The organism is Pseudomonas sp. CFBP 13727 (assembly GCF_014841915.1).
GTDB lineage: Bacteria > Pseudomonadota > Gammaproteobacteria > Pseudomonadales > Pseudomonadaceae > Aquipseudomonas > Aquipseudomonas baltica.
The window spans coordinates 229,318-286,447 of sequence record NZ_JACYUT010000002.1 but is presented as its reverse complement, the minus strand read 5'-3'; the positions used below and the strand labels follow the sequence as shown (position 1 = coordinate 286,447).

The window sequence follows — 57,130 nt, the reverse complement described above, 5'->3', positions numbered from 1 at the left end:
CCGGCGTCGCCACCCTGCTGGGGCATCCGCCGCAGATAATCGGGCTGGACACCACCACCAGCGGCGCGGCCATACTCGCTGGCATGGGGCTGCTGGTGCTTTATCTTGGCCTGTGGCTCTGGCGCCGCAGCCGCCGTGGAATGCGCCGCAGCCGTGAACTCGGCCTGGCCCCGCACCTGATGAAAAAGCACGATTGAGTCGCGTAGACTAGCGCTCCCGTGGTGGAGACCTTCATGCAAGACGACGAATTTTCCCTGTTCAAGGACCAGATGCGCGGCGTGCGGCGCATCCAGCACGATCGCGCCGACACCGGCAGGCCGAAAGCCGACAAGCTCAAGCTGCAGGCACTGCGCCAGGCAGCCACGGTGGGTACCCAGGGCACGACGGTCGACGGGCTGTCCGATCAGTTCGTCATCGACGTCGGCCCCGAGGACGACCTGCACTGGGCGCGCGACGGCGTCCAGGAAAGCCAGATGCGCAAGCTCAAGGTCGGCCAGATTCCCTTCGAAGGCAGCCTCGACCTGCACGGCATGACGGTGGAGAAAGCCCGCGAAACGCTCTGGGCATTCCTCGCCGAAGCCACCCGTTTCGAAATCCGCTGCGTGCGCGTGACCCATGGCAAGGCGGTGCGCCTGGACGGCAAGCGGCCGATGATCAAGAGCCACGTCAACACCTGGCTGCGTCAGCACACGCAGGTGCTGGGTTTCACCTCCTGCCAGCCACGCCATGGCGGCGCCGGCGCGGTGTACGTGATGCTCAAGCGCACCATGCTCGAAGGCCGCGACGAATAACGCTTCGCTTGCACCCGTGCGAGCGGAGCCGTACCCTTCGCGTCTGCGAAATATTCCCCACAGGTTTGATCATGTCCCTGGAACAGAACTACACCGAGATCCTTGGCCAACTCGGCGAGGACGTTAACCGCGAAGGCCTGCTCGACACGCCCAAACGCGCCGCCAAAGCCATGAAGTACTTGTGCCGCGGCTACGAGCAGACTCTCGATGAAGTCACCAACGGTGCGCTGTTCAGCTCCGACGCGAGCGAAATGGTCCTGGTCAGGGATATCGAACTCTATTCGTTGTGCGAGCATCATCTGCTGCCGTTCATTGGCCGTGCGCACGTTGCCTACATTCCCAGCGGCAAGGTGCTCGGGCTGTCCAAGGTGGCGCGTATCGTCGACATGTACGCTCGCCGCCTGCAGATCCAGGAAAACCTGGGCCGGCAGATCGCCGATGCGGTGCAGCAGGTCACTGGTGCACTGGGTGTCGCCGTGGTCATCGAAGCCAAGCACATGTGCATGATGATGCGTGGCGTCGAGAAGCAGAACTCTTCGATGATCACGTCGGTGATGCTGGGCGAGTTCCGCGACAACGCGGCGACCCGCAGCGAATTTCTCAGCCTGATCAAGTAAGCCGTACCCAACCTCGAGGGCTGCCACATGTTGATGAAAGCGTTGCGTATCGGACTGGGCCAGGTGATCGTGGCGGGCGACCTGCTCACCCGCCCACCGCGTCGCAAGCGCAGCCCCGAAGCGCAGGCCGAGGTCGACCGCGCCGCCAGCGGGCTGACTCTCTATCAGTTCCACGCCTGCCCGTTCTGCGTGAAGACCCGCCGCACCCTGCACAAGCTCAATGTGCCGGTACCCCTGCGCGACGCGAAGAACGACCCGGTGGCGCGCGATACCCTGCTGGCCGAGGGTGGCAAGATCAAGGTGCCCTGCCTGCGTATCGAGGAGGCCGGCAAGGTCACCTGGATGTACGATTCCAAAGTGATCATCGATTACCTGAACACCCGCTTCGCGGCAGCCTGAGTGCTGTCGCCCAGCTGTATCGCCGATTGATCGCGCCGCTGTACCGCATGCGCCTGTACACCTTGGCTTACCCTTGACCGACGCTGCTCAGGACAAGGATCGGACCGCCATGCCCAACCCCACCACCGTCGCCCCGCTGCGTCCGCTGGCCGATACGGCGCCATCTGCCGTGGTGGCCGGTTTCATCGCCATGATGACCGGCTACACCAGCTCGCTGGTCCTGATGTTCCAGGCCGGCCAGGCCGCCGGCCTGACCACCGCGCAGATATCCTCGTGGATCTGGGCACTGTCGATCGGCATGGCGGTGTGCAGCATCGGTCTGTCGCTGCGCTACCGCACCCCCATCACGGTCGCCTGGTCGACACCGGGCGCGGCCCTGCTGATCACCAGCCTGGGCGGCGTGAGTTACCCCGAAGCCATCGGCGCGTTCATCACCTGCGCGGTGCTGGTCACGATCTGCGGCCTGACCGGCAGTTTCGACCGCCTGCTCAAGCGCCTGCCAGCTTCGCTGGCCGCAGCGCTGCTGGCCGGTATCCTGTTCAAGATCGGCAGCGAGATATTCGTCGCCGCGCAGCATCGCACAGCCCTGGTGCTGTGCATGTTCTTCACCTACCTGATGGTGAAACGGCTGTCGCCGCGCTATGCGGTGCTGGCGGCGCTGGTCATCGGCACGCTGGTTTCCGGCGCGCTCGGCCTGCTCGATTTCAGCCATTTCAGCCTGCAGGTCGCCGTGCCGCAGTGGACCACGCCGTCCTTTTCCCTGGCTGCGACCATCAGCATCGGCATTCCCCTGTTCGTGGTGGCGATGACCTCGCAGAACATGCCGGGTATTGCCGTACTGCGCGCCGATGGTTATCAGGTAGCGGCCTCGCCACTGATTTCGGTGACAGGTATCGCCTCGTTGCTGATGGCGCCGTTCGGCTCCCATGGGGTCAACCTGGCGGCCATCAGCGCGGCCATCTGCACGGGCCCGCATGCCCACGAAGACCCTGCCAAACGCTATACCGCGGCGGTCTGGTGCGGCGTGTTCTATGCAATTGCCGGCACGTTCGGCGCCACCCTGGCAGCGCTGTTCGCCGCCCTGCCCAAAGAGCTGGTGCTGTCGATCGCCGCACTGGCGTTGTTCGGCTCCATCATCAATGGCCTGACCCAGGCCATGAGCGAGCCGAAGGAGCGCGAGGCCGCTTTGGTGACATTCATGGTCACCGCCTCGGGCCTGACGCTGTTTTCGGTAGGCTCGGCGTTCTGGGGGATCATTGCCGGCGTACTGACGTTGCTGATTCTCAACGCGGGCAAGCTCAGCCGTTGATCTGCGCAACCACATCGGCCAACGCCTGGGCTGGATCGACAGCCTGGCTGATCGGACGCCCGATCACCAGGTAATCGGAACCCGCATCCAGCGCCTGGCGTGGTGTGAGGATGCGCCGCTGGTCATCCTGGGCACTGCCGGCCGGGCGAATGCCTGGGGTTACCAGCTGCAGGGTCGGGTGGGCTGCCTTCAAGGCCTGCGCTTCGAGCGCCGAACAGACCAGACCATCCATGCCGGCTTTTTGCGCCAGCGCCGCCAGACGCAATACCTGCTCCTGCGGCTCGATGTCCAGGCCGATGGCGGCAAGGTCTTCGCGCTCCATGCTGGTCAACACGGTGACGCCGATCAGCAATGGCTTGGCGCCAGAGCGCTGTTCCAGCACCTCGCGGCAAGCCGCCATCATGCGCAGGCCACCGGAACAGTGGACGTTGACCATCCACACGCCCATTTCGGCAGCAGCCTTGACGGCCATGGCGGTGGTGTTCGGGATATCGTGGAATTTCAAGTCCAGGAACACCTCGAAGCCCTTGGCGTTCAAGGTTTCGACGATGCCCGAGGCGCTGCTGGTGAACAGCTCCTTGCCCACCTTGACCCGGCACAGCTTGGGATCCAGTTGATCGGCCAGCTTCAGGGCCGCTTCGCGGGTCGGGTAATCCAGGGCGACGATGATGGGAGTCTGGCAGACGGACATGGCGGGTTCTCTGAGGCAGGTCGAAATCGGCGCGCATTGTAGCGGATTTTGCCCGGCCGCGGGCGCCCTGCACAGCCACCACCACCGGCTCGAAGCAACGCCCCGGCGCGATCGCCAAGGGCTATGATGGAACCACTGCGACCCACCGTCGCTCCAAGCATCATAAGCGCCGCGCATTCTCGGCGCACCGCGTAAGGAGTGTCCCATGCCCTGGTATGCCTGGTTGATATTGTTGGTGGCCATCGGCTCGATCGTCGGTGGCTTGATGGTGCTCAAGCAAAGTGCCCAGAAGCTGCCATTGACCGATGAGCAGCTCAAGAAGGTGCACGAACGCAACGCCGAAATGGATGCAAAGGACGCCCGCAACCGCTGACAGACGCGCGAAGTCCCGAGTGCACCGGCACTTGGGACGCTCTGTCGGCAGGCCGAAGCTTATCCCCTGAAAACATGCATGAGCCTGTGCATAACCTGGGTGCAATGCCCTGCAGGCCACGGCCCGCAAGCGTCTTCACGGCTTGCTCAAAAAACGAGCTGTTTCAAGGGTTTATGCACATTCGTCGTGCACCTGCCTGTGGATAAGCTTGGGAGAACAGGCCGCAGGCCACGTACCGCAAGGCTTTGCCGACCTTGATCAATTTATGATCAGTGAATATCGCCGCCCCATCCATTACGCGCCGCACCCCTGATGGCCTCGAGCAGCATGGCGAACGCCGGATTGTCGTTGTTCTCGCGCCAGATGAGATGCAGCTCGCTCTGCACGCCCTCGCCCAGATCGATATCGCGAAACACCACGTTCTTGAACACGACGCTGGTGGCGCAACGTGGCACCAGCGCAACGCCCATGCCGGCATTGACCAGCGCCAGAATGGTCAGCGATGAACCCAGCCACTGCACGTATTGCGGGGTCACCTGAGCCGAACGCAGCATTCCGGTGAGCAGCTCGTTGAACGGCGGATAGGCCGAGTGCGAGTACATCAGGAACGGCTGGCCGTCCAGATCCTGCACGCGCACCACGCCTGCGTCGGCCAGCGGGTGCCCGGCCGGGGTAGCCAGGACGAACGGCTCACGCACCAGGCATTCGGTCAGGTAGCCGCTGTCGAGCAACGGTGCGCGCGCGATGCCCAGATCGATACGCCGGGCACGCAAGGCTTCGTGTTGCTGGTAGGTGTTCATTTCCGACAGGTCGATCTTCACTTGCGGCTGCTTGAGCCGCGCCTCGGCGATGACCTTGGGCAGGAATTCGTACACTGCGCTGCCGACGAAGGCGATATTCACCGAGCCGATATCGCCCTCGGCAAAACGCCTGGCCGACACCGCCGCTTGCTGCGCTCGCTCCAGCAGGTTTTGCGCCTCGACGAAAAAAGCCCGGCCGGCCGCGGTGAGTGCCACGCTGCGCGTGCTGCGGGTGAACAGTTCCACGCCCAGGTGATGCTCCAGCAGTTGAATCTGCCGACTCAAGGGCGGCTGGGTCATGTTGAGGCGTTCGGCGGCGCGGCGGAAATTGAGTTCCGTGGCCACGGTGGTGAAGCAACGGAGCTGGCTGAGTTCGAACATTGATTCAACCTCGGTATCAATCAAGTGCCAACTTGAATTGGACTGAAACAATACCCCAAGTACATGATCGAGCCCTCCAAGAAAAAAATAACCATCGGAGTCGCCCTTGAACGTTCAATCCGGTGCCATCGACCCCAGCGTGCTCGCCAGCGCGGTGGCCAAGGTCAAGCGGCATGTGCTGCCACTGTTCGTCGTAATGTTCATCGTCAATTACATTGACCGGGTGAACATCGGTTTCGTCCGCACCCACATGGAAACCGATCTGGGTATCGGTGCCGCCGCCTATGGCCTGGGTGCAGGTCTGTTCTTCGTTGGCTACGCACTGTTCGAAGTGCCCTCCAACATGCTCCTGCAACGCTTCGGTGCCCGCGCCTGGCTTACGCGGATCATGTTCACCTGGGGCCTGGTGGCCATGGGCATGGCCTTCGTACAGGGCGAAACCAGCTTCTACGTCATGCGCTTTTTGCTCGGTGTCACCGAAGCGGGCTTCTATCCCGGCGTGCTCTACTACTTCACCCAATGGCTGCCGGCCAGCGAGCGCGGCAAGGCCATGGCGATCTTCCTCAGTGGTTCGGCCATCGCCTCGATCATCTCCGGACCCATCACCGGCGCCCTGTTGAGCGTGACCGGGCTGGGCCTGCATGGCTGGCAGTGGATGTTTCTGATCGAGGGCGGCGCTTCGGTGGCGCTGTGCGGGTTCGTCTACTACTGGTTGCAGTCGCACATCCACGAAGCCAAGTGGCTCACCGCTACCGAGCAGACGACCCTGAGCCGCGTCATCGCCGACGAGCAACGTGCCCGTGAAGCCGAGCACGTGGTCAAGCCGTCGATATTCAAGTTGCTCGCCGACACCCAGATCCTGGTGTTCTGCTTCATCTTCTTTTCGGTGGCCCTGACCATCTACGGCGCCACGTTCTGGCTGCCCAGCATGATCAAGAAGATGGGCAACGTGTCCGACTTCGAAGTGGGCCTGTTCAACTCCATTCCCTGGATCATTTCGATTGCCGCCATGTACGGCTTCGCGGCCCTGGCTGCGCGCTTCAAGCATCAGCAGGCGTGGGTGGCAACGACCTTGCTGATCGCAGCCGCAGGCATGTTCATGTCGACCTACGGCGGCCCGGTGTTCGCCTTCGTTGCCATCTGTTTTGCAGCGGTAGGTTTCAAGGCCGCCTCGGCGTTGTTCTGGCCGATCCCGCAAGCCTATCTGGACGCACGCATCGCTGCCGCCGTGCTGGCCCTGATCAACTCGGTGGGCAACCTGGGCGGCTTCGTCGCCCCGACCGTGTTCGGTTTTCTGGAAGAGAAGACCGGGTCGATCCAGGGCGGCCTGTATGGCCTGGCCGCCACCTCCGTGCTGGCCGCGATCGTGGTGTTTTTCGCCCGCACCCGACCCCGCGGGCAAAAGCCCGATGACAAGCCACTGCAACCTGCCGCTGCGCACTGACAAGGAACGCCCCGCCAGGCGGGGCCTGCATCCCGAGGAGAATGCCTGTGAAAATCAAACGCGTAACCGTTACCCCGATCGCTTTCCGCGACCCGCCACTGCTCAACGCCAGCGGCATCCACGAACCCTATGCCTTGCGCTCGATCATCGAGGTGGAGAGCGACAACGGCTATGTGGGGCTGGGCGAAAGCTACGGCGACGCACCGGCGCTGGCCATTCAGATGGCCATCAAGGACCAACTGCCAGGCCTGGACCCGTTCAACCTCAACGGTCTGCGCCAGATCGTCGCCAGCACTGTCGCCAGGCACAAGCCGGCCAGCGTGAGCGGCGCCGAGTTGGCACCGGGCTCCCATGCCAGCAAGGCGGTGACCAACGCCTATTCGGCATTCGAGGTGGCGTTGCTCGACCTGCAGGCGCGCTCGCTGAACCGCCCGCTGGTGGATCTGCTCGGTGGCGCGGTGCGTGACGAAGTGCCGTTCAGTGCCTACCTGTTTTTCAAGTATGCCGAGCACGTCGACTCGCCCTACCCTGCGGACAACTGGGGCGAGGCCTTGAACGAGGAGCAGATCGTCGCCCAGGCCAGGCGCATGATCGAGCAGTATGGCTTCAAGAGCATCAAGCTCAAGGCCGGCACCCTTGAACCCGAGCGTGAAGTGGCGTGCATTCTGGCCCTGAAGAAAGCCTTCCCCGACCACCCGCTGCGCATCGACCCCAACGGCAACTGGTCACTGGAGACCTCGATCCGCATGGCCGAACTGCTCGGCGACAGCCTGCAATACTATGAGGACCCCTGCCCCGGGCTGGACGACATGGCCGAGTTGCACAAGCGCACCGGGCTGCCCCTGGCGACCAACATGGTGGTGACCGACTTCGCCGAGTTTCGCCGCAGCGTCGAGCGCAACAGTGTGCAGATCGTGCTTGCCGACCATCACTACTGGGGGGGCCTGCGCGATACCCAAGTGCTGGCGAGCATGTGTCACACCTGGGGCCTGGGTGTGTCCATGCATTCGAACTCTCACCTGGGCATCAGCTTGATGGCCATGACCCATGTGGCGGCGTCGGTGCCGAACCTGGATTACGCCTGTGACACGCACTATCCGTGGCAAGAGCCGGATGAAGAAGTGATCAAGGGCGGCAAGCTGCCCATCGTCGACGGGTGCGTGAAGATCAACAAGACGCCAGGGCTGGGGCTGGAACTGGATCGCGACCAGCTGGGCATGCTGCATGAGCAGTTTCTGCGCTGCGGGATTCGTTCTCGCGACGACGTGCGGCAGATGGCCAAGTACAAGCCAGACTGGAAGGCCGCGAAGCCACGGTTTTGATGGGTCCCGGTTTGATCCAGAGGCCTCTTCGCGGGCAGAGGGCTCGCCGCCCGCCCCGCTCCCACAGGGACAGCGGCGCCCGCGGTCCCTGTGGGAGCGGGGCGGGCGGCGAGCCATCTGCCCGCGAATGGTTATGTCTCGCCTGTGGGAACGGGACAAGCGGCGAGCCCACTGCCCGCGAATGTTTCAGCCACTCGGAAACCCGTCTTTTGCACCTGCCGATATTCGGATTTCCGAACGAAGCTTTTGCTCCTCACCCCCTGTTACCTGCCCAACCTCCCCAGCCGGCTTGCCTGCGAGCCACATCCCTGCCTTTGGCACGACTCATGCTCTACACTCTTCAACGAAGCCGGTAACTACCCAGCCGCCGGATTTCGCCGTACCCCGAGGGCCTGCGGGCTCGATAAAAAAAACAAAGTCGAGGATTCATTGATGCGTATCGTTCCAAAACTCCTGAGCGCCGCCATTGCCGCCGCGCTGATCAGTACTCCAGCATTGGCTGCCGAACTCACCGGCACTCTGAAGAAAATCAAGGATTCGGGCACCATCACCCTCGGTCACCGCGACGCATCCATCCCCTTCTCGTACATCGCCGATGCGTCCGGCAAGCCGGTCGGCTACTCGCACGACATCCAGCTCAAGGTAGTCGAGGCCCTGAAAAAGGACCTCGACATGCCCGACCTGAAGGTCAAGTACAACCTGGTGACGTCGCAGACCCGTATTCCACTGGTCCAGAACGGCACCATCGACCTGGAATGCGGTTCCACCACCAACAACGCCGAACGCGCCCAGCAGGTCGATTTCTCCGTGGGCATTTTCGAGATCGGCACCCGTCTGCTGAGCAAGAAAGATTCCTCCTACAAGGATTTCGACGACCTGAAAGGCAAGAACGTCGTCACCACCGCCGGCACCACCTCCGAGCGCATTCTCAAGTCCATGAACGCCGACAAGCAGATGGGCATGAACATCGTCTCGGCAAAAGACCATGGCGAGTCCTTCCAGATGCTCGAATCGGGCCGCGCCGTCGCCTTCATGATGGACGACGCCCTGCTCGCCGGCGAAATGGCCAAGGCCAAGAAGCCCACCGACTGGGAAGTCACCGGCACGCCGCAGTCCTATGAAATCTACGGCTGCATGGTGCGCAAGGGTGACGAGCCGTTCAAGAAAGCGGTCGACGACGCGATCAAGGCCACCTTCGCTTCCGGCGACATCAACGGCATCTACGACAAGTGGTTCAGCCAGCCGATCCCGCCAAAGGGCCTGAACCTGGGCTTCCCCATGAGCGAGGAGCTCAAGGCGCTGATCGCCAACCCCAACGACAAGCCGGCTCCCGACAAGAAGTCGTAAGCACCACCCTGCCTTCACTCGAGCGCCGCCCGGCGTTCGAGTGAAAGCCTGTGCCCGTGAATCAATTTCCGAGGGGTATTCCCCATGAATTACAACTGGGACTGGAGCGTCTTCTTCAAGTCCACTGGCGTCGGCAGCGAGATCTACCTGGATTGGTACATCTCCGGCCTGGGCTGGACCATCGCCATTGCCGTGGTCGCCTGGATCATCGCCCTGCTGCTGGGCTCCGTGCTGGGTGTCATGCGCACCGTACCGAGCCGCTGGGTCTCGGGCATCGCGACCTGCTACGTCGAACTGTTCCGCAACGTGCCGTTGCTGGTGCAGCTGTTCATCTGGTATTTCCTGGTCCCCGACCTGCTGCCCGAAGGCATGCAGGAGTGGTACAAGCAGGACCTCAACCCGACCACCTCGGCATTCCTCAGCGTAGTGGTGTGCCTGGGCCTGTTCACCGCGGCGCGTGTCTGCGAGCAGGTGCGTACCGGTATTCAGGCGCTGCCCCACGGTCAGGAATCGGCCGCCAGGGCAATGGGCTTCCGCCTGCCGCAGATCTACTGGAACGTGCTGCTGCCGCAGGCCTACCGCATCATCATTCCACCGCTTACCTCCGAATTCCTCAACGTGTTCAAGAACTCGTCGGTGGCATCGTTGATCGGTCTGATGGAATTGCTGGCGCAAACCAAGCAGACCGCGGAGTTCTCGGCCAACCTGTTCGAGGCCTTCACCCTGGCCACGCTGATCTACTTCACCCTGAACATGAGCCTGATGCTGTTGATGCGCGTGTTCGAGCGCAGACTCGCCGTGCCTGGGCTGATCTCCCTGGGAGGTAAATGATGGACTTCAGTGGAATCATTCCGGCGTTGCCGGGCATGTGGAACGGCATGGTCATGACCTTGCAGCTGATGGTGCTGGGCGTCATCGGCGGCATTGCCCTGGGCACGGTGCTGGCCTTGATGCGCCTGTCTTCGAACAAGCTGCTGTCGCGCTTCGCCGGTGCCTACGTCAACTACTTCCGCTCCATTCCGTTGCTGCTGGTCATCACCTGGTTCTACCTGGCGGTGCCTTTCGTGCTGCGCTGGATCACCGGCGAAGACACCCCGGTCGGTGCCTTCACCTCGTGCCTCGTGGCGTTCATGATGTTCGAGGCCGCGTACTTCTGTGAAATCGTGCGGGCCGGCGTGCAGTCCATCTCCAAGGGCCAGATGGGTGCCGCGCAAGCGCTGGGCATGAACTACGGTCAGACCATGCGCCTGATCATCCTGCCCCAGGCGTTCCGCAAGATGACCCCGCTGCTGCTGCAGCAGAGCATCATCCTGTTCCAGGACACTTCGCTGGTTTACACCGTGGGCCTGGTGGACTTTCTCAACTCGGCGCGCGCCAGCGGCGACATCATTGGCCGGGCCAATGAATTCCTGATCTTCGCCGGCGTGGTGTATTTCCTCATCAGCTTCAGCGCCTCCCTTCTGGTCAAGCGTCTGCAAAAAAGGTTAGCCGTATGATCTCCATCAAGAATATCAACAAGTGGTATGGCGACTTCCAGGTGCTCACCGATTGCAGCACCGACGTCAAGAAAGGTGAAGTGGTCGTGGTGTGCGGGCCTTCGGGTTCGGGCAAGTCGACCCTGATCAAGTGCGTGAATGCGCTGGAGCCTTTCCAGAAAGGCGACATCGTGGTCGACGGCACGTCCATCGCCGATCCCAAGACCAATCTGCCCAAGCTGCGTTCGCGCGTGGGCATGGTGTTCCAGCACTTCGAGCTGTTTCCGCACCTGACCATCACCGAAAACCTGACCATCGCGCAGATCAAGGTGCTGGGCCGCAGCAAGGAAGAAGCCACCAAAAAGGGCCTGCAGCTGCTCGAACGCGTCGGCCTCTCCGCCCACGCCCACAAGCACCCCGGCCAGCTGTCCGGCGGCCAGCAGCAGCGCGTGGCGATTGCCCGCGCCCTGGCCATGGACCCGGTAGTCATGCTGTTCGACGAACCGACTTCGGCGCTCGACCCGGAAATGGTCAACGAAGTGCTCGACGTGATGGTGCAACTGGCCCACGAAGGCATGACCATGATGTGCGTGACCCACGAAATGGGTTTTGCCCGCAAGGTGGCCAACCGGGTGATCTTCATGGACCAGGGACAGATCGTCGAAGACTGCCCCAAGGAAGAATTCTTCGGCGATGTCAGCGCGCGGTCCGATCGCGCCCAGCAGTTCCTCGCCAAGATCTTGCAGCACTGATGACCGGCCGTCCTGCGCCCGCACTGCCGGGCGCAGGACGCTGGCTGCATGAAGGCGACTGTGATGAAATGCCTGCCCGCCACAAAGCCTGACCTGATCGTGAAGCCCCGCCTGATTCGACAATTGTTCCTGCCGCCGCTGATCCTGCTGTTGACGCTGGGCCTGGGCTACGTGGGTTTTCTGGTCAGCGAGCACAACAGCATTCGCGCCCTGAGCGAAAACGGCGAACGGCAGCTTGAACTGCACGCGCGCGCCGTCGAAAGCGAAATCACCAAGTACACCTACCTGCCCAGCCTGCTGGAACTCGAAGACAGTGTCTCGACCCTGCTCAACGAGCCCGACGGCGAGCACCGCCAGGCGGTCAACGATTACCTGGAAGGCCTCAATCGCCGCAGCCGCAGCCGCGCCATCTACGTGCTCGACACCACGGGCCGCGTACAGGCCACCAGCAACTGGCGCGATGCCGACAGTTTTCTCGGTGAGGACCTGTCATTCCGCGGTTATTTCCAGGCCGCCATTCGCGGCCAGCCCGGGCGTTTCTACGGCATCGGCAGCACCACCGGCGAGCCCGGCTATTTCCTTGCCCACGGCCTGGAGGAGCACGGCAAGCTGATCGGCGTGGCCGTGATCAAGGTGCGCCTGGAAGCACTGGAAGAGCGCTGGCAGAAGGCTCGCCTGGAGGCCTTCGTCAGCGACGAGAACGGCATCATCATTCTTTCCAGCGATCCGGCGCGGCGCCTGAAGTCGGTGCGTCCGTTGACTCCGGAAATCAAGGAACGCCTGGCGCGCAGCCTGCAGTACTACTGGTGGCCGCTCAACGAGCTCGAACCGCTCGCTCGCCAGCGTCTGGCCGATGGGGTGGAGTTGCTCACCTTCACGACCCACACCGACAAGCCGGGCAAGGACATCGACGTCACCTACCTGTCGCAGTCGCGGCGCCTGGCCGACACGCCCTGGCGGTTCACGCTGCTGACCTCCATGCAGGACCTGCGGCACGAAGCCATCGTGCAGGGCGTGCTCGTGGCCGTGGCCTTTGCCCTGCTAGCGTTCTTGCTGATTGCCTGGAACGAGCGACGCAAGGTGCTGGCCACCCGCCTTGCCGCCCGTGAAGCGCTGGAACAGGCCAACAGCCATCTGGAGCGGCGCATCGCCGAACGTACCCAGGACCTGCGCGCCAGCAACGAACGCCTCAAGGGCCAGATTCGCGAACGCCGCCAGGCCGAGGAAACCCTGCGCAAGGCCCAGGACGAGCTGGTGCAGGCAGGCAAGCTGGCCGCCATCGGCCAGATGTCCACCAGTATCGCCCACGAACTCAATCAACCGCTGGCAGCCTTGCGCACCCTGTCGGGCAATACCGTGCGCTTTCTGGAACGCGGTGCGCTGGACACGGCCAGCACCAATCTGAGCACCATGAATGAACTGATCGACCGCATGGGGCGCATCACCGCCAGCCTGCGCTCTTTCGCCCGCCGCGGCGACGACAAGGGCCAGGCCAGCCTGGGCAAGGCGCTGGACGGTGCGCTGCAGGTGCTCGCCAGTCGCATCGAGGCCAGTGGCCTGAACGTGCAGCGCAACTGCAGCGAAATGCAGCTGGCTATCGACCAGACCCGCCTGGAACAGATTCTGGTCAACCTGATCGGCAACGCCCTGGATGCCACTGCCGGCCAGCCGCAGCCCACGCTCTGGCTGGACGGCCGCATGGAGGGTGAGCGCTACGCCGTGCAGGTGCGCGACAACGGCCACGGCATCGACGTCGAGACCCGCAAGCATCTGTTCGAGCCCTTTTTCACCACCAAGCCCGGCGATCACGGGCTGGGGCTGGGGCTGACCCTGTCGGCCAGCCTGGCGGCGGCCGCCGGTGGCAACCTGGCCGTCGAGCACCCCGCCGACGGTGGCACCACTTTCATTCTCAGCCTGCCGCTTGCGGCAGCGTCGCCCAGCGAGTCGCCATGAACGCCCTGACCGTCCTGATCGTCGAAGACGACCCCCACGTACTGCTCGGCTGCCAGCAGGCCCTGGCGCTGGAAGACATTCCCAGCCAGGGCGTGGCCAGCGCCGAGGCCGCGCTGGCCTGCATCGGCGACGACTTTGCCGGCATCGTGGTCAGCGATATCCGCCTGCCCGGCATGGACGGCCTGGAACTGCTGAGCCAGCTGAAGGCGCGTGACCCCAGCCTGCCCGTGGTGCTGATCACCGGCCACGGCGACATTTCCATGGCCGTGGGTGCCATGCGCAGCGGCGCCTATGACTTCATGGAGAAGCCCTTCTCGCCCGAGCGCCTGGTGGACGTGGTGCGCCGCGCGCTGGAGCGACGCGGGCTGGCGCGCGAGGTCAGTTCGCTGCGCCGGCAATTGGCCGAACGCAGTTCGCTGGAAGGCCGCATCATTGGCCGCTCGCCCGCCATGCACAACCTGCGCGAGCTGATCGCCAACGTCGCCGACACCTCGGCCAACGTGTTGATCGAGGGTGAAACCGGGACCGGCAAGGAACTGGTCGCCCGCTGCCTGCACGATTTCAGCCGGCGCCAGCCACAGCCATTCGTGGCGCTCAATTGCGGCGGCCTGCCGGAACAGCTGTTCGAAAGCGAGATATTCGGCCATGAGGCCAATGCCTTCACCGGCGCCGGCAAGCGCCGCATCGGCAAGATCGAGCATGCCGACCAGGGCACGCTGTTTCTCGACGAAGTGGAAAGCATGCCGATACCGCTGCAGATCAAGCTGCTGCGGGTACTGCAGGAGCGCACACTGGAACGCCTGGGGTCGAACCAGAGCATTGCCGTCGACTGTCGCCTGATCGCCGCCACCAAGGCCGACCTGGACGCGTTGAGCCGACAGAACCAGTTCCGCAGCGACCTGTATTACCGCCTCAACGTGGTGACGCTGGAACTGCCGCCGCTGCGCGAGCGCCGTGAAGACATTCTCGAGCTGTTCGAGCATTTCCTGCAGATGGCCGCGCTGCGCTTCGACCGTGAGCCGCCCGAGCTCGATGCACCAACCTTGTCGCGCCTGATGAGCCATGACTGGCCCGGCAACGTCCGCGAGCTACGCAACGTGGCCGAGCGCTACGCACTGGGTTTGCCGGCCTTCAAGAAAAACGGTGCAGCCACCGTGGTCAGCCTGGGCTTTTCCGAAGCGGTAGAAGCGTTCGAGCGCAACCTGCTGACCGAGGCCCTGCAGCGTACGGCGGGCAATCTCAGCCAGGCCAGCCTCGAGCTGGGCATGGCCAAGACCACTCTGTTCGACAAGGTCAAGAAATACGGGCTGAACTGAGATAGGTGATGGGCTTGCGGGCCTCTTCGCGGGCGCTGCACTGTCCCACAAGGGTTTGGGCTAAACGGAGCCCCTGTGGGAGCGGGCTCTGCTCGTGAAAAGGCCCTCCCCGACACCCAGTCAGCTACAACCCCGCCAACACCCCCTCGCGCTGGCGCTGCTGCGCCAGGTAAGGCAGCACCGCACCCAGCAGCGGCGCCTTGAAGGCTTCCTGGAAACGATGCGCCAATCCCGGTATGAGCCGTAACTGACTGCCTTGGATATGCGCCGCCAGATGCACCCCGTGCATCACCGGCAACAACGGATCGGCCGTGCCGTGCACCACCAGTGTCGGCACCCGCAGGCGATTGAGCAGCGCCACGCGGCTGGGCTCGGCAAGAATCGCCAGGATCTGCCGCTGCACCCCTTGCGGATTGAACGCCCGATCGTATGACAGCTGTGCCTGATGCAGCAATTCGGCGCGGTCGTCGGCGACCTGCGGGCTGCCCAGCGCCGCCAGCAAATCGGCCTGCTGCTCCAGTGCCAGTTCACGGTTCGGCGCGCTGCGCTTGGCCAGCAGTTGCAGCAACGCCGGGCGCGGCTCGGGCAGGCCCGGCGCACCCGAGCTGGACATGATCAAGGTCAGGCTCTGCACCCGCTGCGGCGCACGATCGGCCAGGCGCTGAGCGATCATTCCACCCATGCTGGCGCCCAGCACGTGGAAACGCTGCACCTGCAGGGCGTCCATCAGCCCCAGTGCGTCGTCGGCCATGTCGGTCAGGCTGTACGGGGCCGACACCGCCAAGCCCAGCTTGTAGCGCAGCACCTCGAATGTGAGGTTGGCCGACGGCGGCGCCTGTGACCAGGTGGACAGGCCGACATCGCGATTATCGAAGCGAATCACTCGAAAGCCCTGCTCACAGAGGGCGCTGACCACCTCGTCGGGCCAATCGATCAACTGTCCACCCAGCCCCATCACCAGCAACAGCGCAGGGTCCTGCGCACGTCCGATACTTTGATAGGCCAGGCTGACCTGAGCCAGCGGAGCGTGTTGAAGCGGAACATCGACATCGCAGCGCGCAGCTGCAAAAACCCACTGTCCGCACAGCAGCGCGGCCAGGAACACCAATAGACGCATGACTTACACCAGAACGCAGAACCCCATTGAGGCGCAAGTCTGATGACTTTTCATGCAGCGCGCTGCCACAGTTCTGTGACCGTTTGATGAACTCCGCCATACGGTCTTCCGTCCGATCTCAGGCCAGCCGCTGACGGGCCTGGCGCGCCGCCGCCACCATGTTGATCAGCGCCGCTTCGGTTTCGGGCCAGGCACGGGTCTTCAACCCGCAATCAGGGTTGACCCACAGCCGTTCGGCCGGGATCCGCGCTGCGGCCAGGGTCAACAGGCGCAGCATCTGCTCGGTGTCAGGCACGTGCGGTGAATGGATGTCGTATACCCCCGGACCCATGTCGTTGGGGTAGTCGAAGGCCTCGAACGCCTCCAGCAACTCCATGTCCGAGCGCGACGTCTCGATGGTAATCACATCGGCATCCATGGCTGCGATGGCCTGGATAACGTCGTTGAATTCGCTGTAGCACATGTGCGTATGAATCTGCGTGGCATCGGCCACGCCACTGGAGCACAGGCGGAACGCCTGCACGGCCCACTCCAGATAGGCTGGCCACTGCGCTCGGCGCAGAGGCAGGCCCTCGCGAAATGCCGCTTCGTCGATCTGGATGATGCGTACCCCCGCGCGCTCCAGGTCCTGCACTTCGTCGCGAACCGCCAGGGCCAACTGCCGCGCCTGGACTTCCCGGGGCAGGTCTTCGCGGGCGAACGACCATGCCAGCAAGGTCACCGGGCCGGTCAGCATGCCCTTGACCCACTTGGCCGTCTGCCGCTGGGCGTAAGTGATCCAGTCCACGGTCATGGCGTGGTCGCGGCTGATGTCGCCGTAGATGACCGCAGGCTTGACGCAGCGCGAGCCATAGCTCTGCACCCAGCCGAACCGCGTCAGCAGATAGCCGTCCAGTTGCTCGGCGAAGTATTCCACCATGTCGTTGCGCTCGGCCTCGCCGTGCACCAGCACATCCAGGCCCAGGCGCTCCTGGACCTGGATCGCATGACGAATCTCGCACTGCATGGCATCGGTGTAGTCGTTGGCCGAGAGCTTGCCGGCCTTGTAGGCCTGACGGGCCAGACGAATCGACGCGGTTTGCGGGAAGGAACCGATGGTGGTGGTGGGAAACGCCGGCAGGCGCAATTGCGCGCGCTGGACTTCGATGCGCGCGGCGAAGGCCGACGGCCGCCGACAGTCGGCGGCCGTGACCGCAGCCAGACGCGCTTGCACGGCAGGCTTGTGAATGCGCGGCGACTGCAGCCGGCTGGCCTGAACCGCCTGGCTCTGTGCCAGGGCCTGGCGTACCTGCGCAGCATCGGGCGTGTTCAGCGCCTGGCCAAGTACGGCGATCTCCTCGCACTTCTGCACGGCGAAGGCCAGCCAGCCCTTGAGTTCGGCATCGAGCCGGTCCTCGCGGCGCACATCGACCGGGCTGTGCAGCAGCGAGCACGAGCTTGCGACCCACAGGTTGGCACCAAAGCGCTCGCGGGCCTGGTGCAGCGACGCCAGTGCCTGCGCCAGATCGCAGCGCCAGACGTTGCGACCGTTGACCACTCCGAGCGACAGCACCTTGTAGGTCGGCAGACGGTCGAGCACGGCAGGCAGCTGTTCGGGTGCACGCACTAGGTCGACGTGCAGGCCGTCCACCGGCAGGCCCACCGCCAGGCCAAGGTTATCGTCGAGGCCGCCAAAGTAGGTCGCCAGCAGCTTCTTGAGCGGCGAATACTGAAGGATGTGATAAGCGCGCTCGAACGCGTTCTTCCATTCCTGGGGCAGATCCAGACACAAGATCGGTTCGTCGATCTGCACCCACTCGACGCCCTGCCTGGCCAGGCGCGAGAGGATTTCACCGTACACCGGCAGCAGTCGTTCGAGCAGATCGAGCTTGTCGAAGGGCTGGCCCTTGGTCTTGCCCAGCCACAGGTAGGTGAGCGGCCCGATCAGCACCGGCTTGACCTTGTGCCCCAGGGCGATGGCCTCGTCGACTTCCTCGAACAATTGCTCCCAGCTGAGCAGGAAGCGCTGGTCGGCGCTGAACTCGGGCACCAGGTAGTGATAATTGGTATCGAACCACTTGGTCAGCTCCAGTGCGTGCTGCGCCTGGCCTGCTTCGCCGTTGCAGCAGGTGTTGGCACCGCGGGCCATGGCGAACAGGGTATCGAGCGTGGGCCGGCCGTCGCTGCCCAGGGCCTTGGCGAATCGACTGGGCACCGCGCCGAAGGCCAGCGAATGGGCGAGCATCTGGTCATACCAGGCAAAGTCGCCCACCGGCAGCAACTCGACACCGGCCTGCGCCTGCAGCTGCCAGTGACGGGCACGCAGCTCGCGCCCTGCAAGGCGCAGCCCTGCCTGGTCGATGTCGCCTTTCCAATACGCTTCGAGCGCCTTCTTCAGTTCGCGGTCGGCGCCGATGCGAGGAAAGCCGAGGGTGTGGGCCAGTGCCATGGGTGCAGCTCCTTGTAAATGATGGCGCCATTGTCGACAACCTGGGCAACATGAGACAAACTCAATCTTTTCGTGTTGATCACAAGTCCTGCTCATGGAGACCCCGGTGCTCGAAATCCGTCACCTGAAAACCCTGCACGCCCTGCGCGAGGCCGATAGCCTGGTGGAAGCCGCCGAGCGTCTGCACCTGACCCAATCGGCACTCTCCCATCAATTCAAGGAGCTGGAAGAGCGCCTGGGCCTGCAGCTGTTCGTGCGCAAGACCAAGCCGATTCGCTTCACCAGCGCCGGGCTGCGCCTTCTGCAATTGGCCGATGCCACGCTGCCACTGCTACGGGGTGCCGAGCGCGACATCGCCCGGCTGGCCGGTGGCACGGCGGGTCGGCTGCACATGGCCATCGAATGCCACAGCTGCTTCCAATGGCTGATGCCGACCATCGACCAGTTCCGCGATGCCTGGCCGGAAGTGGAACTGGACCTGGCCTCCGGCTTCGCCTTCGCGCCACTGCCAGCCCTGGCCCGCGGCGACCTCGACCTGGTGGTCACCTCGGACCCGCTGGAACTGCCCGGCATTACCTATGTGCCGCTGTTCACCTACGAAGCCATGCTGGCGGTGGCCAACCAGCACGCGCTGGCGGGCAAGCCCTTCATCGTGCCGGAAGACCTGGCCAGTGAAACACTCATCACCTACCCGGTGGAGCGCGATCGACTGGACATCTTCACCCGCTTCCTGGAGCCGGCCGATATCGAGCCGGCGCAAGTGCGCACCTCGGAACTGACGGTGATGATGATGCAGTTGGTGGCCAGCGGCCGAGGCGTGTGTGGCATGCCGCACTGGGCGTTGCACGAGTACAGTTCACGGGGCTATGTGAAGGCCAAGCGCCTGGGCGACAAAGGCCTGTTCGCCACGCTGTACGCGGCCGTGCGTACCGATATGCTCGACGCTCCGTACATGCGCGACTTTCTCCTCACGGCCAAGGACACCTCGTTCTCGACCCTGGACGGCGTCAGCGCGGTACGTTGATCGCCTGCTGCTGGACACGCCCTCAGCGGGCCATCCCCTCAGTGGACTATCCCCTCAATGGACTATCTAAGTAGCGCCCTGGCCTGGCGCGCAAGGTTCGTAATGTCGAGCGCGATGACCGCACCGGTCATCACCTCGACCTCAGGAACCGGGTTACATGCGCGATGCCAATCACACCTTCACTATTCGCCCGCTCGCATACCGCACCTATCCGATGCGCCACGACCACCTGTTGCAGGAAGGCTCCCTGCTTTGGGAACGCGCGCGCGCACGCTTGCAAGCACTCTTGCGCAGCGCCCCGCGCGCCCGCGATGCCCGCTCGATGCCCAACGCGGCGCCTGCGCGGGAGCAGGCACTGCAGCAGCGCTGGCGCGACTACTGGAACGGCCGCGCTGCGCATACTGCCATCTCGCGCCGCGCTGCAGCCGAGCAGGCCTTCCTCGACCATCTGCAGGCAGCCGCACGCCTGGCCTACTACCACGGACAGTTGAGCCACGCGCAACTGCTGCCACTGCTGACCTTGCTGGAAGGCGCCAACACCGCCGCAACAGCGTCGATCCATGTGCACACCCTTGCTCTGCACAGGGCCGAGGGCGCGAGACTGCAAGCGCCTGGTGCACTGCTGCTGACCCAGGTCGGCGACGGGCCTGCGGCGCAGCTGCTCTATCTGCCCTGCGGCGATCCGGCGCTGATCGCATTCGCTGATCGGCCCGCGTTGCACACCTATCTGCTGAAACACCGCTCGCAGATATGGACTCGGGCAACGGAGCAGACCGATGCCGCGATCGAGCTGAGCTATCCGCCAGCACAATTGGCCAGCGCCTGCGAGCAATGGCTGGACGACTGCGGCAGGCGCTATGTGGAAGAGGCACGCACCTTCCTCGCCGCCCGTGAACGGAACTCGAGCGCAAGCCCCGGCGAAGCCGCGATGCTGTCGGCCAGCGAACCGCCATTCGCCCGCCTGGCCTCGTTCGACGCACCCGAACCGGCGCAGCCGAGCGATGATTTTGCAGCCTTCGGCAGTCTGAGTCCGGACATTCCCCAGAGCCAGCGATGGGCCGAGGTCAAGCGCCAGCACCAGGCAATGCTGGACCTGCTCGGCGATGAACTTCGCGCGGGCGCAGACAGTCCCGGGTGGGTGCGCTTGAAAGCATTGCTGACGACCCTGACCGGCACCCAGCAGCGCGCAGCCCAGGCCGCTGCAGGGTTGCTCAGGTCTGCAAGGCTGGAGGACCTCTATCGTCTGCGCTACTTGCCCAACGTGCACTATTCGGCGCTTTACCAGGCCCGTCTGGACGGTCTGCGCGCCGAAGTGGCCGTGCAACAGGCGCTGGGTTTGTTGACCACGGCTCAGGTACAACTGATGCGCGCCGTGGTGTCGCATCCGCAAGCCAGCAAGCGCGGCGCCGAGGCCGGTATTGCCTGCGCCCTGACCCTGTCCATGTCGAACGTGACGGGCAGCGGCACCACCACCCATGTCCATGAACTGCACGGCGTGGCGGCATTCATGCACCCGCAGGCCCTGGAAGGCACAGGCTTTGTAATGCTGTACTGGCCGGGGCTGGGCGGCGGGCTGCAGGCCTTCCAATCGCTGGCCCAGCTCAAGCGTTCGTTGTTGCGCCTGGACAGCAGCGCAGACGCCATCACCTTGAAGCTGTCCCCGGTCGCGGGCGATATCTTCGACTACGGCCTGCAATGTCAATTGCACGCCTGCGAGGCGCAGGCCAGCGAGCTCATCGAAAAGCTGCCCGCCGCGACCCACTCGGCGCAGCGCCTGGAAGCCTTGCAGCGACTCACCACACACACCTGCGAGCAACTGCTGGTACCCACTCACGCCGCGCGGGACCGGGCCTATGTTCAACTGACCCAGGAGGGTTTCAGTGACCGCCTGGAAAGCGGCCTGCCCACTTGGCTGAAAACCCTGGAGGCCGATGATCGCCTGCGCCTCAAGTCGCTGATCAGCGATTACATCGGCGCCGCACGCGCGTCGAATCGTCAATTGGAACGTGATCTGCCGGACCTGGACCAGTACGCCGACGCGTTGCTGCAGCAGCGACTGCGCAGCGATTTCAACCTGACCGAGGACGTCGCGGTGGTGATCGATATCCCTGACCGGGTAGTCCATCGCAGGCACCCGGTGGCCGGCTCCGGGGCGCCCGGCACACCCCAGCACAGCGTGCCCACACCCGATGCCAAGCGCACACCGTGGCCGCTCGGCCGTCTGGCGCAGCACAATATCGATGCCGACATGTTGCAGCGCCTGGGCTTCATGCGCGTGCAGGTGACCGGTGCCGATAACGAACAATGCGTGCGAGTGGCGGCAGGTATCGACCTGAACTACCTGCGGCGAACGATCACCGACCTGAATGTGGCGCAAGCGTGCGAAGACAAGATCCGCCAAGCGTTTGTCGGCCGCACGGACCAGGCCCCGTACGCCTTGGCCCATCAACGTGAGTGCCTGCTCGAACCGGTGCGGCTGATGCTGCACATGCAAAGCGAGTACGCGCGCCATCAAGGCAGTATCAGCCGCAGCGGCATCGCCCTGGCATTGCTTGCCACCGACGCCGGCAGCGCTCTGGCCTATCAGGCAGGTGGCCGTGACGTGCAACTGCTGCCGGCTCGGCTGATGGCCGGCGGCAGCGATACCGACGATTCCCCCACCACGTTGTCCGGGGTCATCTTCATTCATGATCGCAAGGGTGGCCAGACCCTGCTGTACTTGCCCGACGCCCCCGACCAGCGCTGCCTGCGCGAGTTCGCAAGCCTGGAAGAAGCGCGTCTGCGCCTGTTCGCCCTGACGTTCGACGGCAAGATGGCCGACTATCTGGCCGATCGGGCCATCGTCGGCAACGCCGCCAGCCACAAGGCGCGGATCGAACAGGCAGGCCTGCGCGGCTTCGACCGCTTGATCGGCATCGGTCGCCCCTGGCCGGCAACGACTTCGCTCGCCAGCCATCTGCTCGACGCGCACATGGGCCGGCTGGTCGAAGCCCAGCGCCGACGTGGGCGCAGCAACGACGCCTTGTATTTGCAGCAAGCGGCGCTGGCCGATGGCAATGTCTTCAACTACCTGAAAATGGCCATCGGCGTGCTGCCGTTCGTAGGCACGGCAGTGGCCTTGTTCGACGCCTGGACGGCCGCCAATGCAGCGGTCGGTGCGCTGCGTGGCGGCCAGTTCGGCGAAGCGCTCAACCAGCTCGAGGCCTTGCTCTGCGCCCTGATCGACGCGGCCATGGACGTCCTGCCGGGCGCCGTTTCGGTACCTGGTGGCAGCCGCATGCTCGCGCGCAATCGCCAATGGTCGATGCTGGCGCGGCGTGCAGGCGCACCCGGCCCGACCCAGCACGCTCCGACCGGCCTGCCCAATCCATTCGCCGGCTACCAATACACCCTCCCGCTGGACCTCAGTGGCTTGCAGCCCGCCAGCCATGGCCTGTACCGGGGCATCTATCGCCACGCCAAAGGCGATTTCATCCTGCGCGACGGCCTGCCCTACCAGGTCACGCTGCACGCCAGCCCCCAGACCTGGCGGCTGCACGGCACCACGGGCAAGACCTACCGACAGCCCATCGCACTGGACCCGACCGGGCGCTGGCAAACCCACGGAGCGCTGTACGGCACACTGGTGGAGAACGGTCTGGCCGGCGGCGGTGGCGTGCTCGGCTACCTGGGCCACCGCGCGGCGGATGGCCTGCAACCGCTCTGGCCCGTCGCCATCCGCGAACGCCTGCCACGCTGGCTGGTGGATCGCCAGTACCGTCGCCACTTCGAACTGTCCAGCAGCATCGACCACCACAACAAGCTGCTGCGCGAGCAGCTGAACCGCAATGAAGCGCTGATCATGGAACACGCCGCCGACCCGCGCCAACGGGCCAGTGCCGAAGCCGCCTGCGCCAGTGACATCGCCCGGGGCGAGGCGCTGTACCGACTGCTGCAGGAGCATGAGGGCTATGTGTCGCGCGACTTTCTCAAGCGCAACCGGCAGTTCCAGAGCGAGGTGGCCTATATCGTTGCCGGGCGCAGGATCAACCATGCGAACCTGGCCAGGCGCTGGATCACCGAACTGACCGACACCCTCAATCAAACCCGTCCTGCCGGCGAACTGTTCGATCTGCCACAACGGCAGATGCTCGAACAGCGCCGCAGCCGCCTGGCCCTGGACGAGCAATTCGGCCTCATGGAACAGCGCCTGCAGCAGGCGCGCAGCTGGGCCGAACGCGTGACCCAGCGCAGCCAACGCGCGCCCCTGCGTGAGGTGCTCGAGGGCACGGCCGAAGTCGACCTGGAGATTGCCCGGGCCTCCAACCTGACCCAACTGGCGCACAAGACCGCCAACGCCAGCGATATTGCGCAGATGTTCCACCTGCTCGACACCCACGCCATGAGAAACCGCTTCCACCATGGCTTGGAAAGCCATTTCCAGTTGCTGGAAACCGCCGCCGGGCTGCGGGATAGGCAGAACGTGCTGCGCAGTTCACGGCAGATCTACGTCGAGTACCGCAACCAGCTGAACACGTGGGTACGCAACCGTCCGGATCGCTTCGAGCTTGCTTCGTTCGAAGGCATGATCCAGTCCCTGAATCGCTTGATCGAACATGCCGACCGGACGATGCCGCAACTGAGCAGTGGGGCGCAGCGGGCGAAACCCGCGACTCGCGCCACGCGGCGAGTGTTCGAAACCCACGAGCATGATTTCTTCATCGGTGACGCTGGCCAGGCGGCAGACGGCGAGCAGATTTTCACCCTGACCGGTGCGGGAGGCAGGCTCGAAACCTATCGGCGCGTGGCGGGCCAGTGGCGCCTGCAAGATGCCCCGTCAGACGGTTCGGCGCACACTCCATCGCGCCCCCTGCCCGCGCTGATCGCCGAGGGCCAGGCCTGGCTCGACGCCACCCCCGCCCATGAACGGCGGGTGCAGCGTTATGCGCTGCCGGGGGAAGCGCCCGCGAATCTGGAAGACCTCATGGTCAATCAGGGCCGGCAGCTGGAACTGCGTGCCCACGCGATCGAACAGCAGGCGCCGGCGCACGAACTTGCTCAACGCCTGCGCGCCCGCGCCAGAGAGCTCCGAGCCAAAGGCCGGGCATTGCGGATTCGTCAGGCCATGAACAGCCAAACGCCGACCGAGGGTTATCTGGACTATCTGGTCGAACAGCGCCAGGTCGATATCGTGCAGGTGGGGACGCGCCGCGACATCGCGAGCGCGAGGGATGAGGCTGATTTCCTGCAGGAGTACGTCATCCGCGACATCGGCGTCCAGCCGCCCGTGCCCCTGTGGTACGCGCACTTTCACTATCGTCGGGAGCGGGCTGCCTTCGAGCAGTTCGACAAGGCGCACATCAAGCGCCCCGAGCAACGCACGCTCGGCTTGCGCTGGCAAGAGGCCCACGGCAGCGATGCACAGCGCATCTGGCGCGGGCCCATCGGCAAGCCGCTGGCGGTGAAACTCTTCGGGGGATTGCAGGCGTGAACCGCCTGCCATGAACCGCTGCGCGACGCCCTCGGCGGCGAATGAAAACCGGCTGGCGAGGCACGTCGCTGCCGCTCGCTACATCAGGAACACAGTGGCCAGGCCAAGGAAGATGAAGAACCCGCCGCTGTCGGTGACAGCGGTGATCATCACGCTGGCGCCCATCGCCGGATCGCGCCCGAACCTGGCCAGGGCCATCGGAATAGACACCCCCATGAACGCGGCAAGCAGCAGGTTCAGGGTCATCGCCGCGGTCATCACCACGCCCAGCGACCAGCTGCCATACAGCAGATACGCCACCACCCCGATCACACCGCCCCAGACCACGCCGTTGACCAGCGCCACGCCCAGCTCCTTGCGCATCAGCCGCTTGGTGTTGCCGTTGCCATGGCTGACCTGGTCGAGGGCCATGGCCCGCACGATCATGGTAATGGTCTGGTTGCCAGAGTTGCCGCCGATACCGGCCACGATCGGCATCAGCGCCGCCAGGGCCACCAGCTTCTCGATCGAGCCCTCGAACAGGCCGATCACCCGCGACGCCATGAACGCCGTGATCAGGTTGATCGCCAGCCATGACCAGCGGTTGCGCAGCGAACGCCATACCGAGGCAAAGATATCCTCTTCCTCGCGCAGACCGGCGGTGCGCAGCGCTTCGCTTTCGCTTTCTTCACGAATCAGGTCGACCATCACGTCGATGGTCAAGCGGCCGATGAGCTTGCCGTGCTTGTCCACCACCGGCGCAGAGATCAGGTCGTAACGCTCGAACGCCTGCGCCGCTTCGTAGCCGTCTTCATCGGGATGGAAACTCACGGTGTCGCTGGCCATGATATCGGCCACTTGCTTGTCCGGGTCGTTGACCAGCAGGCGCTTGATCGGCAGTACGCCCTTGAGAATGCCGTCGGAGTCGACCACGAACAGTTTGTCGGTGTGGCCCGGCAGCTCCTTGAGACGGCGCAGGTAGCGCAGCACCACTTCCAGGCTGACGTCTTCGCGGATGGTGACCATCTCGAAGTCCATCAGCGCGCCGACCTGTTCGTCCTCGTAGCTGAGGGCCGAACGCACGCGCTCGCGCTGCTGTGCGTCGAGGGTTTCCATGAGCTCGTGAACCACGTCGCGCGGCAGTTCGGAGGCCAGGTCGGCGAGCTCGTCGGCGTCCATTTCCTTGGCCGCAGCGAGAATCTCGTGGTCATCCATGTCCGCGAGCAGCGTCTCGCGCACCGAGTCGGACACTTCCAGAAGAATATCGCCATCACGCTCGGCCTTGACCAACTGCCAGACCGTCAGACGTTCTTCCAGGGGCAAGGCTTCGAGTATGTAGGCGACGTCGGCGGAGTGAAGATCATCGAGCTTGCGCTGCAACTCGACCAGGTTCTGCCGGTGAACCAGATTCTCGACCAGCTCGTTGTGCTGGCCTTCCTGGCGGTGAGCCAGACTTTCGACGATACGCTGGCGCTGCAACAGGTCGACGACCTGGGCCAGGCGATCCTGCAGGCTTTCTTGCGTTTTCTTTGCTTCTACTTCAGACATAGGCGAACTCCACTCCCAGCAGTGGGCACGCCGGGAGAATCAATCAGTCGATTCTTGATTGGTATACAGCTTCAGCGAGTAACTACTGGGTAAGTCCATGGAAATTTTCCAAAGCCCCGGCGGGGCTGACGGGCGCAATCATACACAACTTGTACGGATTCATAGTGAAAAAAACTGGGTGAAACAACTGCTTGCGTGCGGCGCTTGATGTTCGCGCAGTACGGGGGTGGGACGACGCATTCGGTAAACAAAGCACAATGCGTGCAACGACAGTCGTGGCTAGGCTGCAGGACGACATGAACCGCAACCAAGGACGAACACCGGTGCGCATACCCTCCTCCATTCTTCTGCTGGTGGTCTTGGCGGCCCATCACTCGGCCAACGCTGCCGTGGTGCAACGCTGCGAAGGCCCTCAGGGCCACATCACGTTCACCCACTCGAACTGCCCCGAAACCCAGCCCTGGGCCTATCAGCGCGCGCTGAATCCCTCGTCCGGAAGAAAACCCATGGCGCGCAAGGCTGCGCCCCGCCCTCTGCCGGTGACCATCGTCGAAGATGGAACGCGCACGCCCCTGGCTGCGCCAGCCGCGGCGCCGCAGTCGGCAACGAAAAAAGCCAGCCGTTCGAAGAAAAAGCGAAAACCCAGGTATCTGGCCGGGGAGCAGACGCCACCGTCCAAAAAACGCAAAACGCGGAAAGCAAAAAGCCCGCAATAAATGCGGGCTTTTCACTTGTATGGTGCACTCGACAGGATTCGAACCTGTGACCGCTCGGTTCGTAGCCGAGTACTCTATCCAGCTGAGCTACGAGTGCAGGTGGTATTTTGTTGGACCAGGCTACCACTGGTTGAAACAGAAGCTGCAGACATTGCTGAAAACAACTTCTTGATTGGTGCACTCGACAGGATTCGAACCTGTGACCGCTCGGTTCGTAGCCGAGTACTCTATCCAGCTGAGCTACGAGTGCATTTGTTGCCGCGCATTATAGGCCGTCGAATTCTTTTGTAAAGCACTTTTTCAGTAATTTCAACAACTTACGAAAAAGCCAAGTTCAACGTACTACGCAAATAATGGCGGAGAACGGGGGATTCGAACCCCCGACACCCTTTTGAGGTGTACTCCCTTAGCAGGGGAGCGCCTTCGGCCACTCGGCCAGCTCTCCGCAACACGGGGCGTATATTAACCACCTTCTTCCCCGTTTGCAAACATAAAAAACGATAAAAATTAATGGCTTGGTTCGTCGTCCTTCTCTTTCTTGATCCGCAGGTAGATTTCTTCGCGGTGGACGGCCACTTCCTTGGGTGCATTCACCCCGATTCGTACCTGGCCACCTTTCACTCCAAGCACCGTGATGGTGATTTCGCCGTCGCCAATGATCAGGCTTTCCGCGCACCGGCGAGTCAGAATCAGCATACCTTTCTCCTTACGCTTTCATTTCAGGGACAACACAGTCTGCAAACAAGGGCACGAATCCATGGTGGGAAAGCCATGGACATAGCCCGAAAACAAAGAAGGGCGCGGTTAGCCGCGCCCTTCTCTCACTGCCTGTTACTCACCCTGTCGGGCGGCATCGAGCTCGAAGGCCGTGTGCAGCGCGCGCACGGCCAGCTCCAGGTACTTTTCCTCGATGACCACAGAGACCTTGATCTCGGAAGTGGAGATCATCTGGATGTTGATGCTTTCCTTGGCCAGGGCTTCGAACATGCGGCTGGCGACGCCGGCGTGCGAGCGCATGCCGACACCGACGATCGACACCTTGGCGATCTTGGCATCGCCGACCACCTGCCGCGCACCGATCTCGCTGGCGGTCTGTTCCAGCACGGCCAGGGCCGCCTGATAGTCGTTGCGGTGCACGGTGAAGGTGAAGTCGGTGGTGTTATCGTGAGAAACATTCTGCACGATCATGTCGACTTCGATGTTGGCCGCGCTGATCGGGCCGAGGATCTTGAAGGCCACGCCGGGGGTGTCTGGCACGCCACGGATGGTCAGCTTGGCCTCATCGCGGTTGAAGGCGATGCCGGAAATGATCGGCTGTTCCATGGATTCCTCTTCATCAATGGTAATGAGGGTACCCGGACCCTCCTGGAAGCTGTGCAGGACGCGCAGCGGGACGTTGTACTTGCCGGCGAATTCCACCGCACGGATCTGCAGCACCTTGGAGCCGAGACTGGCCATTTCGAGCATTTCCTCGAAGGTGATCTTGTCCAGGCGCCGGGCCTGGGCAACCACGCGAGGGTCGGTGGTGTAGACACCATCGACGTCGGTGTAGATCTGGCACTCGTCGGCCTTCAGCGCGGCCGCCAGGGCGACGCCGGTGGTGTCCGAACCACCACGACCCAGGGTGGTGATGTTGCCGCTTTCGTCGACCCCCTGAAACCCTGCCACCACTACCACCCGGCCGGCCTTGAGGTCGGCACGGATCTTCTGGTCGTCGATCTGCAGGATGCGCGCCTTGTTGTGCGCGCTGTCGGTCAGAATGCGCACCTGGTTGCCGGTGTACGACACCGCATCCACGCCGCGCTTGATCAGCGCCATGGCCAACAGCGCGATGGTCACCTGCTCGCCGGTCGAGACGATCACGTCCAGTTCGCGAGGTACCGGTTGGTCGCTGATCTGCTTGGCCAGCGAAATCAGGCGATTGGTCTCGCCACTCATGGCCGAAAGCACGACCACCAGGTCATCGCCGGCATCGTGGAATTTCTTCACCTTGTCGGCAACCTGTTCGATACGTTCGACAGTGCCAACCGAGGTGCCGCCAAATTTCTGTACGATCAAAGCCATTTCAAAGCCGCCTCAGCCCGTGAAGGGCGCCCATTAAATACAACACCGGGCTCGCCGTGCACAGCACGAGCCCTGCGAGGGTTGAATCAGATCGCGTGTTCGACGAAAGGCACGGCCAGGGCCAGCGCAGCGTCCAGGGCGCTGGCATCGATGCCGCCACCCTGGGCCATGTCCGGGCGACCACCGCCCTTGCCACCGACGGCCGTCGCGGCCTGTTTCATCAGGTCGCCGGCCTTGAGCCGGGCCGTCAGCTCCTTGGTCACCCCGGACACCAGCACGACCTTGTCGTCGTGCACGCCGCCGAGCAGGATGACGGCCTGGCCCAGCTTGTTCTTCAACTGGTCGACCAGCGCCAGCAACGCCTTGCCGTCCTGGCCGTCGATGCGCGCGGCCAGCACCTTCACGCCCTTGACCTCGACCGCCGAGGAAGAAAGGTCGTCGCCGGCGGCGCTGGCGGCCTTGGCCTGCAACTGTTCCAGCTGCTTTTCCAGGGCGCGGTTGCGTTCGATCACGGCCGCCAGCTTGTCGATCAGGTTGTCGCGGCTGCCCTTGACCAGTTGCGCGGCTTCCTTGAGCTGCTCTTCGGCCTGGTTCAGGTAGTTCAAGGCGGTCGCGCCGGTTACCGCTTCGATGCGGCGCACGCCCGAGGCGACGCCACCTTCGCTGGTGATTTTCAGCAGGCCGATGTCACCGGTGCGCTTGGCATGGATGCCCCCGCACAGCTCCACCGAGAAGTCGCCACCCATGGTCAGCACGCGCACGGTGTCGCCGTACTTCTCGCCGAACAGGGCCATGGCGCCCTTCTTGCGCGCCTCGTCGATCGGCATCTCTTCGGTCTGCACCGGGGTGTTCTTGCGAATCTCGGCGTTGACGATGTCTTCCAGGGCCTTGATCTGTTCGGGCTTGATCGACTCGAAGTGGCTGAAATCGAAGCGCAGACGCTGACTGTCGACCAGCGAGCCTTTCTGCTGTACGTGATCGCCCAGCACCTGGCGCAGCGCTGCGTGCAGCAAGTGGGTGGCGGAGTGGTTCAGGCCGGTGGCCTGTTGCAGGGTCTGGTCGACCACGGCACTGACCTCGGCACCGACCGCCAGATCGCTCAATACGGCCACGCCATGGTGCAGGAAGGCGCCGCTGGTCTTGGTGGTGTCGCGCACATCGAAGCGCGAACCGCCGGCCAGCAGGTAGCCACGGTCACCGACCTGGCCACCGGACTCGCCGTAGAACGGAGTCTGGTCGAGGATCACCACGCCCTCCTCGCCTTCCCTGAGCACGTCGACGGCGGCACCGTCCTTGTACAGCGCAACCACCTTGCCGTTGCCGTGGGTGGCGTCGTAACCCAGGAACACGGTCGGAACGTCGACCTTGATCAGGCTGTTGTAGTCCATGCCGAACGAGCTGGCGGAACGGGCGCGTTCGCGCTGGGCGTTCATCTCGCGCTCGAAGCCGGCTTCGTCCAGGGTGAGCTCGCGCTCGCGGGCGATATCGCCGGTCAGGTCCATCGGGAAGCCGTAGGTGTCGTACAGCTTGAACACCACATCACCTGGAACCACGCTGCCCTTGAGCTCGGCCAGATCCTGCTCGAGAATCTTCAGGCCCTGCTCCAACGTCTTGGCGAACTGCTCTTCCTCGGCCTTGAGCACGCGTTCGATGTGCGCCTGCTGGCCCTTGAGTTCGGGGAAGGCATCGCCCATCTCGGCGACCAGTGCAGCGACGATCTGGTAGAAGAAGCTGCCCTGGGCACCCAGCTTGTTGCCGTGACGGCAGGCGCGGCGAATGATGCGGCGCAGCACGTAGCCACGGCCTTCGTTGGACGGCAGTACGCCGTCGGCGATCAGGAAGCCGCAGGAACGGATATGGTCGGCCACGACCTTGAGTGACGCCTGGCCCTGGTTGGCGCAACCGATGGCGCTGGCCGATGCGTCGAGCAGACTCTGGAACAGGTCGATTTCATAGTTGGAATTGACATGCTGCAGCACCGCGCTGATCCGTTCCAGGCCCATGCCGGTGTCCACCGACGGCGCCGGCAAGGGATGCAACACCCCATCGGCGGTGCGGTTGAACTGCATGAACACGTTGTTCCAGATCTCGATGTAGCGGTCGCCGTCTTCCTCGGGCGAGCCGGGTGGGCCACCCCAGATGTCGGCACCGTGATCGTAGAAGATCTCGGTGCAGGGGCCGCACGGGCCGGTGTCGCCCATGGTCCAGAAGTTGTCGGACGCATAGGGCGCGCCCTTGTTGTCGCCGATGCGGACCATGCGCTCGGCCGGCACGCCGATCTCTTTGGTCCAGATATCGTAGGCTTCGTCATCGCTGGCGTAGACCGTGACCCAGAGTTTTTCCTTGGGCAGGTTCAGCCACAGTTCGGAGGTCAGGAAGGTCCAGGCGTAGGTGATCGCGTCGCGCTTGAAATAGTCGCCGAAACTGAAGTTGCCGAGCATCTCGAAAAAGGTGTGGTGGCGGGCGGTGTAGCCGACGTTTTCCAGGTCGTTGTGCTTGCCACCGGCACGCACGCACTTCTGGCTGCTTACGGCACGGGTGTAGGCCCGCTTTTCCTGGCCCAGGAAGCAGTCCTTGAACTGGTTCATCCCCGCGTTGGTGAACAGCAGGGTCGGGTCGTTGCCCGGGATCAGGGAGCTGGAGGCGACTCGGGTATGGCCTTGCTCCTCGAAGAAGCGAAGGAAGGCTTCACGGATTTCTGCGCTTTTCATAGGTTCTTCCACGACAGGCTGCGGCCAGAGGCCAGTGCGCACGCCCGGCAGGCGATGCGACGGCAAAGGGCCGCATTATATAGGCCCTGCGGCCGGGGTACAGCGTGTTTATACGATTGGCCCACTCAATTGGACAGCAGGACGCTCAGGTGCGGGCGAAATCGGCGAATACGTCGATGACCTGCTCGATCTGCGCCGCATCCACATCCAGATGAGTGACCATGCGCAGGCGTGGCGCGGCACTCACGGTGACACCGCGGGTGGCCGCGAAGTCCTTGAACGCGCCGGCGCGGCCATCCAGGTGTACATAGACCATGTTGGTCTGCACTGCCTCGACGGTGTAACCCAGCGCCAGCAGGCCCTCGGCCAGACGCGCGGCGTGGGCGTGATCCTCGGCCAGGCGCTGCACCTGATGATCCAGCGCATACAGGCCGGCGGCGGCGAGGATTCCGGCCTGGCGCATGCCGCCGCCGACCATCTTGCGCAATCGTCGTGCCTTGGCGATGAAGTCCAGGCTGCCGCACAGCACCGAACCGACCGGCGCGGCGAGCCCCTTGGACAGGCAGACCGAAACCGAATCGAAATAGCGGGTGATCTGCTCGGCCTCGACTCCAAGCTTGACCGCCGCGTTGTACAGCCGGGCGCCATCGAGGTGCAGTTGCAGCCCATGCTCGCGAGTGAAGTCGCGGGCCTGGGCCAGGTAACTCAACGGCAGCACCTTGCCTTGCATGGTGTTTTCCAACGCCAGCAGTCGGGTGCGGGCAAAGTGGAAATCATCGGGCTTGATCGCCGCCCTGACCTGATCCAGGTCCAGCGTGCCGTCGGCCTGGAACTCCAGCGGTTGTGGCTGGATCGAACCCAGCACGGCGGCACCGCCGCCCTCGTACTTGTAGGTATGGGCCTGCTGGCCGACGATGTATTCCTCGCCACGCTCGCAGTGCGCCATCAGGCCGAGCAGGTTGCTCATGGTGCCACTGGGCACGAACAGCCCCGCAGCGAACCCCAGGCGTTTTGCCAGTTCGGCTTCGAGGCGGTTGACGGTCGGGTCTTCGCCATAGACATCATCGCCGGTGGGCGCCGCGTGCATGGCCGCCAGCATGGCGGGAGTAGGCTGGGTAACGGTATCGCTGCGCAGGTCGATGATGGACATGATGGCCTCGGGTTCGTGTCAGCTTCTATTACTGCGGATTGCAGGGCCATGAATCAAGCCTTGTCGAAACATTTGCTCACGCGCTGTTCAGCTCGCCCGCAAATATGTTACAAAAGTTGCGCCACCCACTGGGGTGGCAAACGTTCTCAGGGCGGGGTGCAACTCCCCACCGGCGGTAATGGCGCGCAATGCGCCGAGCCCGCGAGCGCTTGCAAGCCGGCAACGGCGTGCAAGGTCAGCAGACCCGGTGTGATCCCGGGGCCGACGGTCATAGTCCGGATGAAGAGAGAACGGGATTGCGACACCTTCAAAAGGCCAACGCAGGGCCGTGCCATGCGCATGTACCCATAGATCCCCTTCGATCCACATGCCCTGTTTTTTTCTTGAACAGGAGTGAACCGATGCAACCCACTGCAATTGACAGCAAAAGCCACACCCACGAACGGATCGCTTTCGTCCAGGCTTGCTGGCACAAGGATATTGTCGATCAGAGCCGCAAAGGCTTCGTCGAGGAAATGCGCGTGCTGGGCTATCAGGAAGCCGACATCGATTTCTACGAGGTCGGCGGCGCCTTCGAAATTCCGCTGCACGCCAAACTGCTGGCCAAGAGCGGGCGCTATGCCGCCGTGGTCGGCGCTGCCCTGGTGGTAGACGGCGGTATCTACCGTCACGAATTCGTCGCCCAGACGGTGGTCAGCGCGCTGATGCAGGTTCAGCTGGAAACCGAAGTGCCGGTATTCTCGGTGGTACTGACCCCGCATCACTTCCATGACGGCGAACAGCACCACACCTACTTCTTCAATCACTTCCTGCACAAAGGCGCGGAAGCTGCACGCACCGTGGCCGATACCGTGCAGAAAGTACGCGCCCTGCGTCGCCTGCAGCAGCAGCAGAAAAGCGCCTGAGCCTCAGGCCTGCGGAGTCGGCACGATGAGAATGCCGGCGCGCAGGCCATTGGCAACCTTGGGGTTGGGGAAAATGATCCGCGCGCCCTGCTCTTCTACCACCCAGCGCTGCCCGGCGCCGTCTTCGGCCAGCAGATAGCCTGGCGCCAGCTCGGTGAAATTCTCGATGTCGTCATCCAGGTGCAGGCGGAAGGCGTCCGTGTGCTTGATGACCTCGCGCGACACTGAAAACAGCTCCAGCTGCACCAGCGGCTGATCGAGGTCCGCCTCGCGGCCTTCGATCAGCTCGCGCAGGCTGGCGTCCAGACGCGTCAGATCGACCTCGGCGTTCTGCCCGAACGGCCTCGCTTTGCCCAGTTCCAGGGTGAACGCCTCGGCGTCCAGCTGCTCGTAGGTGAACGCGCTGAACGTAATGGAGGACTTGTTCTGCAGCAACACCGCGCGCATGCCTGCCGCCTGCAGGCGTACCAGCTCTTTGCGGGAGTGCTCGCGCCCCTGCTTCCAGGGGTACAGCGCGAACTGCTCGATCCGTGAGCCACGAATGGCCGTGTGCAGGTCGTAATGCAGGCGCGTGCGTTGCGGCAGGCTGAAGAAGGTCGTGGCCAGGCGTTCCAGTTCGCAGGCGCGCAAGGCTTCATTGCCACTGGCAGCGGCATGCCGGCCGTTGAACAGGCGGTTGACGTCGCGCTCGATGTAGCGCGCACCCCGGCGCATGGCTTCGGGGTTGCCGAGCAGGAACAGAATGCGCGCGCGAGGAATCAGCTGGCCCCGGGCGATGGCCTGCAGCAGGCTGTCGAGCAGCTCGATGGGCGCGGTTTCATTGCCGTGCACACCGGCCGACAGCAGCAGGTCAAGGCCGCTGTCGGTGGCGGCAGGTGGCCGCACCTCCAGGGCGCCTTCTCCGAGCCAGCGCAGGCAGACGCCGCCGGTGGTCAGCTGGATCTTCTGCGTCGGCTCGTGGCCGGCCAAGGTCAGTTCGAGCAGTTTGCCAAGAGCGAGCATGGGGCGGCGTCCCTGAAGGATGAGGTTTTAGTGGTTGCAGTCGGGACCGTGAACGTGGCCGTCTTCGTCCTCGGCACCGGCGTCGGCCGGCTCCATTTCCAGCTGCAGGCTGACCAGGTTGGTCGCCAGCGGGCGCAGCAACAGGTTGGCGTATTCGGCGTCGCCTTCCTCGACGTCCACACCGATCAGCAACTGGCCGCGGCCGTCATGCTGGATCCAGACTTCCTTGCCCTGCCAGACCACGCAGAAGCGCGTGCAGGAGGTTTCCAGCTGGGTGCCATCGGTGTCTTCGAGAATCAAGCGCAGGGCGTCGGACATAGGTGTACCTCGATGCTGTTTAGAGTTGGAAAAAATCAAAGCTCGTTGAATCAGAGCTGGAAAGGATAGACCGAACCCAACCGGAGGATCCGGGTCAGCTCGTCCAATGCCTCGCGGCATTCGATCAGCAGTTGCGGGTCGGCCATATCGGCTTCGACCAGACGGTCGCGATAGTGACGTTCGACCCAGTCGTTCAGGGTGTCGTGCAGCGCGGGTGTGAGGATCACGCCTGGGTTGACCGCCGCCAGCTCCTCGGGCTTGAGCGCCACGCGCAGGCGCAGACATGCCGGGCCGCCGCCGTTGCGCATGCTTTGCTTGAGGTCGAATACCTTGACCTCGGCAATGCCTGTGCCCTGCCCGGTCAGCTGCTCCAGGTAGCTCCAGACCCGCGGGTTGGCGCGGCACTCTTCCGGGACCACCAGCAGCATGCTGCCATCGGCGCGGGTGAGCAACTGGCTGTTGAACAGGTAGGTGCGCACGGCGTCGTCCACGCAAACGTCGGCGCGCGGCACGCTGATCGCCTGCAGCCGACCACCGCGCGCGGCGAGCTTGGTTTGCAGTTCGGCCAGCACGCGGTCGCTGTCGAGGAAGGCGTCCTGATGATGGAACAACAGCTCGCCGTTGCCGACCGCGATCACGTCGTTATGGAACACCCCCTGGTCGATGACCGCCGGATTCTGCTGGGCGAACACCACGCCCTGCTCGCTCAACCCATGCAGCCGAGCCACGGCCTGGGACGCTTCCAGAGTCTGGCGCGCCGGATATTTCTGCGGCGCGGGCACTCGTGCGTCGAAGGCGCTGCGGCCGTAGACGAAAAACTCCACGCCAGCCTCGCCATAGTCCCGGCACAGCCGGGTATGGTTGGCGGCGCCCTCATCGCCGAACTGGGCGACGGCAGGCAGTGCTTCATGGTGGGCGAAGTGCGAGGCGTCGGCAAACATCGCCTGCAGTACCCGGCTGGTGGTGGGGTGTTCGATGCTGCGGTGGAACTTGCAGTTGAGGTTGGCCGCGGTGAAATGCACGCGCCCATCGGCCGTGTCGGCGCTGGGGCTGACAGTGGCCGCGTTGGCCACCCACATGCTCGAGGCCGAACAGCTGGCCACCAGCAACGGCATGGCATCACGCGCGGCCTGGGCGATCACCTCGGCATCGCTGCCGGCGAAGCCCAGGCGGCGCAATGCTGCCACATCCGGGCGCTCCTGCGGCGCCAGAACGCCTTGGGTGAACCCCAGTTCCATCAGCGCTTTCATCTTGGCCAGGCCCTGACGCGCCGCTTCGCGCGGATTCGAGCCTTGCTGACTGTTGCTCTGCGACGCCACGTTGCCGTAGGACAACCCACCGTAGTTGTGGGTAGGCCCCACCAGGCCATCGAAATTCACTTCACAGGGTTTCATCGGTTCGGCTCCGTGGATCTGTTCTTGTACGCAAAGGTGCAACGACCGCCTACAGCGTGATGCCCGGACTCAGGGTCGAGGGCAAACCGAGTGTGGGGGTTTCCAGCGAGGCCACCGGGTAGGCGCAATAGTCGGCGGCGTAGTAGGCACTGGCGCGGTGGTTGCCGGACGCGCCGACGCCGCCGAACGGTGCACTGCTGGCAGCGCCGGTCAGTTGCTTGTTCCAGTTGACGATGCCGGCTCGGCTGCGCAACCAGAATTCGCGATAACGCGCCTCCGAGTCCGACAGCAGTCCGGCAGCCAGGCCGTACTGAGTGGCATTGGCCTCGGCAATGGCCGCGTCGAAGTCGACGTAGCGCACCACTTGCAGCAACGGGCCGAACAGCTCCTCGTCGCGACGCCCATGGGCGCCGGTGACGTCGACAATGCCCGGCGTGAGCAAGGCAGCATCGGCCCTGGGCTGGGTCATGCTCAACAGGCTGACGGCACCGTTGTCCAGCAGCTGTTGCTGGGCCTGGAGCAGCGCCTGCGCCGCGGGCAGGGAGATCACCGACCCCATGAAAGGCGCTGGGGTGCGGTCGTATTCGCCGACCTCGAGGGTGGCACATACCTGCACCAGACGCTCGAGCAGCCGGTCCCCCCACTCGCCGACGGGGACCAGCAGGCGCCGCGCGCAGGTGCAGCGTTGACCGGCAGAAATGAACGCCGACTGAATGATGGTATAGACCGCAGCATCGAGGTCCTGCACCTGCTCGACCACCAGGGGGTTGTTGCCGCCCATCTCCAGCGCCAGGATCTTGCCCGGCTGGCCGCCGAATTGTTGGTGCAGCAGGTTGCCTGTGGCGCTGGAACCGGTGAAGAACAACCCGTCCAGGCCGGCATTGGCGGCCAGTGCCATGCCGGTGTCGCGGCCGCCCTGCAGCAGGTTGAGCACGCCCGCCGGCAACCCGGCTTCGGCCCAGCAGCGCGTGGTCAGTTCAGCCACCTTGGGCGTCAGCTCGCTGGGCTTGAACAGGACGCAGTTGCCTGCCAGCAATGCTGGCACGATATGGCCGTTGGGTAGGTGCCCGGGAAAGTTGTAGGGACCGAACACCGCTACCACACCATGGGGCTTGTGCCGCAGGGCCGCCGTGGCGTCGGCCAGCGGCGCGCTCTTCTCGCCGGTGCGTTCGGCATGGCTCTGGATCGAAATCGCCACCTTGTTGACCATGCTGGTCACTTCCGTGGCCGCTTCCCACAAGGGCTTCCCAGTTTCTTCGCCGATGCACTGCGCCAGCTCATCGGTGCGGGCCTTCAGTCGCTCGGCGAACGCCTGCAATACGGCAATGCGCGCCGACAACGGCTGGCTCGCCCAGCCGACGAAGGCATGCCGCGCGGCTTGCACGGCCAGGGCCACCTGGTCGGCACTGGCACTGTGCCCCTGCCAGACCACAGCCTGGCCCACTGGATTGAGCGACGTCAGCAACTCGCCTTCGCCAGGCAGCCATTGGCCGTCGATAAACAAAGTATTCATCAAAGCACCTCCCGAACGGGCGGGGTCATGGGTACCGCGCGCACCTGGTCACCCGCGCTCAGCTGCAGGCGGCGGGCGGTCAAGGGATCGACCACCAGCGTGCCGGAAGCGAAGCGCGCCGGCGCCGCCGTGATGCGGCACTCTTCGCGTTCGCGGTTGTAGATCAGAAACGGTGGGGCATCGTCGCCGGGGGTGCCGATGGCCAGAACCAGACTCTTGCTGTCGTGGACCGCGCGAATCTTGCTGGTCTCGCATTCCACCGCCGGGCCGGCGTCGAAGATGTCGACGTAGCCCTGGTAGCTGAAGCCTTCGGCCTTGAGCATGGCCAGGGCGGGCTCGGTGTCCGGGTGGACCTTGCCGATGACCTCGCGCGCAGCCGGGGACAGGAAGCAGCTGTAGAGCGGAAACTTGGGCATCAATTCAGCGATGAAGGCGCGGTTGCCGACGCCGGTCAGGTAATCGGCCTGGCTGAATTCCATCTTGAAGAAATGCCGGCCCAGACTTTCCCAGAATGGCGAGCGGCCGTCGGCATCGGAAATGCCGCGCATCTCGGCGATCACCTTGCGCCCGAACAGGTGCGGAAACTGAGCGATGAACAGCAGCCGCGCCTTGGCCAGCAAGCGCCCGTTCAGGCCCTTGCGGTGACCTTCGCGCAGGAACAGCGAGCACAGTTCCGAATTGCCGGTCAGGTCGTTGGCGAGGAACAGCGTGGGAATCTCGCGATAGATGTTCAGCTCCTGCGAGGCGCTCACGGTCAGGCCCACCCGGTAGTTGTACCAGGGCTCGCGCTGGCCCACGGCACCGGCAATGGCTGAAATGCCCACGACCGTGCCGTCATCGTCTTCGAGCACGAACAGGTAATCGGCATCGCCGCGCCCGGCTTCGCCGCGAAAGGTCTTCTCGGCCCAGCCGACCCGGTGTGCCAACCGTTCTTCGTTGGCTGGCAAGGTGGTCAGGCCGGGGCCGGTGCTGCGGGCCAACTCGATCAGCGCCGGCAGGTCACTGCTGCGTACGGGACGAACGATCATGCTTTCTCCTCGAGCAGGTACCGCGTGGTACCTGCAGAACTCGGCCTGTTCAACCAGGTATCAAACTGCAACCAGACGCACGCTGGCACCCTCGCCCACACCCAGCGCCTCGGCGGTGGCCAGGTCCAGCCCGACCGGCTTGCCGGGCACCCAGTCGAGCTCCAGCAGCACCGCGCGGTAATCCTGCAGCAGACCGTTGGAAACCAGGTAGGGACGGCCAGGGCCGCCGCGCTCGTCCGACGCCGCGACAAGCTTGACCGGCACCACGCGGCTGTGGGCGATCGAGCGAATGCCCGATACCCGGGCATGCAGGGTGGGCCCACCGTCGAAGATGTCGATGTAGTGATCGGTTTCGAAGCCTTCGCGCATCAGAATGTCGAACGTCACCTGCGCACGCGGGTGTACCTGGCCCATGGCCTCTTGCGCCTGGTCGGGCAGCAAGGGCACGTAGATCGGGTAGTGCGGCATCAGTTCGGCGAGAAACGTGCGGCTCTTGATGCCGCACAGGCGTTCGGCCTCGGCATAGTTGAGATCGAAGAAATTGCGTCCGATCGCGTCCCAGAAAGGTGAGTCGCCGTGTTCGTCGCTGTAGCCGACGATCTCGGTCACCACCGAATCGGCAAAGCGCTCCGGGTGGTTGGCCATGAACAGCAGGCGTGCCCGCGAGTTGAGCTCGGCCCAGATACTGCCGACCAGTTCGGGCACCACGTAGAAGCTGGTCAACAGGCTGTTGCCGGTCAGGTCATGACACTGCGAAAGCACGTGAATCTTGTTGTGGATCTTCAGCTCGCGCGAGGCGTGCACGAAGGTCTCGTTGCGAAAGCTGTAGAAGGGTTCGGAGTAGCCGGCGGAAGCGACGATCGCCGAACAGCCGACCAGGCGCTGGGTGCCCAGGTCTTCAAGAACGAAGAAATAGCTTTCCTCACCGTTGAAGCTGACTTCGGCGGCAAAGGACGCCTCGGACTTGGCGATCTTGTCACTCAACCGGCCTGCATCGTCGGGCAGCGAAGTGACACCGATGGGGCTGTCGGCAGCCAGGCGCTGAACCTCGGCCAGGTCAGCCATTTGCGCAGGGCGCATTACCAGCATGGTGCCACTCCTTGTCGATTGCAGCGGGTCGATTGCAGAGGTGGCGCTGGCTTTGAGCCAACGCCACGAACGGGCCGATCAGGCCTGGGTCAGGTGCGCCACGGCGCGTTCGAAGCGGTCCAGGCCTTCGTCGATGTCGGCCTCGTCGATGACCAGGCTCGGGGCGAAACGCACCACGTCCGGGCCGGCCTGCAGAATCATCAGGTCGTGCCGTTCGGCAGCATTGAAGAAGTCCTTGGCGCGGCCTTTCCAGGCGTCGCTCAAGGCGCAACCGATCAGCAGGCCCAGGCCACGGACTTCGCTGAACACGCCGTAGCGCTGGCCAATCTGCTCCAGGCGCGTCTTGAAGTGCTGGTGCCGTGCCTTGACCCCGGCTCGCACTTCGGGCGTGTTGACCACATCGAGCACCGCCTCGGCCACGGCGCAGGCCAGAGGGTTGCCGCCATAGGTGGTGCCGTGCACGCCGACCGCGAAGTGTTTGGCCAGGGCATCGGTGGTGAGCATCGCACCGATCGGAAAACCGCCCCCCAGGCTCTTGGCGCTGGAGAGGATGTCCGGGGTGACGCCGTAGTTCATGTAGCTGAACAGCTCGCCACTGCGCCCCATGCCGCTTTGCACTTCGTCGAACACCAGCAGGGCATTGAACTGGTCGCACAGCGCGCGAGCGCCTTGCAGATAGGCCGGATCGGCCGGTACCACGCCGCCTTCGCCCTGGACCGGCTCCAGCACCACGGCGCAGGTCTTGTCGGACACCGCCGCTTTCAGCGCTTCGAGGTCGTTGTAGGGGACGTGGCGAATGCCGGTGATCTTCGGGCCGAAACCGTCGGAGTACTTCGGCTGGCCACCCACGCTGACGGTGAACAGCGTGCGGCCGTGGAAGCTGTTGAGGGCCGAAACGATCTCGTATTTCTCGGGACCGAAGTTGTCGTGCGCCACACGCCGGGCCAGCTTGAACGCGGCCTCGTTGGCTTCGGCGCCGGAGTTGCAGAAGAACACCCGGTCGGCAAAGGTGGCATCGACCAGCTTCCGAGCCAGGCGCAGGGTGGGCTCGTTGGTGAAGACGTTGGACACGTGCCACAGCTTGTTGGCCTGTTCGGTCAGCGCGCCTACCAATGCCGGGTGCGCATGCCCCAGCACGTTGACGGCGATGCCACCGGAGAAATCGATGAGCTCGCGACCAGCCTGATCCCACACCCGGGAACCTGCACCGCGCACGGGAATGAAAGCGGCCGGTGCATAGTTGGGCACCATTACCTGGTCGAAATCGGCACGTTGCACGGGGGCTTGCTCAACGGACATCGGAGTCTCCTGTCAAGGAACGCTCAGCGCAGAATGGGCGAGCGATAGGGGATTGTAAGGACTGGTGCACGCGCGGCATTGCCGCCATGCGACAACTTGTTACAGCGCCAAACCGCCATTCTACGGGGGTTGTCGCGAATGCGACATATAGGGATAGAAAGGCGCTGACGGCTGTGTTGTGTCAGATCGACCGCACCACCCATTCGCGGCCGATGACCGCTCCTACAAGGGTTCTGCGCGCACTCCCGTAGGAGCGGTCCGTGGCCGCGAAAGTCACACCGCGCTTCACCAGGCACGGCGCATCCCGGAGCGAGGGTCAACCTCGCTCGGCGGGCACCGAAGACAGTTCGAACGGGCTGCTGCTGCGACGCTGGTTGCGATCCTCGCGGGGGGTGGCGCCGAAAAAATTGCGGTAGGCGCTGGAAAAATGCGGGCCCGAGGAAAACCCGCACGACAGGCCGATCTGGATGATCGACTTGCTGGTCTGCATCAACATCTGCCGCGCCTTGTTCAGGCGCAACTCGAGGTAGTACTGGCTGGGCACGCGGTTCAGGTACTGCTTGAAGATGCGTTCCAGCTGGCGCCGCGAAACACACACATGCTGGGCGATCTCGTCGGTGGTCAGCGGCTCTTCGATATTGGCTTCCATCAACAACACCGCCTGGGTCAGCTTCGGATGGCTGGACCCCAGACGATTCTGCAACGGAATGCGCTGGCGCTCGCCGCCCTCGCGGATACGCTCCACCACCAGCTCTTCGGACACCGCCCCGGCCAGTTCGGCGCCGTGATCGCGGGCCAGTACCGCCAGCAGCAGGTCGAGCACCGACAAGCCCCCGCAAGCCGTCATGCGGTCGCGGTCCCAATCGAACAGGTGGCTGGTGGCGATGACCTTGGGAAAGCGCTCGGCGAAATCATCCTGCCAGCGCCAGTGCACGGCCGCGCGGTAGCCATCGAGCAGCCCCAGCTGTGCCAGCGGGTAGACCCCCGCCGACAGCCCGCCCACCAGGCATCCGGCCCGGACCGTCTGCTTGAGCGCAGTGGCCAGTGCCGGCGCCAGCGCCGACGGTGGCTCGTCAGCCAGCAGAAAAAGCTTCTGGCAACCCTCCAGGCGACCGTTCCACGCCTCACCGGGCAGCTGCCAGCCGCCTGGAACAGGTGGTTCGGCCTGCAGGAAAAGCAACTCGTAGGTCACTTCCGGGTGCACCTTCTGCGCCACTCGCAGGGCCTCTTCGGCCAGCGCCAGGGTCAGGGCTCGCGTGCTGGGCCAATAGAGGAAACCGATTCGTTGGGCTGTCATCTGATGCGGACCGAAACCTTAAGTATCAAAAACCGAATGGGAAATGGCACTGCGCCAGGCATGCTCGACCTGCTCGCAGGAAAACACCCGGCAGATGTTTCAAGCGGCGATCACTTGAGGCTGCCGGACAAGAACTGCTGCAACCGCTCGGAACGCGGATTGGCCAGCACCTCGCGCGGGTCGCCGGTTTCTTCGACCAGGCCCTTGTGCAGAAACACCAACTGGTTCGACACCTCACGGGCGAAACCCATCTCGTGGGTCACGACGACCATGGTCCGCCCTTCCTGAGCCAGGGCCTGCATCACCTTGAGCACGTCACCCACCAGTTCCGGGTCGAGCGCCGAAGTCGGTTCGTCGAACAACATCACCTCGGGTTCCACCGCCAATGCACGGGCAATGGCGACACGCTGCTGCTCGCCACCGGACATGTGCCCCGGATAGGCATCCTTGCGGTGCGAAACCCCTACCTTGGCCAGATAATACTCGGCTTTTTCCAGCGCTTGCTTTTTCGATACGCCCAACACATGCACGGGCGCTTCGATGACGTTTTCCAGCGCGGTCATGTGCGACCACAGGTTGAAATGCTGGAACACCATCGACAGGCGCGAACGCAAGCGTTGCAGCTGCCTGGGGTCGGCCGCCCTGAGCGCCCCATCCTTGCCGGCAACCAGTTTGAGCTCTTCGTCGTTGAGCAGGATCTTGCCCGCGTGGGGCTGTTCGAGCAGGTTGATGCAACGCAGGAACGTGCTCTTGCCCGATCCGCTGGAGCCGATGATGCTGATCACATCGCCGGCCTTCGCCGCCAGCGAGACACCCTTGAGCACCTCGTGCGAGCCATAGCGCTTGTGCAGGTCCTGAACTTGGAGTTTGTACATGATCGGGGGTCTCGCAAATCGGTCAGTCACGGGCCAGCGGCCCGTGGCGAAAAGGTTTTTGCTGCACGCGCTCAGTGCCTGCGCGGTGCCAGGTAGGCCAGCCAGCGGCGCTCGGCCAGCTTGAACAGGCGCACCAGAATGAACGTCAGGCACAGGTAGCACACACCCGCCGTGATGTAGGCTTCGAACGGCAGGTAATACTGGGCGTTCACCGTACGCGCTGCGCCGGTGATGTCGATCAGGGTCACGATCGAAGCCAGGCTGGTGGTCTGCAGCATCATGATCACTTCGTTGCTGTACTGCGGCAGCGCTCGGCGCAGTGCCGAGGGCAGCAGGATACGCCGGTACATCCCGGCCCTGGACATGCCCATGGCCTTGGCCGCTTCGATCTCGCCCGGTGGCGTGGCCCGCAGGCTGCCGGCGATGATTTCGGCGGTGTAGGCACTGGTATTGATGGCGAAGGCCAGGCAGGCGCAGAACGTGGCGCTCGACAACCAGGGCCAGAGCACGCTGTTGCGCACGGCCTCGAACTGGGCCAGACCGTAATAGATCAGAAACAGCTGCACCAGCATCGGCGTGCCACGGATCACGTAGGTGTAGAGCCACGCGATGCCGTTGACCAGCGGCTGCCGGGACACCCGCATCAAACCCAGCGGCAGCGCCACCAGCAGACCGAAGAACAGCGAAATCGCCAGCAGCTTCAAGGTTTCCAGCATACCGCTCATGTACAGCGGCAGGCTGGCCCAGACGACGTTGTAATCGAAGATCATAGCTCAGCCGCCTTGATGCCCACCGAGTAGCGTTTTTCGATGGCGCGCAGCAACAGCAGCGAGACACTGGTGATGACCAGGTACATCGCCGCCACCGCGAGGAAGAAGGTGAACGGTTCGCGGGTGGCATCCGCCGCCTGCTTGGCCTTGAACATCATGTCCTGCAGGCCGACCACCGAAATCAATGCCGTGGCCTTGGTCAACACCAGCCAGTTATTGGTGACGCCGGGAATCGCCAGGCGAATCATCTGCGGCACCAGCACCCGGAAGAACACCTGCAGGCTGCTCATGCCATAGGCCATGCCGGCTTCGGCCTGGCCCTTGGGAATGGCCATGAAGGCCCCGCGAAAGGTTTCCGACAGGTAGGCACCGAAGATGAAACCCAGGGTGAAGATACCGGCCAGCAGCGGATTGAGGTCGATGTAGTCGTCGTAACCCACCAACGGCGCCACGCGATTGAGGATGTCCTGGCCACCGTAGAAGATCAGCAGGATCAGCACCAGATCGGGTATGCCACGAATCACCGTGGCGTACAGGTCACCCAGCCAGGCCAGCCAGCGTACCGGAGACAGGCGCAGGGCCACGCCGAACAGACCCAGCACGATGGCCAGTGCCATGGACGACAAGGCGAGCTGCAGCGTCAGCCAAGCGCCATCGAGAATGACGGCCCCGTAGCCTTTCAACATGTAGAGATCCTCGCCCGAAGAATGAAAAATGGTGCAGACCGCGGTTTCCCGCCGTTTGCACCATCAGTCAGGTGACGCCTGCCGGCTTATTTGCCGTAGATGTCGAAATCGAAGTATTTGTCCTGGATCTTCTTGTACTCGCCGTTGGCGCGAATGCCTTCGATGGCCGCGTTGATGCGATCCACGTTGGCCTTGTCGCCCTTGCGCACGGCGATACCGATGCCGTCACCGAAGTATTTCGGGTCGTTGACCGACGGGCCGACGAATGCGTAGCCCTTGCCGGCGTCGGTGTTGAGGAAACCGTCCTGCAACAGGGTGGCATCGGCCAGCGTGCCGTCCAGTCGACCGGCGGCCACGTCCAGGTAGATCTCGTTCTGCGAGCCGTACGGCATCACTTCGACGCCCAGCGGCTTGAGCACCTCGGTGGCATACCGGTCATGGATGGTGCCGCGCTGCACGCCGATCTTCTTGCCTTTGAGCTCGGCCATGGAGTCGCTCACCTGGGTGCCGGACTTCATGACCAGACGCGCCGGAGTGGCGTAGTACTTGTTGGTGAAATCGACGGACTTCTTGCGGTCGTCGGTAATCGACATCGACGACAGAATGGCGTCGATCTTGCGGACCTTGAGGGCGGGAATGAGGCCGTCGAATTCCTGCTCGACCCAGGTGCACTTGACCTTCATCTCAGCGCACAGCGCGTTGCCGATGTCGTAGTCGAAACCGACGATGCTGCCATCCGGCGCCTTGGACGCGAACGGTGGGTAAGCGGCTTCGATACCGATCTTCAGCGGCTTTTCATCGGCGAACGAGGTCGCCGACAGCACGGACAGTGCCAATGCGCCAAACAGTGCAAGTTTCTTCATTGGGTGAGCTCCAGCGAAAATGGGCAGTATGGGCAAAGTGAGCGCAGGCCCAGAATGCGAAAAATGAGGCTGAACGGGCGACGCCACGAGGTCCGGCGAGTGAGCGCATTTTAACGGCACTGTGCCAGTCGATATTTCTTCAATGCGACAAGTAGTTACAGAAGCACCGAGACACCCAGACCAAGGGATTGACAGCCCATGCCGATTGTGGCTGAGCAAAAAGACGCGCAACCTGTCCATCAAGCAATTAGCGCGCCCATTATTGGCAAAGCCTTGGCAGACGGCAAGCTTGGGGTTGTGGGAGATGTTGCATGTGACAGGCGATGGGGCCTTGGGTGGCACCCGGCGCGGCAATGGCGTTACCGCAGTAACGCCAGCGCTGCCTGAACAACCTTGCGGGCCCCTTCGCGGGCAGAGGCCCCCGAGGTCGCGTCAACTCACGCGGAAGCGCGATGCATTTCCTTGTGGGTGTCGATCAACTGTTGCACCACCCCCGGATCGGCCAGGGTAGAGATGTCACCCAGCGAGTCGTACTCGGCCGTGGCGATCTTGCGCAGGATGCGCCGCATGATCTTGCCCGAGCGCGTCTTGGGCAGCCCCGGCGCCCACTGGATCACATCCGGCGAGGCGATGGGGCCGATCTCCTTGCGCACCCAGTTCTTGAGCTCCAGGCGCAGTTCCTCGCTGGTCTGCTCGCCACCATTGAGCGTGACATAGACATAGATGCCCTGCCCTTTCAGCTCATGGGGAACGCCCACCACAGCGGCCTCGGCCACCTTGGGATGGGCCACCATCGCGCTTTCGATCTCGGCCGTGCCCATGCGGTGCCCGGAAACATTGAGCACGTCATCGACTCGGCCGGTTATCCAGTAGTAGCCATCTTCGTCGCGACGCGCGCCGTCGCCGGTGAAGTACATGCCGCGAAAGGTCTTGAAATAGGTATCGACGAAACGGTCATGGTCGCCGTAGAGGGTGCGTGACTGGCCCGGCCACGAATCGAGAATCACCAGGTTGCCCTCGGCAGCGCCGTCGATCAGGTTGCCCAGGTTGTCCACCAGCGCCGGCACCACGCCGAAGAACGGTTTGGTCGCCGAACCGGGCTTGAGGCCGATCGCACCCGGCAGCGGGCTGATCAGGATGCCGCCGGTTTCGGTCTGCCACCAGGTGTCGACGATCGGGCAGTTCTGCTTGCCGACCGTGTTGTAGTACCAGTTCCAGGCCTCGGGGTTGATCGGTTCGCCTACCGAACCCAGCAAGCGCAGGCTCGAGCCATCGGCGCCCTCGACTGCCTTGGTGCCCTCGGCCATCATCGCGCGGATAGCGGTGGGCGCGGTGTAGAGGATATTGACCTTGTGCTTGTCGATGATTTTCGAGACACGGGTAATGTCCGGGTAGTTGGGCACGCCTTCGAACAGCAAGGTGGTGGCACCGTTGGCCAGCGGACCATAGACGATGTAGCTGTGGCCGGTGATCCAGCCGACGTCCGCCGTGCACCAGTAGACATCGCCCGGCTTGTAGTCGAACACTCGCTCATGGGTCAGCGCGGCGTACACTAGGTAACCGCCGGTGGTGTGCAGCACGCCCTTGGGCTTGCCGGTCGAGCCGGAGGTATAGAGGATGAACAGCGCTTCCTCGGCGCCCATTTCCTTCGGCGCGCAGGTGCTCGATGCCACCTCCAGCAGCGAGTGGTACCAGATGTCGCGATGACGGTTCCACTCGATCTCGCCACCGGTGCGCTTGCACACGATGACCTTCTGCACGCTGCTGGTTTCGGGGTTGGTCAGGGCGCGGTCGACGTTGGCCTTGAGCGCCGTTTTCCTGCCGCCCCGCAGGCCTTCGTCGGCGGTGATCACCACCTTGGACTGGCAGTCGATGATGCGCCCCGCCAGCGCCTCGGGCGAGAAGCCACCGAACACCACCGAATGCACCGCGCCGATGCGGGTACAGGCGAGCATCGCCACCACCGCCTCGGGAATCATCGGCATGTACAGGGTCACCACGTCGCCGCGGTGCACATCCTGGCCGCGCAGGGCGTTGGCGAACTTGCACACCTCGGCGTGCAGCTCCCGGTAGGTGATGTGACGGCTTTCGGAAGGGTCGTCGCCTTCCCAGATGATCGCGACCTGATCGCCGCGTTCGGCCAGGTGGCGGTCCAGGCAGTTGTAGGAGACGTTGAGGGTGCCGTCGGCGAACCATTTGATGTCGACATGGTGATCGTCGAACGAGGTCTGCTTGACCTTGGTGAAGGGCTTTATCCAATCGAGGCGCTGCGCCTGTTCGCGCCAGAAACCGTCCGGGTTGACCACGGACTGCTGGTACATGGCCTTGTAGGTCGCCTCATCGGTCAGCGTGGACGCCGCCACCTCTGGACGAACGGGATACAGGGAAGCCGCACTCATCTTTCATACCTCGGTTGAGTAGTTGTTGTTTTATACACCTGTTTTAAGGGTATCTGGCCCGTGCAGCCATTCGACGATGGTAGTACCGCTGCTTGCACCGATGCACGCCCAGACCCGCGGGATTAGTGCAGATTCGAATAAAACTGTTTATCCGAACCGGCTCTGTTTACCTCCACCGTGCACGCCTAGAATCGATTTCGCCAGCAACGGCACCGCGATCGACGAAGACTGCATCTCCCCACGAAGGCCTGTCGATCGCAACTTTCCCACTCTCAAGTTTCACACGTGACCTCACAAGGGCTGCGTGCACCCTGACGACTGCAAAACAGGAAAATCGACATGAAAGCTTTTTTGATTCTGGCGCTGATTGGCGCGAGCGGCATGGCCCTGGCCGATGAAACCACCACGGCTGCCACCGAAAAAACCACGGTGGAACCTTATGAGTATTCGCAGCACCCCGATATTGCTCACGTCATCTCGACTTCAGCGATTCCCAACGTCTGCGCCGTGGTCCCGGCACGCCTGACTTACGAAGATTCGCAGGGCAAGCGCCACATCATGGAATATCAGGTCATGGGCAACGGCTGTTCGAACAGCTGAACACCTCCCAGCGTCGGGGCTGCGGCCCCGCTGCTGGCCTGCACCAGAGCAACCCCGCCAGCAGCATCTGCATGAATCGCCACCCATCGCCGTCTCTCTTTTTGTGCCTCGTGCCTCTATCATGAGCGTCACGTAAGCCTGTCTTCATTTCTCGTGTGCGCCGGACACCCAGCCAGCCTGCCCGCACCTGCGCCCATCACCTGCTTCCGCGACGGATCTACCTATGCCCCACTCACAGCGCCCCATGACGGTCACGCTGCAAGTCGTCTCCATCGTCCTGTTCACCTTCATCGGCTACCTGAGCATCGGCATCCCGCTGGCGGTATTGCCAGGCTTCGTCCACAGCGACCTGGGCTACGGCGCGGTCATTGCCGGGTTGGTGATCAGCGTGCAATACCTGGCCACCCTGCTCAGCCGCCCGCAGGCGAGCAAGATCATCGACAACCTGGGCAGCAAGAAAGCAGTCATCTACGGCCTGGTCGGCTGCGGCATCAGCGGGCTGTTCATGCTGCTGGCCGGCTGGTTGCAAAGCTGGCCGGCGCTGAGCCTGACCAGCCTGCTGGCGGGTCGGATACTGCTGGGGTCGGCGGAGAGCCTGGTGGGCTCGGGGTCCATTGGCTGGGGGATTGGCCGCGTCGGCGCAGCCAACACCGCCAAGGTCATCTCCTGGAACGGCATTGCCAGCTACGGCGCCCTGGCCATCGGTGCGCCGCTGGGCGTGCTGATGGTCAAGCATCTGGGCCTGTGGAGCATGGGTGCGAGCATCATCGTGCTGGCTGGCGTGGGCATCGCCCTGGCCTGGAACAAGCTTCCCGCACCCGTGGTGGCCGGCGAGCGACTACCGTTCCTGCACGTGCTGGGCCGCGTGCTGCCCCATGGCACCGGACTGGCGCTGGGCGGTATCGGCTTCGGCACCATCGCTACCTTCATCACCCTTTACTACGCCAGCAATGCCTGGGACAACGCGGCACTGTGCCTGAGCCTGTTCGGTGCCAGCTTTATCCTCGCCCGGCTGTTGTTCGGCAACCTGATCAACCGCATCGGCGGTTTTCGGGTGGCTATCGTATGCCTCAGCGTGGAAACCCTGGGCTTGTTGCTGCTGTGGCTCGCGCCCAGCCAGGAGCTGGCCATGGCTGGCGCGGCGTTGACCGGATTCGGATTTTCCCTGGTATTTCCAGCGCTCGGCGTCGAAGCGGTCAATCTGGTGCCGGCGTCCAGCCGCGGTGCAGCCGTGGGGGCCTACTCGCTGTTCATCGACATGTCGCTGGGCATCACCGGGCCGGTGGCAGGCGCCATCGCCGCAGGCTACGGCTTCAGCGCGATCTTCCTGTTCGCCGCCGTGGCTGCGTGCGCCGGCCTGGGCCTGACCTTCTATCTATACCGGCGAGCGGCAAGCCTGCCACCAGCGCAAGACAAGCTGGTCTAGAACGGCATGATCTAGAAATCGATCCTGCCACGCCCGGCCTTGATCGCCCCGCGCTTGGTCTTGCCTTCCAGGCGGCGAGTCTTGGAGCCCAGCGTGGGCTTGGTCGGCCGGCGCTTCTTCTCTACCTTGGTGGCCAGCAGAATCAGCTCGCGCAGGCGCTGCAGGGCGTCGGCGCGGTTTTGCTCCTGGGTGCGAAACTGCTGCGCCTTGATGACGATCACGCCATCGCCGGTGATCCGGCTGTCGCGCAGCGCCAACAGGCGCTCCTTGTAGAACGGCGGCAGCGACGAAGCGCCGATGTCGAAGCGCAGGTGCACCGCGCTGGAAACCTTGTTGACGTTCTGCCCACCCGCGCCTTGCGCGCGGATGGCGCTGAGTTCGATTTCAGCGTCGGGCAGATGGACGGCGTTGGAGATTTCCAGCATGCAGCGCTCCGGTCAGGACGAGGGGTTCGACTTGAGGCGATAACACAGGTACATCCCGCCGATCCACAGAGGAATGGCATACACCGACACGCGGATGCCGGGAATCATCAGCATGATGATCAGGATGAACGCCACGAACGCCAGGCACAGGTAGTTGCCGTACGGATACCACAACGCCTTGAACAGCGGCACCTGGCCCTGGCGCTGCAAGTGCTGGCGAAACTTGAGGTGCGAGTAGCTGATCATCGCCCAGTTGATCACCAGGGTCGCCACCACCAACGACATCAACAGCTCGAGCGCCTGCTGCGGCACGAAGTAGTTCAATGCCACGGCCACCAGCGTGATCGCCGCCGACACCAGCAGCGCCCGAACCGGCACGCCACGGCCATCCACCTTGGCCAGTGCACGCGGCGCGTCGCCCTGCTCGGCCATGCCCAGCAGCATGCGGCTGTTGCAATAGGTGCCGCTGTTGTAAACCGACAAGGCTGCGGTCAGTACCACGAAGTTGAGCACGTGGGCAGCCGTGTCGCTGCCCAGCATCGAGAACACCTGCACGAACGGGCTGCCGCTGTAGGCATCGCCCGAGGCATTCAGGCTGGCCAGCAGACCGTCCCACGGCGTCAGCGACAACAGCACCACCAGCGCGCCGATGTAGAAGATCAGAATGCGGTAGATCACCTGATTGATGGCCTTGGGAATCACCGTCTTCGGGCTGTCGGCCTCGGCCGCCGTAAAGCCGAGCATCTCCAGGCCACCAAAGGAGAACATGATGATCGCCAGGGCCATGACCAACCCGCCTACACCGTTGGGAAAGAAACCACCGTGGGCCCAGAGGTTGCTGACACTGGCCTGAGGGCCGCCGTCACCGCTGACCAGCAGATAGCTGCCCAGGGCAATCATGCCGACGATCGCCGCGACCTTGATGATGGCGAACCAGAATTCGGTCTCGCCGAACACCTTGACGTTGGTCAGGTTGATGGCATTGATCATCAGGAAGAACACCGCAGCGGAGACCCAGGTGGGTATTTCCGGCCACCAGTAGTGCACGTACTTGCCGACGGCGGTCAGTTCGGACATGCCTACCAGGATGTACAGCACCCAGCAGTTCCAGCCGGACAGAAAACCGGGAAACCGGCCCCAGTAGCTGTGGGCGAAGTGACTGAAAGAACCGGCAACCGGTTCCTCGACGATCATTTCGCCCAGCTGACGCATGATCAGGAAGGCAATGAAGCCGCAGATGGCATAGCCCAGGATCATCGATGGGCCGGCGGACTTGAGCACGCCTGCCGAACCCAGGAACAGCCCGGTACCGATGGCACCGCCCAGAGCGATCAATTGGATATGGCGATTCTTCAGCCCACGCTTGAGCTGGTTTGGTTCAGTCATCAGGGAGAAGTCACTTCTTCGACGTTCGAGGTATCAAGAGTGCAATGGTCCGCCGCAGGCAAACCTTGTGGGAGCGGGTCTCTGCCCGCGAAGAGGCCCCCACCGACACCCCACAAAAAAACGCCAACCCTGGAAGGTTGGCGCACGTGGACATCAGTTGTCCTTACTCAGGCTTGGGCTTGCGACGGCCGAAGCCGGGACGCTGACCGGTGCCAGCGGCCGGGCCACGACGATTGCCCGACGGCGCGTCGTCCACCAGCTTGATGCCCGGGCGCTTTGCAGCGGGCTTGGCACCCGGCTTGCCGGCAGGCCTGGCTGGACGCTTGTTCATGTCCGCCGGACGCTCGGCCACGGCACTGCCACGACCGCTGTCCTTGCGCGCAGCCGGCGCCGAATCACCGCGGGGCTGACGGGCTGGACGCTGCTCGCCGGACGGCGCCGAATCGCCGCGCGGCTGGCGAGCCGGGCGTTGGTCGGTGGACGGCGCGCCGTCCTGGGCAGGGCGCAAGGTGCGCACGCGCTCGCCGCGGCCCATCGGGCGCGAGGATTTGCGCTGCATGCGCTCCAGCTTGTCCTTGGTCTTGGTGGTCATCGACGGCATGGCCACGGCGGTCAGGCCGACTTCGGCGCTCAGGGTATCGACTTCACCCTGGGTCAGCTCACGCCAACGACCCATCGGCAGGTCGGAGTTGAGGAATACCGGACCGAAGCGCACGCGCTTCAGGCGGCTGACCACCAACCCCTGGGATTCCCACAGGCGACGCACTTCGCGGTTGCGGCCTTCCATCACCACGCAGTGGTACCAGTGGTTGAAGCCTTCGCCACCCGGTGCCTGCTGGATATCGGTGAAGCGAGCGGGCCCGTCTTCCAGGATGACGCCGTTCTTGAGGCGCAGCAGCATGTCGTCGTCGACTTCGCCGCGTACGCGCACCGCGTACTCACGGTCCATTTCGAACGAGGGATGCATCAGGCGGTTGGCCAACTCGCCGTCGGTGGTGAACATCAGCAGCCCGGTGGTGTTGATGTCCAGGCGGCCGACGTTGATCCAGCGGCCTTCGCGCGGGCGCGGCAGGCGGTCGAATACGGTCGGGCGGCCTTCGGGGTCGTCGCGGGTGCAGATTTCGCCGTCGGGCTTGTTGTAGATGATCACGCGGCGCACGGTTTCCGAAGCTTCTTCGCGCTTGATCACCTTGCCATCGACGGTAATGGCGTCGTGCAGATCGACGCGCTGGCCGAGGGTCGCGACCTTGGCGTTGACCTTGATTCGGCCTTCGCTGATCCACGCCTCGACGTCTCGGCGCGAACCCACGCCGATACGGGCCAATACTTTCTGCAGTTTTTCGCCGGCAGGGCCGATTTCCTGGCTGCCGTCTTGCTGATCGAGATCTTTCATCGTAAGCACCTCCCGGTGGGTCGAATTGAATGCTGCTCGGCGCAGGCGCGCCGGAGGGCCGCGAATGATACGCGCAACACGGCGCCTGCGCATCAAAGGCTAGCCGATTTTTTCAGGCTTTCTTCTTTTTCCGCTTGGCGGTGCCTTTCATGTCTTTCAGGCGCTGCACCGCCTGCGCGTTCACGTCGCGCCGCTCGTCTTTGTCCATCTTCTTCCAGGCCTTGCACTCAGGCTTGGTCCGTCCGCAGGCGATGCAGGTGTCATCGGTGAACTTGCAGACGCTGATACAGGGGTTCTTGCTGCTCATGGATAACGGTACTCGAGGATGGCCGAAACGTTTGGACAACAGCCCAGCCAAATCGCGCCCACAAAAAAAGCGACCCGAAGGTCGCTTTCTTTGTTTGCTTCGAGGAGTTCAAGGCCTCGAAGCTTTGTATGGCGCAGCGGACGGGACTCGAACCCGCGACCCCCGGCGTGACAGGCCGGTATTCTAACCGACTGAACTACCGCTGCGTATCGCTCGGACTTGCGTCCGTTTGAAACCTGTTGACCCAGAACTTCGAAGTTCTCGATCGCTGACCCGGCGAACCGAATCAGTGTATAAAAATGGCGCAGCGGACGGGACTCGAACCCGCGACCCCCGGCGTGACAGGCCGGTATTCTAACCGACTGAACTACCGCTGCGCAGTGTGTGCTCTCTTGTTTCAGCACGTGTTGCTCTTCGTTGCGTTCTCAGCTGCATTCTAACGAAATGGTGGGTGATGACGGGATCGAACCGCCGACCCTCTGCTTGTAAGGCAGATGCTCTCCCGGCTGAGCTAATCACCCTTTGCTTCGCTGAGGCCGCGAAATTTACGCAGGTACCGAACCTAAGTCAATACCCTGTATGAAGTTTTTTTGAAAAAGGTGTTAAATGTCAGAGCTTGTGAAACCTTGCGGGCCTCTTCGCGGGCAGAGCCCGCTCCCACAGGATCCTTAGATGAACTGGGTTTGTGTGGGAGCGAGGCGGGCGGCGAGCCCTCTGCCCGCGAAGAGGCCTTCAGCCCTTACAACGCAGCCAGCCCGCGCGCCAGATCGGCCTGCAGGTCGCCAACGTCTTCCAGGCCTACCGCCACCCGGATCAAGCTGTCGCGAATCCCTGCCGCTTCGCGTTCGGCGGGCGACAGGCGCCCGTGCGACGTGGTGGCCGGGTGGGTAATGGTGGTCTTGCTGTCACCCAGGTTGGCGGTGATCGAGATCAGGCGGGTTGCATCGATGAAGCGCCAGGCGCCCTCCTTGCCTCCCTTGACCTCGAAACTGACCACGGCGCCGAAGCCTTTGGTCTGACGCTTGGCCAGTTCATGCTGGGGGTGGCTCGGCAGGCCCGAGTAATGCACCTTCTCGATGCCCTCCTGCGCTTCCAGCCACTCGGCCAGCACCTGCGCGCTCGCGCAATGGGCACGCATGCGCAGGTTCAGGGTTTCCAGACCCTTGAGGAAGATCCAGGCGTTGAACGGGCTCAGGGTAGAGCCAGCGGTGCGCAGGTAACCCAGCACCTCGTTCATTTCCTTGCTGCGACCGCACACGGCGCCGCCCATGCAACGGCCCTGACCGTCGATGAACTTGGTCGCCGAGTGCACGACGATGTCGGCACCCAGCGCCAGCGGCTGCTGCAGCGCCGGCGTGCTGAAGCAGTTGTCGACCACCAGCATGGCGCCCTTGGCCTGGGCCACGGCGCTCAAGGCCGTGATGTCGACCAACTCGGCCAGCGGGTTGGACGGCGACTCGACGAAGAGCAGCCTGGTATTGGCCTTGATGGCCCGTTCCCAGCCGCTGACGTCGGCCAACGGCACGTAGTCCACTTCGATGCCGAAGCGCTTGAAGTACTTCTCGAACAGGCTGATGGTCGAGCCGAACACGCTCTGCGACACCAGCACGTGGTCGCCAGCGCTGCACAGGCTCATGACCACGGCAGTGATCGCAGCCATGCCCGTGGCGAAGCCGACCGCCTGTTCGGCGCCTTCCAGGGCGGCCAGGCGCTCTTCGAAGGAGCGCACGGTGGGGTTGGTGTAGCGCGAGTAGACATTGCCCGGCACTTCGCCGGCAAAACGCGCCGCGGCATCGGCCGCAGTACGGAAAACATAGCTGGAAGTGAAGAACAGCGGATCACTGTGTTCGCCTTCCGGCGTGCGGTGCTGGCCGGCGCGAACCGCCAGGGTGTCGAACGACACCCCTTCGAGATCGCTATCCAGTCGCCCGGCATCCCATTCCTGTGTCATGCCGTTGCTCCCATTCAGTTGTTGTAGAGGTCTATGATCGCGCTGACCGCATGCGACTTGCTCTTGTTGGAGTCGTTGCGCGCCTGCTCGATCTTGTTCAGATAGAACGCGTCGATATCGCCGGTGACGTACTTGCCGTCGAACACCGCGCAGTCGAAGTTCTCGATCTTGACCTTGCCACCACCGACCGCATCGATCAGGTCGGGCAGGTCCTGGTAGATCAGCCAGTCGGCGCCGATCAGATCGGCCACTTCCTGGGTGCTGCGGTTGTGCGCGATCAACTCATGCGCACTCGGCATGTCGATGCCGTAGACGTTCGGGTAGCGCACGGCTGGAGCAGCCGAGCAGAAATAGACGTTCTTGGCGCCGGCTTCGCGGGCCATCTGGATGATCTGCTTGCAGGTGGTGCCGCGCACGATCGAATCGTCCACCAGCATCACGTTCTTGCCGCGGAACTCCAGCTCGATGGCATTGAGCTTCTGACGTACCGATTTCTTGCGCGCGGCCTGGCCGGGCATGATGAAGGTACGACCGATGTAGCGATTCTTGACGAAGCCTTCGCGAAACTTCACGCCCAGGTGGTTGGCCAGCTCCAGGGCCGCGGTGCGGCTGGTGTCCGGAATCGGGATGACCACGTCGATGTCGTGTTCGGGGCGTTCGCGCAAAATCTTGTCGGCCAGCTTCTCGCCCATGCGCAGGCGTGCCTTGTAGACCGAGATACCGTCGATGATCGAGTCAGGGCGGGCCAGGTACACGTGCTCGAAGATGCACGGTGCGTACTGGGGGTTGGGTGCGCACTGGCGAGTGTGCAGTTTGCCGTCTTCGGTGATGTACACCGCCTCGCCCGGCGCCAGGTCGCGGATCAGGGTGAAGCCGAGTACGTCCAGGGACACGCTTTCGGAGGCGATCATGTATTCCACGCCTTCGTCGGTGTGGCGCTGGCCGAACACGATCGGACGGATCGCGTGCGGGTCACGGAAACCGACGATGCCGTAGCCGGTGATCATGGCCACCACCGCGTAGCCAC

The 57,130-nt window shown here is 63.5% G+C and carries 48 protein-coding genes, 6 tRNA genes and 1 riboswitch (2 of these 55 running past the window's edge); of the genes, 20 read left to right on the top strand and 34 right to left on the bottom strand.

Annotation, left to right across the window (positions count from 1 at the left end):
* The 5 genes from IFT76_RS08760 to IFT76_RS08740 form a co-directional block, all read left to right on the top strand.
* On the top strand, window positions 1-197 hold the 3' portion of the coding sequence (locus IFT76_RS08760; protein WP_122476324.1) for a hypothetical protein. It extends 124 nt beyond the left edge of the window; the window shows 197 of its 321 coding nt (coding positions 125-321); its start codon lies beyond the left edge, outside the window; its stop codon occupies window positions 195-197.
* Between the two features lie 36 nt (window positions 198-233).
* On the top strand, window positions 234-791 hold the full coding sequence (locus IFT76_RS08755) for a Smr/MutS family protein (protein WP_122476326.1): 558 nt from the start codon (window positions 234-236) through the stop codon (window positions 789-791).
* A gap of 71 nt (window positions 792-862) precedes the next feature.
* Window positions 863-1,408 (top strand): GTP cyclohydrolase I FolE, encoded by a 546-nt coding sequence (gene folE / locus IFT76_RS08750; RefSeq protein ID WP_122476328.1) that lies wholly within the window; start codon window positions 863-865, stop codon window positions 1,406-1,408.
* Window positions 1,409-1,435: 27 nt separating this feature from the next.
* Window positions 1,436-1,807: a glutaredoxin family protein gene (locus IFT76_RS08745; RefSeq protein ID WP_122476330.1), complete on the top strand. Its 372-nt coding sequence runs from the start codon at window positions 1,436-1,438 to the stop codon at window positions 1,805-1,807.
* A gap of 109 nt (window positions 1,808-1,916) precedes the next feature.
* Complete coding sequence (locus tag IFT76_RS08740) at window positions 1,917-3,116, top strand: benzoate/H(+) symporter BenE family transporter (RefSeq protein WP_192057908.1); 1,200 nt, start codon at window positions 1,917-1,919, stop codon at window positions 3,114-3,116.
* On the opposite strand, the gene pyrF is transcribed toward IFT76_RS08740, so the two are convergent.
* Window positions 3,106-3,807: an orotidine-5'-phosphate decarboxylase gene (gene pyrF, locus IFT76_RS08735; RefSeq protein WP_185794341.1), complete on the bottom strand. Its 702-nt coding sequence runs from the start codon at window positions 3,805-3,807 to the stop codon at window positions 3,106-3,108. The genes IFT76_RS08740 and pyrF overlap by 11 nt on opposite strands.
* 205 nt (window positions 3,808-4,012) lie before the next feature.
* Here pyrF and IFT76_RS08730 point away from each other — a divergent pair, with 205 nt between their 5' ends.
* The gene (locus IFT76_RS08730) at window positions 4,013-4,180 is read left to right on the top strand and encodes a DUF2897 family protein (protein WP_084139696.1); all 168 of its coding nucleotides are present in this window, start codon (window positions 4,013-4,015) and stop codon (window positions 4,178-4,180) included.
* Window positions 4,181-4,449: 269 nt separating this feature from the next.
* Here IFT76_RS08730 and IFT76_RS08725 read toward each other — a convergent pair whose 3' ends face one another.
* Window positions 4,450-5,361 (bottom strand): LysR substrate-binding domain-containing protein, encoded by a 912-nt coding sequence (locus tag IFT76_RS08725; RefSeq protein WP_185794340.1) that lies wholly within the window; start codon window positions 5,359-5,361, stop codon window positions 4,450-4,452.
* Window positions 5,362-5,500: 139 nt separating this feature from the next.
* On the opposite strand from IFT76_RS08725, the gene IFT76_RS08720 reads away from it, so the two are divergent.
* From IFT76_RS08720 to IFT76_RS08685, 8 genes are all read left to right on the top strand, one after another.
* A complete protein-coding gene (locus tag IFT76_RS08720) occupies window positions 5,501-6,805 on the top strand; it encodes an MFS transporter (RefSeq protein ID WP_122476774.1) in 1,305 nt (434 codons plus the stop codon).
* 47 nt (window positions 6,806-6,852) lie between these two features.
* Entirely contained in the window at window positions 6,853-8,127 is a 1,275-nt protein-coding gene (locus IFT76_RS08715) for a glucarate dehydratase (protein ID WP_192057906.1), read from the top strand.
* A gap of 432 nt (window positions 8,128-8,559) precedes the next feature.
* Window positions 8,560-9,474 (top strand): glutamate/aspartate ABC transporter substrate-binding protein, encoded by a 915-nt coding sequence (locus tag IFT76_RS08710; RefSeq protein ID WP_192057904.1) that lies wholly within the window; start codon window positions 8,560-8,562, stop codon window positions 9,472-9,474.
* Between the two features lie 84 nt (window positions 9,475-9,558).
* Window positions 9,559-10,305, top strand: a complete 747-nt coding sequence (locus IFT76_RS08705) for an amino acid ABC transporter permease (RefSeq protein WP_122476340.1) — start codon at window positions 9,559-9,561, stop codon at window positions 10,303-10,305.
* A complete protein-coding gene (locus IFT76_RS08700; protein ID WP_163007425.1) occupies window positions 10,302-10,970 on the top strand; it encodes an amino acid ABC transporter permease in 669 nt (222 codons plus the stop codon). The genes IFT76_RS08705 and IFT76_RS08700 overlap by 4 nt, the downstream gene beginning before the upstream one ends.
* Window positions 10,967-11,701, top strand: coding sequence for an amino acid ABC transporter ATP-binding protein (locus IFT76_RS08695; RefSeq protein ID WP_122476344.1), 735 nt, complete (start codon window positions 10,967-10,969; stop codon window positions 11,699-11,701). The genes IFT76_RS08700 and IFT76_RS08695 overlap by 4 nt, the downstream gene beginning before the upstream one ends.
* A gap of 63 nt (window positions 11,702-11,764) precedes the next feature.
* Window positions 11,765-13,654, top strand: coding sequence for a sensor histidine kinase (locus tag IFT76_RS08690; RefSeq protein WP_192057902.1), 1,890 nt, complete (start codon window positions 11,765-11,767; stop codon window positions 13,652-13,654).
* Window positions 13,651-14,970: a sigma-54-dependent transcriptional regulator gene (locus IFT76_RS08685; protein WP_122476348.1), complete on the top strand. Its 1,320-nt coding sequence runs from the start codon at window positions 13,651-13,653 to the stop codon at window positions 14,968-14,970. Before IFT76_RS08690 ends, IFT76_RS08685 begins: the two co-directional genes overlap by 4 nt.
* Window positions 14,971-15,094: 124 nt before the next feature.
* Here the strand turns inward: IFT76_RS08685 and IFT76_RS08680 are convergent, their stop codons facing one another.
* Window positions 15,095-16,087 (bottom strand): alpha/beta fold hydrolase, encoded by a 993-nt coding sequence (locus IFT76_RS08680; RefSeq protein WP_122476350.1) that lies wholly within the window; start codon window positions 16,085-16,087, stop codon window positions 15,095-15,097.
* A 118-nt stretch (window positions 16,088-16,205) separates the two neighbouring features.
* A complete protein-coding gene (gene metE / locus IFT76_RS08675; RefSeq protein WP_192057900.1) occupies window positions 16,206-18,515 on the bottom strand; it encodes a 5-methyltetrahydropteroyltriglutamate--homocysteine S-methyltransferase in 2,310 nt (769 codons plus the stop codon).
* Window positions 18,516-18,621: 106 nt separating this feature from the next.
* On the opposite strand from metE, the gene metR reads away from it, so the two are divergent.
* Window positions 18,622-19,539: a transcriptional regulator MetR gene (gene metR, locus IFT76_RS08670; RefSeq protein WP_043193202.1), complete on the top strand. Its 918-nt coding sequence runs from the start codon at window positions 18,622-18,624 to the stop codon at window positions 19,537-19,539.
* A gap of 157 nt (window positions 19,540-19,696) precedes the next feature.
* The gene (locus IFT76_RS08665) at window positions 19,697-25,009 is read left to right on the top strand and encodes a dermonecrotic toxin domain-containing protein (RefSeq protein WP_192057898.1); all 5,313 of its coding nucleotides are present in this window, start codon (window positions 19,697-19,699) and stop codon (window positions 25,007-25,009) included.
* Window positions 25,010-25,087: 78 nt separating this feature from the next.
* On the opposite strand, the gene mgtE is transcribed toward IFT76_RS08665, so the two are convergent.
* Window positions 25,088-26,536, bottom strand: a complete 1,449-nt coding sequence (gene mgtE / locus IFT76_RS08660; RefSeq protein ID WP_122476355.1) for a magnesium transporter — start codon at window positions 26,534-26,536, stop codon at window positions 25,088-25,090.
* Window positions 26,537-26,832: 296 nt separating this feature from the next.
* Here mgtE and IFT76_RS08655 point away from each other — a divergent pair, with 296 nt between their 5' ends.
* Complete coding sequence (locus IFT76_RS08655; RefSeq protein WP_192057897.1) at window positions 26,833-27,252, top strand: hypothetical protein; 420 nt, start codon at window positions 26,833-26,835, stop codon at window positions 27,250-27,252.
* Window positions 27,253-27,272: 20 nt separating this feature from the next.
* Here IFT76_RS08655 and IFT76_RS08650 read toward each other — a convergent pair.
* The 7 genes from IFT76_RS08650 to ltaE all read right to left on the bottom strand — a co-directional run bounded on the left by IFT76_RS08650 (window position 27,273) and on the right by ltaE (window position 33,177).
* Window positions 27,273-27,349 (bottom strand) — tRNA-Arg (locus IFT76_RS08650).
* A 76-nt stretch (window positions 27,350-27,425) separates the two neighbouring features.
* Window positions 27,426-27,502, bottom strand: a tRNA-Arg gene (locus tag IFT76_RS08645).
* A gap of 104 nt (window positions 27,503-27,606) precedes the next feature.
* Window positions 27,607-27,697, bottom strand: a tRNA-Ser gene (locus tag IFT76_RS08640).
* A gap of 62 nt (window positions 27,698-27,759) precedes the next feature.
* The gene (gene csrA, locus IFT76_RS08635; RefSeq protein ID WP_122476357.1) at window positions 27,760-27,948 is read right to left on the bottom strand and encodes a carbon storage regulator CsrA; all 189 of its coding nucleotides are present in this window, start codon (window positions 27,946-27,948) and stop codon (window positions 27,760-27,762) included.
* A 135-nt stretch (window positions 27,949-28,083) separates the two neighbouring features.
* Window positions 28,084-29,316, bottom strand: coding sequence for an aspartate kinase (locus tag IFT76_RS08630; protein WP_122476359.1), 1,233 nt, complete (start codon window positions 29,314-29,316; stop codon window positions 28,084-28,086).
* A gap of 86 nt (window positions 29,317-29,402) precedes the next feature.
* Window positions 29,403-32,027, bottom strand: coding sequence for an alanine--tRNA ligase (alaS, locus tag IFT76_RS08625; protein WP_192057896.1), 2,625 nt, complete (start codon window positions 32,025-32,027; stop codon window positions 29,403-29,405).
* A 145-nt stretch (window positions 32,028-32,172) separates the two neighbouring features.
* A complete protein-coding gene (ltaE, locus tag IFT76_RS08620) occupies window positions 32,173-33,177 on the bottom strand; it encodes a low-specificity L-threonine aldolase (RefSeq protein ID WP_192057895.1) in 1,005 nt (334 codons plus the stop codon).
* A 138-nt stretch (window positions 33,178-33,315) separates the two neighbouring features.
* Window positions 33,316-33,473: riboswitch (FMN riboswitch) on the top strand.
* A gap of 105 nt (window positions 33,474-33,578) precedes the next feature.
* Here ltaE and IFT76_RS08615 point away from each other — a divergent pair.
* Entirely contained in the window at window positions 33,579-34,082 is a 504-nt protein-coding gene (locus tag IFT76_RS08615) for a 6,7-dimethyl-8-ribityllumazine synthase (RefSeq protein ID WP_122476365.1), read from the top strand.
* A gap of 3 nt (window positions 34,083-34,085) precedes the next feature.
* Here IFT76_RS08615 and astE read toward each other — a convergent pair whose 3' ends face one another.
* The 13 genes from astE to acs form a co-directional block, all read right to left on the bottom strand.
* Window positions 34,086-35,084 (bottom strand): succinylglutamate desuccinylase, encoded by a 999-nt coding sequence (astE, locus tag IFT76_RS08610; protein WP_192057894.1) that lies wholly within the window; start codon window positions 35,082-35,084, stop codon window positions 34,086-34,088.
* A gap of 27 nt (window positions 35,085-35,111) precedes the next feature.
* Window positions 35,112-35,402 carry a topoisomerase II gene (locus tag IFT76_RS08605; RefSeq protein WP_122476369.1) on the bottom strand — a complete coding sequence of 97 codons (291 nt, stop codon included), beginning with the start codon at window positions 35,400-35,402 and terminating at the stop codon, window positions 35,112-35,114.
* A gap of 50 nt (window positions 35,403-35,452) precedes the next feature.
* Window positions 35,453-36,796, bottom strand: a complete 1,344-nt coding sequence (astB, locus tag IFT76_RS08600) for an N-succinylarginine dihydrolase (RefSeq protein ID WP_192057893.1) — start codon at window positions 36,794-36,796, stop codon at window positions 35,453-35,455.
* 49 nt (window positions 36,797-36,845) lie between these two features.
* Window positions 36,846-38,312: a succinylglutamate-semialdehyde dehydrogenase gene (astD, locus tag IFT76_RS08595; protein ID WP_192057892.1), complete on the bottom strand. Its 1,467-nt coding sequence runs from the start codon at window positions 38,310-38,312 to the stop codon at window positions 36,846-36,848.
* A complete protein-coding gene (gene astA, locus IFT76_RS08590) occupies window positions 38,309-39,337 on the bottom strand; it encodes an arginine N-succinyltransferase (RefSeq protein WP_122476375.1) in 1,029 nt (342 codons plus the stop codon). Before astA ends, astD begins: the two co-directional genes overlap by 4 nt.
* Before the next feature lie 60 nt (window positions 39,338-39,397).
* A complete protein-coding gene (gene aruF / locus IFT76_RS08585; protein ID WP_122476377.1) occupies window positions 39,398-40,426 on the bottom strand; it encodes an arginine/ornithine succinyltransferase subunit alpha in 1,029 nt (342 codons plus the stop codon).
* Between the two features lie 78 nt (window positions 40,427-40,504).
* Complete coding sequence (locus tag IFT76_RS08580; RefSeq protein WP_122476379.1) at window positions 40,505-41,725, bottom strand: aspartate aminotransferase family protein; 1,221 nt, start codon at window positions 41,723-41,725, stop codon at window positions 40,505-40,507.
* A gap of 316 nt (window positions 41,726-42,041) precedes the next feature.
* Window positions 42,042-43,022: a transcriptional regulator ArgR gene (gene argR / locus IFT76_RS08575; RefSeq protein WP_122476381.1), complete on the bottom strand. Its 981-nt coding sequence runs from the start codon at window positions 43,020-43,022 to the stop codon at window positions 42,042-42,044.
* A 110-nt stretch (window positions 43,023-43,132) separates the two neighbouring features.
* Complete coding sequence (locus tag IFT76_RS08570; protein ID WP_192052936.1) at window positions 43,133-43,897, bottom strand: ABC transporter ATP-binding protein; 765 nt, start codon at window positions 43,895-43,897, stop codon at window positions 43,133-43,135.
* A 71-nt stretch (window positions 43,898-43,968) separates the two neighbouring features.
* Window positions 43,969-44,667, bottom strand: coding sequence for an ABC transporter permease (locus IFT76_RS08565; protein ID WP_192057891.1), 699 nt, complete (start codon window positions 44,665-44,667; stop codon window positions 43,969-43,971).
* Entirely contained in the window at window positions 44,664-45,353 is a 690-nt protein-coding gene (locus IFT76_RS08560) for an ABC transporter permease (protein ID WP_122476387.1), read from the bottom strand. The genes IFT76_RS08565 and IFT76_RS08560 overlap by 4 nt, the downstream gene beginning before the upstream one ends.
* Before the next feature lie 86 nt (window positions 45,354-45,439).
* A complete protein-coding gene (locus IFT76_RS08555) occupies window positions 45,440-46,216 on the bottom strand; it encodes an ABC transporter substrate-binding protein (RefSeq protein ID WP_185794327.1) in 777 nt (258 codons plus the stop codon).
* Between the two features lie 437 nt (window positions 46,217-46,653).
* Complete coding sequence (acs, locus tag IFT76_RS08550; RefSeq protein WP_122476391.1) at window positions 46,654-48,615, bottom strand: acetate--CoA ligase; 1,962 nt, start codon at window positions 48,613-48,615, stop codon at window positions 46,654-46,656.
* 339 nt (window positions 48,616-48,954) lie between these two features.
* On the opposite strand from acs, the gene IFT76_RS08545 reads away from it, so the two are divergent.
* Together IFT76_RS08545 and IFT76_RS08540 are read left to right on the top strand one after the other, a co-directional pair.
* A complete protein-coding gene (locus tag IFT76_RS08545; protein ID WP_122476393.1) occupies window positions 48,955-49,215 on the top strand; it encodes a DUF2790 domain-containing protein in 261 nt (86 codons plus the stop codon).
* Window positions 49,216-49,438: 223 nt separating this feature from the next.
* Window positions 49,439-50,641, top strand: coding sequence for an MFS transporter (locus IFT76_RS08540; RefSeq protein ID WP_192052934.1), 1,203 nt, complete (start codon window positions 49,439-49,441; stop codon window positions 50,639-50,641).
* 11 nt (window positions 50,642-50,652) lie between these two features.
* Here IFT76_RS08540 and arfB read toward each other — a convergent pair whose 3' ends face one another.
* The 9 genes from arfB to purF all read right to left on the bottom strand — a co-directional run.
* Window positions 50,653-51,066 carry an alternative ribosome rescue aminoacyl-tRNA hydrolase ArfB gene (gene arfB / locus IFT76_RS08535; RefSeq protein ID WP_122476397.1) on the bottom strand — a complete coding sequence of 138 codons (414 nt, stop codon included), beginning with the start codon at window positions 51,064-51,066 and terminating at the stop codon, window positions 50,653-50,655.
* Between the two features lie 12 nt (window positions 51,067-51,078).
* Entirely contained in the window at window positions 51,079-52,452 is a 1,374-nt protein-coding gene (locus IFT76_RS08530) for an amino acid permease (protein WP_122713948.1), read from the bottom strand.
* 163 nt (window positions 52,453-52,615) lie between these two features.
* Window positions 52,616-53,845: a 23S rRNA pseudouridine(2605) synthase RluB gene (gene rluB, locus IFT76_RS08525; RefSeq protein WP_122476400.1), complete on the bottom strand. Its 1,230-nt coding sequence runs from the start codon at window positions 53,843-53,845 to the stop codon at window positions 52,616-52,618.
* A 112-nt stretch (window positions 53,846-53,957) separates the two neighbouring features.
* Window positions 53,958-54,152 carry a DUF1289 domain-containing protein gene (locus IFT76_RS08520; RefSeq protein WP_192057890.1) on the bottom strand — a complete coding sequence of 65 codons (195 nt, stop codon included), beginning with the start codon at window positions 54,150-54,152 and terminating at the stop codon, window positions 53,958-53,960.
* A 129-nt stretch (window positions 54,153-54,281) separates the two neighbouring features.
* Window positions 54,282-54,358: transfer RNA gene (locus IFT76_RS08515), tRNA-Asp, on the bottom strand.
* Between the two features lie 94 nt (window positions 54,359-54,452).
* A tRNA-Asp gene (locus tag IFT76_RS08510) sits at window positions 54,453-54,529 on the bottom strand.
* A 68-nt stretch (window positions 54,530-54,597) separates the two neighbouring features.
* A tRNA-Val gene (locus IFT76_RS08505) sits at window positions 54,598-54,673 on the bottom strand.
* A gap of 218 nt (window positions 54,674-54,891) precedes the next feature.
* Window positions 54,892-56,103 (bottom strand): O-succinylhomoserine sulfhydrylase, encoded by a 1,212-nt coding sequence (locus IFT76_RS08500; RefSeq protein WP_192057888.1) that lies wholly within the window; start codon window positions 56,101-56,103, stop codon window positions 54,892-54,894.
* A gap of 14 nt (window positions 56,104-56,117) precedes the next feature.
* On the bottom strand, window positions 56,118-57,130 hold the 3' portion of the coding sequence (purF, locus tag IFT76_RS08495; protein WP_122476407.1) for an amidophosphoribosyltransferase. 493 nt of this gene lie beyond the right edge of the window; only the last 1,013 of its 1,506 coding nucleotides appear in the window; the start codon falls outside the window, past its right edge; the stop codon is at window positions 56,118-56,120.

Excerpts from the sequence above, each read along its gene's own strand:
- IFT76_RS08755 (WP_122476326.1), top strand. The coding sequence starts at position 234 with ATGCAAGACGACGAATTTTCCCTGTTCAAGGACCAGATGCGCGGCGTG.
- folE (WP_122476328.1), top strand. The coding sequence starts at position 863 with ATGTCCCTGGAACAGAACTACACCGAGATCCTTGGCCAACTCGGCGAG.
- IFT76_RS08745 (WP_122476330.1), top strand. The coding sequence starts at position 1,436 with ATGTTGATGAAAGCGTTGCGTATCGGACTGGGCCAGGTGATCGTGGCG.
- IFT76_RS08740 (WP_192057908.1), top strand. The coding sequence starts at position 1,917 with ATGCCCAACCCCACCACCGTCGCCCCGCTGCGTCCGCTGGCCGATACG.
- pyrF (WP_185794341.1), bottom strand. The coding sequence starts at position 3,807 with ATGTCCGTCTGCCAGACTCCCATCATCGTCGCCCTGGATTACCCGACC.
- IFT76_RS08730 (WP_084139696.1), top strand. The coding sequence starts at position 4,013 with ATGCCCTGGTATGCCTGGTTGATATTGTTGGTGGCCATCGGCTCGATC.
- IFT76_RS08725 (WP_185794340.1), bottom strand. The coding sequence starts at position 5,361 with ATGTTCGAACTCAGCCAGCTCCGTTGCTTCACCACCGTGGCCACGGAA.
- IFT76_RS08710 (WP_192057904.1), top strand. The coding sequence starts at position 8,560 with ATGCGTATCGTTCCAAAACTCCTGAGCGCCGCCATTGCCGCCGCGCTG.
- IFT76_RS08705 (WP_122476340.1), top strand. The coding sequence starts at position 9,559 with ATGAATTACAACTGGGACTGGAGCGTCTTCTTCAAGTCCACTGGCGTC.
- IFT76_RS08700 (WP_163007425.1), top strand. The coding sequence starts at position 10,302 with ATGATGGACTTCAGTGGAATCATTCCGGCGTTGCCGGGCATGTGGAAC.
- IFT76_RS08695 (WP_122476344.1), top strand. The coding sequence starts at position 10,967 with ATGATCTCCATCAAGAATATCAACAAGTGGTATGGCGACTTCCAGGTG.
- IFT76_RS08690 (WP_192057902.1), top strand. The coding sequence starts at position 11,765 with ATGAAATGCCTGCCCGCCACAAAGCCTGACCTGATCGTGAAGCCCCGC.
- IFT76_RS08685 (WP_122476348.1), top strand. The coding sequence starts at position 13,651 with ATGAACGCCCTGACCGTCCTGATCGTCGAAGACGACCCCCACGTACTG.
- IFT76_RS08680 (WP_122476350.1), bottom strand. The coding sequence starts at position 16,087 with ATGCGTCTATTGGTGTTCCTGGCCGCGCTGCTGTGCGGACAGTGGGTT.
- metE (WP_192057900.1), bottom strand. The coding sequence starts at position 18,515 with ATGGCACTGGCCCACACCCTCGGCTTTCCTCGCATCGGCGCCGACCGC.
- IFT76_RS08665 (WP_192057898.1), top strand. The coding sequence starts at position 19,697 with ATGCGCGATGCCAATCACACCTTCACTATTCGCCCGCTCGCATACCGC.
- mgtE (WP_122476355.1), bottom strand. The coding sequence starts at position 26,536 with ATGTCTGAAGTAGAAGCAAAGAAAACGCAAGAAAGCCTGCAGGATCGC.
- IFT76_RS08655 (WP_192057897.1), top strand. The coding sequence starts at position 26,833 with ATGAACCGCAACCAAGGACGAACACCGGTGCGCATACCCTCCTCCATT.
- csrA (WP_122476357.1), bottom strand. The coding sequence starts at position 27,948 with ATGCTGATTCTGACTCGCCGGTGCGCGGAAAGCCTGATCATTGGCGAC.
- IFT76_RS08630 (WP_122476359.1), bottom strand. The coding sequence starts at position 29,316 with ATGGCTTTGATCGTACAGAAATTTGGCGGCACCTCGGTTGGCACTGTC.
- alaS (WP_192057896.1), bottom strand. The coding sequence starts at position 32,027 with ATGAAAAGCGCAGAAATCCGTGAAGCCTTCCTTCGCTTCTTCGAGGAG.
- ltaE (WP_192057895.1), bottom strand. The coding sequence starts at position 33,177 with ATGTCCATCATCGACCTGCGCAGCGATACCGTTACCCAGCCTACTCCC.
- IFT76_RS08615 (WP_122476365.1), top strand. The coding sequence starts at position 33,579 with ATGCAACCCACTGCAATTGACAGCAAAAGCCACACCCACGAACGGATC.
- astE (WP_192057894.1), bottom strand. The coding sequence starts at position 35,084 with ATGCTCGCTCTTGGCAAACTGCTCGAACTGACCTTGGCCGGCCACGAG.
- IFT76_RS08605 (WP_122476369.1), bottom strand. The coding sequence starts at position 35,402 with ATGTCCGACGCCCTGCGCTTGATTCTCGAAGACACCGATGGCACCCAG.
- astB (WP_192057893.1), bottom strand. The coding sequence starts at position 36,796 with ATGAAACCCTGTGAAGTGAATTTCGATGGCCTGGTGGGGCCTACCCAC.
- astA (WP_122476375.1), bottom strand. The coding sequence starts at position 39,337 with ATGATCGTTCGTCCCGTACGCAGCAGTGACCTGCCGGCGCTGATCGAG.
- aruF (WP_122476377.1), bottom strand. The coding sequence starts at position 40,426 with ATGCTGGTAATGCGCCCTGCGCAAATGGCTGACCTGGCCGAGGTTCAG.
- IFT76_RS08580 (WP_122476379.1), bottom strand. The coding sequence starts at position 41,725 with ATGTCCGTTGAGCAAGCCCCCGTGCAACGTGCCGATTTCGACCAGGTA.
- argR (WP_122476381.1), bottom strand. The coding sequence starts at position 43,022 with ATGACAGCCCAACGAATCGGTTTCCTCTATTGGCCCAGCACGCGAGCC.
- IFT76_RS08570 (WP_192052936.1), bottom strand. The coding sequence starts at position 43,897 with ATGTACAAACTCCAAGTTCAGGACCTGCACAAGCGCTATGGCTCGCAC.
- IFT76_RS08565 (WP_192057891.1), bottom strand. The coding sequence starts at position 44,667 with ATGATCTTCGATTACAACGTCGTCTGGGCCAGCCTGCCGCTGTACATG.
- IFT76_RS08560 (WP_122476387.1), bottom strand. The coding sequence starts at position 45,353 with ATGTTGAAAGGCTACGGGGCCGTCATTCTCGATGGCGCTTGGCTGACG.
- IFT76_RS08555 (WP_185794327.1), bottom strand. The coding sequence starts at position 46,216 with ATGAAGAAACTTGCACTGTTTGGCGCATTGGCACTGTCCGTGCTGTCG.
- acs (WP_122476391.1), bottom strand. The coding sequence starts at position 48,615 with ATGAGTGCGGCTTCCCTGTATCCCGTTCGTCCAGAGGTGGCGGCGTCC.
- IFT76_RS08545 (WP_122476393.1), top strand. The coding sequence starts at position 48,955 with ATGAAAGCTTTTTTGATTCTGGCGCTGATTGGCGCGAGCGGCATGGCC.
- IFT76_RS08540 (WP_192052934.1), top strand. The coding sequence starts at position 49,439 with ATGCCCCACTCACAGCGCCCCATGACGGTCACGCTGCAAGTCGTCTCC.
- arfB (WP_122476397.1), bottom strand. The coding sequence starts at position 51,066 with ATGCTGGAAATCTCCAACGCCGTCCATCTGCCCGACGCTGAAATCGAA.
- IFT76_RS08530 (WP_122713948.1), bottom strand. The coding sequence starts at position 52,452 with ATGACTGAACCAAACCAGCTCAAGCGTGGGCTGAAGAATCGCCATATC.
- rluB (WP_122476400.1), bottom strand. The coding sequence starts at position 53,845 with ATGAAAGATCTCGATCAGCAAGACGGCAGCCAGGAAATCGGCCCTGCC.
- IFT76_RS08520 (WP_192057890.1), bottom strand. The coding sequence starts at position 54,152 with ATGAGCAGCAAGAACCCCTGTATCAGCGTCTGCAAGTTCACCGATGAC.
- IFT76_RS08500 (WP_192057888.1), bottom strand. The coding sequence starts at position 56,103 with ATGACACAGGAATGGGATGCCGGGCGACTGGATAGCGATCTCGAAGGG.